Here is a 57,671-nt window from a genome sequence, read left to right as displayed (position 1 = left end):
CCGCCCGCCGCCGCGCGTCCCGCGCCCGCCGCCTGCGCCGCGCCTCCGCGTCCGCCAGGCACCGCTCCTCGGCCAGGGCTAGCGCAGCTTCCTCGACGAGCACACCCTGCCGCTCGTACCGGCCGCGGCGCCGGTTGAACCGCACCACCACCGCCGACAGGCCGCTCGCCTCCCGCGCCCGCCGGGTCAGCGCCGTATCACCCCGCGGCAGGAACACCAGATGCCCGAGATCCGCGCACTCCAGGCACCACGGCTTCCCCTCCTCCAACACCAGCAACGGCAACGGTCCCCTCCGGCACTCGGCACAGTTTCGCCGCTTGACCGGCTGAAAGACCAGAAGTGCGTCGCTTCGCGAGGGAGTTGGGGTCGGTGCCATATCCGTCTCCTTCCCCGCACATCCCGGCGCCGACCGCAACGAGCGCAGCTCGCCCTCTGCCCTTCTCCCGCCTGGTTCCGCGGTTGCCGTCGACGGCCCCCGCCCTGCTTCAGCGCTCCGCTCCCGACCGAGCCCGGTACCGCCCGCCTGGGACAAACAGTGAGGTGGGTTTGCAGGCGCGGCGCGGCATCATGGGCCCTGTGCGACTCGAAGCGATCACCTGGGAACGGCTCGGCGACACCCTCGCCGACCGGCTGCTCGACCTGAAGCCGGGCGACGGCAGCCCCTGGCCGCGCATCGCCTTCGACGGAGCCCCGGCCGCGCGCCCCGGTGACCTCGCCCAGCGCGTGTCCGACGCCCTGCGCATACGTGGCCGCCCCTCGCTCGTCGTCGGTGCGGAGGGCTTCCTGCGGCCCGCGTCGGTCCGCCTGGAGCACGGTCGTCGGGACCTGGACTCCTACTATGAGGGCTGGCTCGACACCGGTGCCCTGTGGCGCGAGGTCTTCGGCCCCCTCGAGCCCGGTGGTGACGGACGTGTCCTGCCCGACCTCTGGGACCCGGTCACCGACCGCGCGACCCGCAGTCCCTACGCCCACCTTCCGCCCGGTGGGCTGCTGTTGCTCCACGGCCCCCTCCTTCTTCGGCACTGGTTCCCCTTCGACCTGACCGTCCACGTGCTCCTCTCACCGGGCGCGCTGCGCCGCCGTACACCCGAGCCGGAACACTGGACCCTGCCCGCGTTCGAGCGCTACGAGGCGGAGACGGACCCCGGCGCCGTCGCCGACGTACTGATCCGCGCGGACGATCCCCGCCACCCGGCCTGGAACGGCTGATCACACACCCACCCGACGGCGTAAGCCGCCTCCGTGCCGCCTCCGAGGCGCTCCTGCCGTCCGGTGGTTCCAGATGCATTTACCCGAAGGCCCGGCGAGAATTGAAGTGCGCCGGGACCTGCGGTGCGTCCGGTGCCGCGCCGGCCGTCAGGCACCGGGAGGTACCCATGACCACCGCCGGAGAAATCATGCACCGTGGTGCCCAGTGGATCCCCGCCCACGAGACGCTGGACCGCGCCGCGCAGCTGATGCGCGAACTCAACGTCGGTGCCCTGCCCATCAGCGACGAGAACGAGCGGCTCTGCGGCATCCTCACCGATCGCGACATCGTCGTCGGCTGCGTGGCCATGGGCCACGACCCGTCACGCGTGACCGCGGGCGACCTGGCCAAGGGCACGCCGCGCTGGATCGACGCGGAGGCCGATGTCGGCGACGTGCTCCATGAGATGGAGGAACACCAGATCCGCCGGCTTCCCGTCATCCACAACAAACGCCTCGTGGGCATGATCAGCGAGTCCGACCTCGCCGAGCACCTGACGGACGATCAGCTCGCTACCTGGGTCGAGAGCGTCTACGCGAGGACGGCCTCGCGTTGACCCGGCAACCCGCCGGGAGTCACGCCGGGGTCACAGCCAGTCGTTGCGCTTGAACCCCCGGTACAGCACCACGCAGGCCACGGCTATCACGACGAGGACCAGCGGGTAGCCGAATTTCCAGTGCAGCTCGGGCATGTACGCGAAGTTCATGCCGTAGACCCCGGTGACCATGGTGGGCACCGCGATCAGTGCGGCCCAGGCCGTGATCTTCCGCATGTCCTCGTTCTGCGCGACGCTCACCTGGGCGAGATGCGCCTGCAGGATCGAGTTGAGCAGTTCGTCGAACGCGGCTATCTGCTCAGTGGCGCGCAGCAGATGGTCGGAGACGTCCCGGAAGTACGCCTGTATCTCCGGGTCGATCACCCGGATCGGCCGGGTGGCCAGCTCCTGGATGGGACGGTCCAACGGTGCCACCGCGCGTTTCAGCTCCAGAAGTTCACGCTTGAGCTGGTAGATGCGTCCCGGATCCAGCCGCGCGCCATTCTCCGCGAACACGCCCGTCTCGACCTGGTCGATGTCCTCCTGGACCGCGTCCGTGACGCTGAGGTAGTCGTCCACCACATGGTCCGCGATCGCGTGAAGCACTGCGGCCGGCCCCTTCGCGAGCTGCTGGGGATTGGCCTCCAGTTCCTCGCGCAACGGGCCGAGCGAACCGTGCCGGCCGTGCCGCACCGAGATGACGAAGGCGGGGCCGATGAACACCATGATCTCGCCGGTGTTCACCACCTCGCTCGTCGCCGTCAACTCCTTGTGCTCCACGTAGCAGACGGTCTTGAACACCGCGAACAGCGTGTCCCCGTACCGCTCGAGCTTCGGACGCTGATGCGCCTCCACGGCATCCTCGACCGCCAGCGGGTGCAGGTCGAAGAGTTCGGCGATGCCCGCGAACTCCTGGTCCGTCGGCTCGTGCAGCCCCAGCCAGACGAAGCCGTCGTCGCTCTTGCGGACCCGCTCCACTGCCTCGACGAGATCGCCGCCCCCGGGAACGCGCACGCCGTCGTGATAGATCACGCAGTTGACCACCGCGGAGCCCAGCGGCGAACGGGCGGGGTGGCTCAGGTCGACGCGCGCACTGCGCCGCCCCAACCGTGCCACCTTGCGGAGGCCGCCGACCCTGCCGAGACTCGTGACCTTCCGCAGATTCCCTGCCATGGACATCTGGATCTCCTTGCGTGGATCTCCTCGCGCCGCACTCTGCGCCGTCGCGAGCCAGTCTGCCAGTCAGCCGCGATCGACGGAGAAGCCTGTGGAAACGGAACATTCCGCTTTGACGCCTGGGCTGTCCGCCGCTCTGGGCGGCCAGGCAGGCCCTACGGAGCGTTGCCCCGCACGGACCGGCACCCCGACTGCGATGATCTCCGCATGACGCACAGCGACGGGTACCTTCTCGACAACCGGCAGACCGAGGCCGGCCGGCGGTTCGAGGCGTTGTCCGCCCTTTTCGACCCCGCGACCTTCCGCCACATCGAGGGGTTCGGCATCGGACTCGGCTGGCGGTGCTGGGAGGTCGGCGCCGGTGGCTCCTCCGTGATCTCGTGGCTCGCCAAGAAAGTCGGGCCGACCGGGCAGGTCGTCGCGACCGACATCGACACCTCTTGGGCGGCCCAGGCCGCGCAGCCTCCCATCGAGGTCCGCACTCACGACGTGGGCACGGAAGAACCCCCCGGCGAGGACTTCGACCTCGTGCACGCCCGGCTCGTCCTCGTACATGTCCCGGACAGGGACAGGGCCTTGGACTCCATGATCAAGGCGCTGCGCCCCGGCGGACGCATCCTGGTCGAGGACGCGGACCCGGCGCTGCAGCCTCTGAGCTGCCCGGACGAGTACGGCCCCGAGCAGCGGCTGGCCAACCGCCTGCGCGAGGGCTTCCGTACGCTGCTCGCCGAACGCGGCGCCGACCTCTCCTACGGCCGCAGACTCCCGCGTCTGCTGCGGGAGGCGGGTCTCAGCCGGGTCGAGGCCGACGCCTACTTCCCGCTCACCTCTCCGGCCTGTGCGGCGCTCGAATCCGCGACGATCCGGCAGATCCGCGACCAGCTCGTCTCCGCGGGCCTCGCCACGGACGAGGACATCGACCGTCACCTGGCCAACGTCGCCTCCGGCACGATGGACCTGGCGACCGCTCCGATGATCTCGGCGTGGGGCCGCAAGGAGTAAGAGCCGGGAGGTCGAGGTGTAAGGGCCGTCGCCGGGTACGGCGGAGCCCGCCGGGGCTACCGCACGATCCTCAGGGGCCTCCCTCCCACTGTCCCGACCGCCATCGCCCCCGCCTCGCACCCTTCCGTCGCAGCCTCCTTCGGCTCGGCCCCCGCGAGCAGCGCCGCCAGGAACGCCCCGGTGAACGCGTCCCCCGCGCCCGTCGTGTCCCGGGGCGTGGCCGGGGCCGCCGGGATCCGCGCGGCGATCGCCCCCGACGCGGCCACCAGTGCTCCCCGCGCACCCTGCTTGGTGACCACCAGCGGCACATGGCGGCTCAGCTTGGCCGCCGCGTCCGCCGGGTCGGGCAGTCCGGTCAGCAGGTACGCCTCGTCCCGGCTGGGCAGCAGTACATCGACGCCTTCGGCGAACGCCAGGAACCGGTCCACGCCCAGCCCGGTGAGGAACCCCGCCGACGCCGGATCGAGGCTCACCGGCACTCCACGTGCGCGTGCCGCTTCGAGGACCACCGTCGCCAGCGCCCGGCTGGGCTCGGAGAACAGCAGGTAGCCCGACAGGTGCAGCCGTAGGACACCGTCGAGCAGCTCGTCCGACCAGTCACCGGGGTCGAGCCGAAGCGACGCCCCGCTGTCCGTGAGGAACGTCCGCTCCGCCGAGGCGCCCGTGTCCACCAGGCAGATCACCGTTCCCGTAGGGGCCTCGGGGTCGACGGCCAGATGTGGCTGTACGCCCGACTCCGTCAGCTCCCGCTCGTGCCAGGCAGCGGAATCGGCCCCGACGCGTCCGAGCAGCCGGACATCCGGACAGCCCCACCGGGCCGCCCAGCAGGCCACGTTCGCGCCTGCGCCACCGGGCAGCGTGCGGATGACGGCGGCCGTGTCCGTACCCGACGCGAGAGGGCCGAGGTGCCGCGCGACGACATCCGTGACGACGTCCCCGACGACCAGCAGCGCCCCGCTCACGCCCCCGCCCAGGCCGCCGCGATGCGTGCCGCGAGCCGTACGTTCCCGCGCACAGCCGCCAGATTGGCGCTGAGCGACGCGCCGTCGGTTTGCCGCACCAGATAGTCCAGCAGGAACGGTGTGACCGCCTGACCGGTGACCCCTTCCTCGTCGCACGCGGTCAGCGCGTCGGCGAGCACGCGCGCGTGAAGCTCCGGATCGAGCTGCTCCGCCTCCGGCACCGGATTGGCGACGATGAGCGCCGACTGGGGGGCGCCGAGCGTGTCCTGCGCCCGCATGACCTCCGCCACCTGCCCGGGCGTCTCCAGCGTCCAGTCGACCGGATGGCCGGAGTCGGACAGGTAGAAGCCCGGGAAGCGGTCCGTGCGGTATCCGGCGACCGCCACACCCAGCGTCTCCAGGCGCTGAAGAGTGGCGGGAACGTCCAGGATCGACTTCACGCCCGCACAGACCACGGTGATCCTGGTCCGCGCCAGCAGGCCCAGGTCGGCGGACTCGTCCTGGGTCACCGTCCACTCCCGGTGGACCCCGCCCAGCCCGCCCGTGGCGAACACCCGTACACCCGCGAGGGAGGCCAGCAGCGCCGTCGCGGACACCGTCGTCGCCCCGCTGACGCCCGCCGCCACCGCGAGGGGCAGATCACGATGGCCCAGTTTGCGGATCCCGTCCTCGTTCGCGACCCGTTCCACCTGGTCCTTGCCGAGGCCGACATGGGCCCGACCGTCCAGCACCGCGATCGTCGCCGGTACGGCACCCTCCTGCCGGACCACGTCCTCCAACTCCAGCGCTACCTGAAGATTGCGCGGGCGCGGCAGCCCGTGCGCGATGATCGTCGACTCCAGAGCCACCACCGGCCGACGGGCGGCGAGCGCCTCCCGCACCTCTTCGGACACCACCAGCACGCGCCTGCCTCCTGTCTCCGGGTCTTCTCTCATCTCTGGCGGGCGGCGCACCCGGCCAAACCCTTACGAGGTCCGGAGACAACATCACCTGGGCGCAGAACGGTGCGGACCGGATCAGAACAGCGGTTCCGGCAGGACCCCTTCCAGCGCCAGCAGCTTCCGCTTGGTCTCCAGCCCTCCTCCGAACCCACCGATGCCGCCGCCGCTCTCGACCACGCGGTGGCACGGCACCACCACCGGCAGCGGATTCGATCCCATCGCCACACCCACGGCCTGGGCGGCGCCCGGCTGACCGACCCGGCCGGCCAGGTCGCCGTATCCCACCACCGTGCCGTACGGCACGCCGGAGGCCAGCTCGCGCAGTACCTGGCGGTTGAATCCGGTGATCAGGGACCAGTCCAGGGGCAGCGCGAAGTCGTGCAGCCTGCCTGCGAAGTACGCCGTCACCTGGCGTATCGCCTCTGCCAGCAGCGGTGAGCGGGGGTTCTCCACGGGCTCGGTCCCGAGCCGGGACGCGAGCCGCTCCAGGGCCTTGTCGCGCACGGCGTCCGAGGCGTGGAACACCACGTTCACCAGGCCCTCGCGTGTGGCGGCCAGCAGCAGAGGGCCGATGTCGGTGGGGACGACGGTCCACACCAGTTGCTGCTCGTCCTGCCCATGACTGTCCATGCGCCTACCGTACGGCGCGGCACTGACAACGGCCCCGGGCGCGGACAGGGCGGCGCGGTGCGCCGCGCGCCGCCGATTCAGTGAGCGCCGATCACGGCCTGCACCACATCGGGCGCGTTCGTGATGATGCCGTCCACGCCGAAGCCGCAGACCCGTCGGGCCGCCTCCGCGGTGTCGACGTTCCAGGCGAACACCTTCATCGGCCGGTCGTGCGGTCCATTGAGGGCGTGGACCGCGGAGACGTAGCCGGCGGACAGCTTGGTCTGCGACGAGTTGATCTGGTCGGCGAACCGCGCGTACAGGGGCAGCTCCGTCGTGGGCGGCGTGCCCAGGTAAGCGGTGGTGATCCCTGGGCGCAGGTCGTGGACCATCCGCACGCTGTCCGCGCTGAAGCTCTGGACGATCAGCCGGTTCCTGAGGTGGTCCGCGTCGAGCCAGCCCTCGTTGCCGAGCAGCTTGAGGATCTGCCGCTCGACCCCCGGATACAGTTCCGGGTTCTTGATCTCCAGGAGCAGGCTCTGGTGATGCTGGGACACACGCTCCATGTACTGCTGCAGCGTCGGCACGCGGGCGCCCGTGTACCGGGGGCCGAACCAGCTTCCCGCGTCCAGGTGTGCGATCTCCTCGGCGGTGAAGTCCTTCACCCGCCAGGGCGACCGGTCGGGGAACAGCTGCTTGACGTCGGTCGTGCGCTCCAGCGTCGCGTCGTGGATGACCACGAGCCGGCCGTCTTTGGTGCGCTGCACGTCGTTCTCGACCCACCTGAAGCCCATGGCGGCCGCCTTGTCGACGGCGGCCAGCGTGTTCTCCGGCGCGTACGCCGAAGCGCCGCGGTGGGCGATGACGACCGGGCTCTGATCGCCCGAGGCGCGGGCGTGCGGGGTGGGCAGTATGGCGACGCCGAGCCCGAAGAGGGCCGTGATCGTGGCGGCGGCAACGCGCGCGTACATGCTCACTCCTGGTGTCCGGTTGGTCACGGAATTGCCAGGATGGCAGCACGGAGCCCGGTGGCTCGGACACAGCAGGGACGCAAGTGGACCGGGATTGCCCGACACTGGTCACAGGCGCCGCACAAGTGCGGAAGCGCCGTGATTCTTTGCCGGAAAATCGTTCGACCGCCCCGGTGAGGGTCATACTCTCTGCCTCAGCCCTGACCGTCGTCACGGCCTGGGGACGGGGGTATTTTCCGGAATCAGAGACCATCAGGGTGGGAAGGGCAGCCGCGCATGCAGGGCACCGTCGACGGCTTCAGCTACGGACTCGTCACACCGGTGGTGGCGTACCTCATGGCCAGCCTCGGCGGCGCGCTCGGTCTGCGCTGCACCACCAGATCGATGCTGGTCGCCCAGTCCTGGCGGGCCGGCTGGCTCGCCCTGGGATCGGCCGCCATCGGGTCCGGCATATGGACCATGCACTTCGTCGCCATGATGGGTTTCACCGTCAAGGAGACCCCCATCCACTACGACAGGGCGATCACCTTCGCGAGCCTCGGCGTCGCCATCGTCATGGTGGGGATCGGCGTCTTCATCGTGGGCTACCGGGGCGCGACCGGAGTGGCGCTCTTCACCGGCGGCACCATCACCGGTCTGGGCATCGCCTCGATGCACTATCTGGGCATGGCCGGGATGCGCCTGCACGGCGTGCTCGAGTACAACACCCTCACAGTCGCCGCCTCCGTCGTCATAGCGGTGGTCGCCGCGACCGCCGCTCTGTGGGCCGCCGGACAGGTCCGTGGATTTCTCTGGAGCATCGGCGCGAGCCTCGTCATGGGACTCGCCGTCAGCGGCATGCACTACACCGGCATGGCCGCCGTCAGCGTCCACCTGCACGGCGCCGCCGGAAGCCCGGGCGGCGACTCGCCCGCGACCCTGCTCGCCCCCATGATGATCGGCCCGATCGTCTTCCTGGTCCTGGCCGGCGTGGTCGTGCTCTTCGACCCGATGATGGTCATGGGCAAGCCCGGACGGATCGTCGAGCGCAAGCCCGGCGTACCGGCTCACCCCGAGCCGGCCCCCACGGGCATGGGACGCCGTCCGCTGTCCCGCTCCGGCCCGCGCGCCGGACACCGGAGCTCCCGCACCCCTCAGAACTTGTGACCGGCCCCCGTTGTCAGTGCGGGGTCGTACGGTTGATTCCATGCGGCCCGTTTCACAGATCGAACGCACGGTGGCGCCCTTCGAGGTCGTCAGCCCCTACCAGCCCAGCGGTGACCAGCCCACGGCCATCGCCGAGCTGGAAAAGCGCATCCGCGCAGGTGAGAAGGATGTCGTCCTGCTGGGCGCGACCGGCACCGGCAAGTCCGCGACCACCGCGTGGATGATCGAGAGGCTTCAGCGTCCCACCTTGGTGATGGCGCCGAACAAGACGCTGGCCGCCCAGCTGGCCAACGAGTTCCGCGAGCTGTTGCCGAACAATGCGGTCGAGTACTTCGTCTCGTACTACGACTACTACCAGCCCGAGGCATACGTCCCCCAGTCGGACACGTACATCGAGAAGGACTCCTCGATCAACGAGGAGGTGGAGCGCCTGCGCCACTCCGCCACCAACTCGCTGCTCACCCGTCGTGACGTGGTCGTGGTCGCCTCCGTTTCCTGCATCTACGGCCTCGGTACTCCTCAGGAGTACGTGGACCGGATGGTCAGCCTCAGAGTCGGCGACGAGATCGACCGCGACGAGCTGCTGCGCCGCTTCGTCGACATCCAGTACACGCGCAACGACATGGCGTTCACGCGCGGCACCTTCCGGGTGCGCGGCGACACCATCGAGATCTTCCCGGTCTACGAGGAGCTGGCCGTCCGGATCGAGATGTTCGGCGACGAGATCGAGGCCCTGTCCACCCTCCACCCGCTGACCGGCGAGGTCATCAGCGACGACGAGCAGCTGTACGTCTTCCCGGCCTCCCACTACATCGCCGGCCCCGAGCGCATGGAGCGGGCCATCAGGGGCATCGAGAAGGAGCTGGAGGAGCGCCTCGCCGAGCTGGAGAAGCAGGGCAAGCTCCTCGAGGCCCAGCGGCTGCGGATGCGCACGACGTACGACATCGAGATGCTCCGCCAGATCGGCACCTGCTCCGGGGTGGAGAACTACTCGATGCACTTCGACGACCGCGAGCCCGGCTCCGCGCCGAACACGCTGCTGGACTACTTCCCGGAGGACTTCCTGCTCGTCATCGACGAGTCGCACGTCACCGTGCCGCAGATCGGTGCCATGTACGAGGGTGACGCCTCCCGCAAGCGCACCCTCGTCGAGCACGGCTTCCGGCTGCCCTCCGCACTGGACAACCGCCCGCTGAAGTGGGAGGAGTTCCAGGAGCGCATCGGCCAGACCGTGTACCTGTCGGCAACCCCGGGAACGTACGAGCTGTCCCGCTCGGACGGCGTCGTCGAGCAGATCATCCGCCCCACCGGCCTCGTAGATCCCGAGGTGGTGGTCAAGCCCACCGAAGGCCAGATCGACGACCTGGTGCACGAGATCCGCAAGCGCACCGAGAAGGACGAGCGCGTCCTGGTCACCACGCTCACCAAGAAGATGGCCGAGGACCTCACCGACTACTTCCTGGAGCTCGGGATCCAGGTGCGCTACCTGCACAGCGACGTCGACACCTTGCGCCGTGTCGAGTTGCTGCGGGAGCTGCGGTCGGGCGAGTTCGACGTCCTGGTCGGCATCAACCTCCTCAGGGAGGGACTCGACCTTCCGGAGGTCTCCCTGGTGGCGATCCTCGACGCTGACAAGGAGGGCTTCCTGCGCTCGGGCACCTCGCTCATCCAGACCATCGGCCGCGCGGCGCGCAACGTCTCCGGCCAGGTCCACATGTACGCCGACAAGATCACCCCGGCGATGGAGAAGGCCATCGACGAGACCAACCGCCGCCGGGAGAAGCAGGTCGCGTACAACACGGCGAACGGCATCGATCCGCAGCCGCTCCGCAAGAAGATCAACGACATCGTGGCGCAGATCGCCCGCGAGGACGTCGACACGGAACAGCTGCTGGGCACGGGCTACCGCAACGCGAAGGACGGCAAGGGCACCAAGAGCCCGGTGCCCGCACTCGCCAACCACGCGGTCAAGGGGGTCAAGCCGGCCAAGGGCAAGGCGAAGGCCAAGGAGACGGTCCCGACCGACCGCCCGGCCGCCGAACTCGCCGAGCAGATCGAGGAGCTGACCGAACGGATGCGGGCCGCCGCCGCGGACCTGCGGTTCGAGATCGCGGCCCGGCTGCGCGACGAAGTCTCCGAGATGAAGAAGGAACTGCGCCAGATGAGGGAGGCGGGGCTGGCCTGACGTCCCCACCACGGTGCCGGACCCCGGTACGCGCCTGGTGTGTTGCAAGACCGACACAAAGCGCGAGCCGGGGTTCGGCACTGTCAGTGCCGCTGCGTAGGGTTTTGACATCCGCGGAGTCCGCGGCCAACAGGGGACGCTCGAGAGGGGAACAGCGCGTGACCGTCAACTTGACCAAGGGTCAGGCCATCAGTCTTCAGAAGAACGACGGAGGCACGCTGACCGCGGTGCGCATGGGGCTCGGCTGGCAGGCCGCTCCCCGACGCGGGCTGTTCGGTTCGCGCACCCGGGAGATCGACCTGGACGCGTCAGCGGTCCTGTTCGCGGACAAGCAGCCCGTGGACGTGGTCTTCTTCCGCCACCTCGTGAGCGACGACGGTTCCGTCCGGCACACCGGTGACAACCTCGTCGGTGGTGTGGGCCAGGGCGGCGACGACGAGGCGATCCTTGTCGACCTCCAGCGCGTCCCGGTCCACATCGACCAGATCGTCTTCACCGTGAACTCGTTCACGGGCCAGACGTTCCAGGAGGTGCAGAACGCGTTCTGCCGCCTCGTCGACGAGACCAACGGCCAGGAACTGGCCCGCTACACACTCGCGGGCGGCGGCGCCTACACCGCGCAGATCATGGCGAAGGTGCACCGTGCGGGCGGGAGCTGGACGATGACGGCTCTCGGCACCCCGGCCAACGGCCGCACCTTCCAGGACCTCATGCCGGCGATCCTGCCGCACCTGTAGGCGGCCGGACGCCCGGCACAAGAAGCGACGCAGGGGGACGAGGCGATGACGGCCGAGCTGGTCCGGGGACAGAACCATCCGCTTCCCCAGGTCCGACTTGAGGTCCGGGTGTCGGCCGGCACGCCGATCGTGGCCGGGGCCACGCTCAGCGACGAGCAGGGCAGAGTGCCCGGCACCGAGTGGGTCGCCCATCCGGGAAAGCCCATCCTGCCGGGTCTGGAGGTCTCCAGGCAGGCGGCAGCCGACCACCGCCTCGCCTTCGACCTGGACGCCCTCCCGGAGCGCGCGCATCGCGTCACGGTGCTGCTGGCCCTGCCGACCGGCATCGGCGGCCCGGTGCGATTCGGCGCCGTCGCCGCCCCCTCGCTGGCGGTCACCGGCCTCGACGGCTCCCAGGTCGCCACCTACCGCATCACCGGTCTGGACTCCGAGTCCGCCGTCATCGCACTGGAGATCTACCGCAGGCAGGGCGACTGGAAGGTGCGTGCGGTCGGCCAGGGATATGCGGGCGGGCTCGCCGCGCTCTTCACGGACCAGAGCCTGCCCGAAGCCCGGCAACTCGCGGACGGCATCAACGAAGCGGTGGTGCAGGGCCTGGCCCGCTCGGTGGCCCCGCCTCCGCCGCGCCTGCCCAAGGGCGACCGCACACGGCAGGCGACCGCCCCCGCGCCTCCCCAGGGGCCACCCGGCACCGTGGCGCCGGCGCAGCACCAGGGGCCTGTCGGCGTACCGCAGCAGGGGTCCCCGTACGACGTCACCGACGCCCCGGTCCCTGTCGCACAGCCCGCTCTGAGCGGGCCGGTCGACTACCGCCACCCCGGCCGCCAGGCCACGCCGCCGCCCCCGCCCTCCGAGCCGGCCGGTCAGGCCGCGCAGCCGGTCGCGGGCGACGCGACGGGCTGGTCCATGGAGGAGCGCCTGTACAACCAGGTGTGGGGCATGTTCGAGGACCTGGCGCGTACGGTGGCCGCGTACCGCAGCGCCGTCGACTTCGCCGACTCGCGTCTTGAGCAGGAGCTGGACAAGGCCCTGGCCGATCCGCGCGCCCGCCTCGGCGGGCAGGGCGATGCCGCACGCGACGCGGCCCAGGCCAAGCACACCCACCTCGTCAACCAGGCGAGAGCCGCGCTCGACCGTGACCTCACCCAGCTCATCGCCGAGTCCGACGTCGTCGAACCGGCGCTGCCTGAGGCGTTCGCACGCTGGGACAGCCCCGTCTGGCAGGGTTACCGGGTACCGAGGGACCTCCCCATGGCCGTGCGCCTCGGCGATCTGCAGTTGCCCGAGAGCGAGAGCCTCCGCATTCCCATGCTGGTCAGGCTGCCACTGCAGCGCGGTCTGTGGATCGACAGCGGCCGTTCCGGATCCCCCGACCCGCTCGTGGACCCGGACGAGCTGCGCCGCCTCGCCATGGATGTGGCGGTCACGCAGGCGGCCCGGCTGCTTGCCGTGTACCCGCCCGGCGCGTTCGCGGTGCACGTCATCGACCCGGCGGGCTCGGGCGTTTCCGCGCTCGCGCCCCTCGTGCACTCCGGGGTGCTCGCCACTGCGCCCGCCGGCGGTGCCTCGGGGGTGGCCGACGTGCTGACCCGGCTCACCCAGCGCGTCGACCTGGTGCAGATGGCGGTGCGGGGCGGCGCGTCCGACTCCCTGCCGCCCGGCCTCGACACGGCCCAGCAACTGCTGATCGTCAACGACTTCCCCCACGGCTTCGACGACCGGGCCGTGAACCAGCTGCGCTACCTTGCGGACGAAGGCCCGGACGTCGGTGTCCATTTGATGATGGTCGCCGACCGGGAGGACGCGGCCGCCTACGGACCGCTGCTCGACCCGCTCTGGCGATCACTGCTGCGGCTCACCCCGGTGCCCGACGACCATCTCGCGGACCCCTGGGTCGGGCACGCCTGGACCTACGAGCCCCCGAGGCTTCCGAAGGGCAGCCAGGTGCTCGACCGAGTGCTCACCCGGGTCGCCGAGGCCCGTCGCTCCTGGAACCGCTGAGGCGTCTCTCTCTGCCCGCTGGTCTACGGACAGGTACTTGACCAGGCGCTTTGACCTTTCTTTTGCCAATTCCTTTACCTTTCCTTGGTAATTCGGGTACTGTTGCTGGCACGGAGGGGAGTACTCCCTATCTGTTGCGGCGCGCCCGTCAGTACGGATCAGGCCAGATCCCGGGGCGTCGGCCCACGGCACCGGGCGCATCACGCGCCTCGCGACGGTGGGTGGAAGAGACCTCCGGTGGCGACGACGCCGACATTTGCCGTGACGTACGTACTGCCGGAGGCGCAGTGGATGTTTCGATGACCCTGTGGGTCCTGACCATCGTGGGCCTTGCCGCCCTGATCGCGGTCGACTTCTTCATCGGCCGCAAGCCGCACGACGTATCGATCAAGGAAGCCGGGATCTGGACGGTCGTCTGGATCGCCCTCGCCGGCCTGTTCGGCATGGGCCTGCTCGTCTTCGGCGGCGGCCAGCCCGCCGGGGAGTTCTTCGCCGGCTTCATCACCGAGAAGTCGCTGAGCGTCGACAACCTCTTCGTCTTCGTCCTGATCATGGCGAAGTTCGCGGTGCCGTCGCAGTACCAGCAGCGCGTGCTACTCGTCGGGGTGCTCATAGCCCTGGTCCTGCGGGCGGTCTTCATCGCCGCGGGCGCCGCGATCATCGCGTCCTTCTCCTGGGTCTTCTACCTGTTCGGCGCGTTCCTGATCTGGACCGCCTGGAAGCTGATACAGGAGGCGAGGGCCGATGAGGAGGACGAGGAGTACGAGGAGAACAAGCTGCTGAAGGCCGCCGAGCGCCGCTTCGGCGTTGCCGACCGTTACCACGGCACCAAGCTGTGGATACGGCAGAACGGCAAGCGGGTCATGACGCCGATGCTGGTCGTGATGCTCGCGATCGGCACCACCGACGTGCTGTTCGCCCTCGACTCCATCCCGGCGATCTTCGGCCTGACGCAGGACCCGTACATCGTCTTCACGGCCAACGCGTTCGCGCTGATGGGTCTGAGGCAGCTGTACTTCCTCATCGGCGGCCTGCTCAGGAAGCTGGTCCACCTGTCCTACGGCCTGTCGATCATCCTGGGCTTCATCGGCGTCAAGCTGGTGCTGCACGCGCTCCACGAGTCCGGGATCCACGTCCCCGAGATCTCCATCCCGGTCTCCCTCGGCGTGATCTGTGCCGTCCTGATCGTCACGACGATCACCAGCCTGATGGCCTCCCGGAAACAGGAGGCGGCGGCTGACGCCACGCACAAGGCCACACAGAGCGCTGCCGAGGACAGCGTCGAAGCCTGACGCGTCCCGGCCGATACGGCTCACAGGGGTGCCCAGCACCTTGCCGGGCACCCCTCCGGAGACAGTGCGAGGTGAGGAGCGTTCACGGCGCGGGGACGCACCCTGGAGGTGCCATGACCGACTCGGTGACGTTCATACAGGCCCCGGCCACCATCGGGACACGGTGGGCAGGAGCCGGAATGCGGGCTCCGGGCGTGTCTGCGACGATCGCCGCATGATCGTGGGGCTTCGGTCGGTCGCGGCGCGGTGGACGGCCGTCGTGCCGGTGGCCGCCGTGGTCCTGCTGGCCCTCACCTGGGGCCGTGCCGTGCCCGGCGCGGTCGTCGCGGTGATCACGTTCGTGCTCGCCGCGTCCGTGCTGGCCGCGGTCCACCATGCCGAAGTGGTCGCGCACCGGGTCGGTGAGCCTTTCGGCTCGCTCGTTCTCGCCGTCGCCGTCACGATCATCGAGGTGGGGCTCATCGTCGCCCTGATGGCGGACGGCGGAGCCAAGAGCGCGAGCCTGGCCCGGGACACCGTCTTCGCGGCCGTAATGATCACTTGCAACGGCGTCGTCGGACTGTGCCTGCTCGTCGCCTCACTGCGCCACGGAATCGCGGTCTTCAACCCCGAGGGCACCGGCGCGGCCCTGGCCACCGTCGCGACGCTCGCCACCCTCAGCCTGGTCCTGCCGACGTTCACCACCAGCAAGCCCGGCCCGGAGTTCTCCTCGCCCCAGCTCACCTTCGCCGCGCTCTCCTCACTGGTGTTGTACGGCCTGTTCGTGGCGACCCAGACCGTGCGCCACCGCGACTACTTCCTCCCCATCACCCGGCAGGGAGAGGTGATCCACGCGGACGACCACGCTGAAGCGCCGTCCGCGCGTACCGCCGCCGTCAGCCTGGGCCTGCTCGGCCTCGCCCTCGTCGGGGTAGTCGGGCTCGCCAAGGGGGTGTCTCCCACGATCGAATCCGGGGTGGCGGCGGCCGGGATGCCGCAGGCCGTCGTCGGGGTCGTCATCGCGCTGCTCGTGCTGCTGCCCGAGACCATCGCCGCGCTGCGGTCGGCGCGCCGCGACCGGGTGCAGACCAGCCTCAACCTCGCTCTCGGGTCCGCGCTGGCCAGCATCGGCCTGACCATCCCCGCGGTCGCCCTGGCGAGCGTATGGCTCCCCGGACCGCTCGTCCTGGGTCTCGGCCCGGTGCACATGGTGCTGCTGGCGTTGACCGTGGTCGTGAGCTCTCTGACGGTGGTTCCCGGGCGAGCCACGCCGCTTCAGGGCGGTGTTCATCTGGTGGTGTTCGCGGCGTACCTGGAACTGGCGGTCAATCCGTAGCCGGGGCACGACAGGCGACGATCGTCGGGCCGCAGCGCCTCATCCGGGAGTCGGCTCCGACACCGGCACCTGCACTTGTACCGGGCGGGTCTCCGGCAGCAGTGCGAAGCACCCGAGGCTGAGCAGGGCCACCGCCGTCAGGTAGGCGCCGACACCCCAGGGCACCCGGCCCCCGCGCTCGGCCAGTGTGGTGGCCACGATCGGGGTGAGGGCGCCGCCGAGCACGCCGCCCAGGTTGTAGCCCACGGCCGCACCCGTGCAGCGCACCCGGGGTTCGAACAGCTCCGGCAGATACGCGGCGATCACGGCGAACATCGTGATGAGGGCGAGCCCCGCGCCCAGAAACCCCACGGACATCAGCAGGGGCTCGCCCGTGGCGAGCAACGCCACCATGGGGAACATCCACAGCGCGGTGCAGGCACAGCCCGTCAGACACAGCGGACGCCGCCCGTAGCGGTCACCCACGAGGGCGAACAGGGGGGTCAGGACCCCCTGCACCGCGACGGTGGCCATGACACAGGCCAGCATGACCGTACGGCTCACGCCGAGCCGCTCTGTGGCGTACGCCAGGGACCACGTCGTCGTGGTGTAGAAGACCGCGTACCCGATCGCGAGTGCGCCGGCCGTCAGCAGGACGAGCCGCCAGTGGCGGCGCACGACCTCGACGAGCGGCACGCGCGCGTGGTCGTCGATGTCCAGGAAGAGAGGGCTCTCGGCGAGCGAACTGCGCAGCCACAGGCCTGTCGTCGCGAGCACCCCAGCCGCCCAGAAGGGAATCCGCCACCCCCAGGAGGCGAACTGCGCGTCCGACAGCGTCGCCGACAGCCCCAGCATCACGCCATTGGCCAGCAAGAAACCCAGCGACGGGCCGATCTGCGGAAAGCTGGACCACAACACGCGACGCCCGGCGGGAGCGTGCTCAACGGTCAGCAGCACGGCACCGCCCCACTCTCCGCCGAGCCCCAGACCTTGCAGAAAGCGCAGGACCAGAAGGAGCACGGGTGCGGCCGTACCGATCGCCTCGTACGTCGGAAGGCAGCCGACCGCCACCGTCGCCGTGCCGGTCAGCACCAGGGAGGCGATGAGAACCGGCCGTCTCCCGCGCCGGTCGCCGATGTGCCCGAACAGCACCGAGCCGAGCGGTCGCGCCACGAAGCCGACCCCGAAGGTGCCGAACGCCGCCAGTGTGCCCGCCACCGGGGAGAACGTCGGGAAGAACAGGGGGCCAAGGACCAGGGCGGCCGCGGTCCCGTAGACGAAGAAGTCGTAGAACTCGACGGCGGTTCCGGCGAGCGAGGCGGCCGCGAGCCGGAGCATGGAAGGAGCCGTTACTGAACGTGCATCGTACATGCCGGATCAACTACCCGACGTAACTCCTTGCTACGGGGGCGCACGGGGGCTCGGTGCCGCGACCGATGGGTCGGGCGTGCGCCCGAGCGAACGGCGCGGTCAGTGGGTGCGGTGATGCTCCACGCGGGATCCCTCCGCGCGCATGGCACCTGGCCCAGCCCGCACCGGCCGGGTCACGCGCTCGGCGCATCGTGATAGACCGGGGGCTGATCAGCGGTCCGCGAAGGACCGGAAGACCTGAAACGGACCGGAGGAAATGTGCCCCGCACTCTCGCCGACGCCCCGATCATGATCCTCAACGGCCCCAATCTGAACCTTCTCGGGCAACGCCAGCCGGAGATCTACGGCTCCGACACGCTCGCGGACGTCGAGGCGCTGTGCGTGAAGGCGGCGGCCGCCTACGGCGGCACGGTGGACTTCCGGCAGTCCAACCACGAGGGCGAGTTGGTGGAGTGGATCCACGAGGCGCGCCTGAACCACGCCGGGATCGTGATCAACCCGGCCGCCTACTCGCACACCTCCGTCGCGATCCTCGATGCCCTCAACACCTGTGACGGACTGCCGGTGGTGGAGGTCCACATCTCCAACATCCACCAGCGTGAGCAGTTCCGGCACCACTCCTACGTCTCCCTGAGGGCCGACGGGGTCATCGCCGGGTGCGGGGTGCAGGGGTACGCGTTCGCGGTGGAGCGGGTCGCGACGCTCGCGGGGGCGGGGCGGACGGAGGTGTGACCTCGGGGGAGTGACCCTGCCTCAGAGCCGCCCCGCCTCCACGATCCGGTGCAGGAAGCGCCGTGTGCGCTCCTGCTGCGGATCGCCGAAGACCTGCTCGGCCGTACCGCGCTCCAGGACCACGCCGCCCTCCAGGAAGCAGACCTGGTCCGCGACCTCGCGGGCGAAGCCCATCTCGTGGGTGGCGAGCACCATGGTCATGCCGTCGTCCTTCAGGTCCCGGACGACACTGAGGACCTCGCCCACGAGCTCCGGGTCGAGGGCCGCGGTGATCTCGTCCAGAAGCAGCAACCGGGGGCGTACGGCCAGCGCCCGCACGATCGCGACGCGCTGCTGCTGGCCGCCGCTCAGCCGGTCCGGGTACTCGGTCGCCTTGGCGGCGAGTCCGAGCCGCTCCAGCAACTCGCGGGCGTGCTCCTCGGCCGCCGCCCGCGCGACGCCGTGCACCCGGCGCGGGGCGAGCGTGATGTTCTCCAGGACGGTCAGGTGCGGAAAGAGGTTGTACGCCTGGAAGACGACGCCGATCCGGCGCCGTACGGCGTCCTGGTCGACACGCGGGTCGGTGATCTCCTCGCCGTCGAGCCAGATGGCGCCGTCGTCGATCTCCTCCAGGAGGTTCGCGCAGCGCAGCAGCGTCGACTTGCCCGAGCCGGAGGCGCCGATGAGGGCCGTCACCGTGTGCGGGGCGACCTCCAGATCGACGTTCCGCAGAACCACCGAAGCGCCGAAGGTCTTGCGGACGGACTCCATGCGCAGCACGGGGCCGCCGCCCGGCGCACCGGCTGCGGCATGGGACTTCTCGAGGATGTCGCTCACAGGTTCCCTCCCTGCGCCCGCTGCCGGTCCACCCGGGCGGTCACCCAGTCCGTGAAGCGGGTCATCGGGATGGTCAGCGCCACGAAGACAAGCCCCGCGACGATGTACGGCGTGTAGTTGAGACTCCGGCCCACGATGATGTCGGAGGCCCGGACGGCGTCCACCGCACCGCCGATCGAGACCAGCCCGGTGTCCTTCTGGAGCGACACCAGATCGTTGAGCAGGGGCGGCACCTGGCGGCGTACTGCCTGAGGGAGCACCACATGGCGCAGCGCCTGGCGGTTCGTCAGGCCGAGGGAGCGGGCCGCGGCGCGCTGCGAGGGGTGGACGGACTCGATGCCGGCCCGGAACACCTCGGCCACGTACGCCGAGTACGTGAGCGTGAGCGCCGTCCCGCCGAGCAGCACCGGGTCGACGGTCACGCCCTGCAACCGCAGCGCGGGTACGCCCAGGACCACGATCATCAGGTTGATGATCAGGGGCAGTCCGCGGAAGAAGTCCGTGTAGGCGGCGGCCAGGACGCGCAGCGGGAAGAACACCGGCCCGCGCAGGGTGCGGGCGACGGCGATCAGCATGCCGAGGACGAGGACCGCGACGCCGCACACCAGCAGCAGACGCACGTTGAGCCACAACCCGTCGAGCACCTTCGGGAGCGCCTCGCGCGCGTAGTGCGCGTTGAAGAACGTCTCCTTGGTGCGCGGCCAGCCGGGCGCGTCGACGACGATCAGGTAGACGACGGCCGCGGTGACGAGCGTCGACAGTGCCGCGATCGCGGTGGCGCGCCGGGCGCGTGCGCGCTTGTGGCGCTCGCGCTCGATGCGCCGCTGTGAGGGGACGTACGCGTCGTCCCCGCCTGGCACAACGCCCGTGCCCGGCATACCGGCTTCGCCGGAGTCCCCTGCCGACTCCTCCCCGATGACGGTCACTTGAGCACCGGAGCGTCGACGGCGTCGGACAGCCACTGCTTCTCCAGCTTGGCCAGGGTGCCGTCCTTGCGCAGGGCGTCCACGGCGGAGGTCACGCACGGGGTGAGCGCGCTGCCCTTGTCGAGGACGAGCCCGAACTGCTCGGGCGTCCCGCCCTGGTTCTCGAACTGGCCGACGATCTTCGCGTCGGTCACCTCGGCCGCGGTGATGTAGAAGGCGGTGGGCAGGTCGGTGACGATGGCGTCCACCTGACCGTTCTTCAGGGCCGACTTCGCCTGGTCGTTCTTGGCGTACGCGGCCGGCTGCTGCTTCGGCTTCACCACGTTGGTGATGTAGTCGAGGCTCGTCGTGCCGACCTGCGCACCCAGCTTGACGTCCTTCAGGTCCGCGATGCTCTTCGCCTTCGCGGCCTTGGAACCCTTCAGGGCGATGACGGCCTGGCGGACGTCGTAGTAGCCGGGGGAGAAGTCCACGGCCTTCCTGCGCTCGGCACTGATCGACACTTGGTTGATGTCGAAGTCGAAGGTCTTCTCCCCAGGCGCGAAGGCCTTGTTGAAGGGGACGGTCTGCCATACGACAGCGCTCTGGCCGTAGCCGAGCTGCTGCGCCACGGCGTAGGCGACGGCCGACTCGAAGCCCTTGCCGTCGGCCGGCTTGTCGTCCTTGAACCAGGGCTCGTAGGCGGGCTCGTCGGTCGCGATCGTCAGCTTTCCGGACGTCTTGGTGGCCAACTTGCCCTTCGCGCACGTCTGGGCGCCCGTCCCGGAAGCCTTGGGGGAGGCGTTCTCCTCCGGCTGCGGGGCGCAGCCCACGGCGAGGGCGAGCAGGGCGACGGTGGCGCCGGACGCGGCGCGGCGCAGGGCGCGTTGGGCGAGGTGCATGGCGGGAGATTGGCAGCGCGACGCCCTGTTTGTCGAGGTCAGGTCAGCAACTGTCCGCATGGTGGGAACGAGTGTTGCATTCCTGTGAACGCTGGGCGAAACGCGGGCCGGGGCCGCCGGTCGAGGGCGGGGATCGGGGGACCGGCGGCCCATCGCCGCGCAGGAGCCGTCATCCTGTGCGGGGCTGCTTCCAGTGGACTGCACCATTGGGCGCGCCGGGAGCGCGCGCACGAGACCAACGTGTGCGAATGGTTCACACGGGGCGCGTGCGCCCGGCTGTCACGCCGGGCACACACCAGCTGGGCGGTTCACCATCCGCGCGCGTGCCATGGCTGTCCACCATCCGTGCGTGCCATGTCCGTGCACCATCCCTGCGTGCCACGGCAGTTCACCATCCGCGGGCGTGCCACTCCGGGAGGTGCGGGCGCTCGTCGCCCAGCGTGGTGTCGTTGCCGTGCCCGGGGTACACCCAGGTCTCGTCCGGCAGCACGTCGAAGATCTTCGTCTCGACATCGTGGATCAGGCTGGCGAAGGCCTTCGGGTCCTTGTGCGTGTTGCCCACACCGCCCGGGAAGAGGCAGTCCCCGGTGAACACGTGCGGGTGGCCGTGCGGGTCGTCGTAGACGAGGGCGATCGAGCCGGGAGTGTGGCCCACCAGGTGGCGCGCGGTGAGTTCCACGCGCCCCACCCGGATCGTGTCGCCGTCGTCGACCAGGACGTCCGTCGGCACGGGAATGCCCCCGGCGTCGTCCCGGCCCGCGTAGGTGCGCGCACCCGTGGCCGCCACGACCTCGGCGAGCGCCTGCCAGTGGTCGGCGTGCCGGTGGGTGGTGACGACGGACGCGATGCCGTCGTCACCGATCATGCCGAGGAGCGTCCTGGCGTCGTTGGCCGCGTCGATCAGCAGCTGCTCGTCGGTGGCGCGGCAGCGCAGCAGATAGGCGTTGTTGTCCATCGGGCCGACCGCGATCTTGGTGATCATCAGGTCCTTCAGCTCGTGCACATCCGCCGGGCCGCCGACCTTCACCTCTCCGCTGTACGTCATGCCCGCAGCCTATAGCGGCGAGGGTGCCGACGGCCGTCCGAGACCTACAGCGGCGGAAGCGTCGGCAGTGGCCCTCCCTCGGCTGCGAGGGAGGCTCCGTCGCGGCGGCCGGAGAGCCAGCCGAGCAGGTCGGGTGCGGAGCCCCGGACGATCACCTCGGGCTCGGCCGCCTCGCGGCCCGTGCTCCACGCGCGCGTGCCGTCGGTGACGCGCGTCGGCGCCACATCAGGGTGTCCGGTGAACCGCTCCGCGAGGAAGTCGATCTCCCGCTCGACGAACTCCGCCGGCAGGTCCTCGAACTCGTACCCGATCCCGAGATCGACGTGGTGCAGTTCGACCTCGGCCCAGCGCCTGAACGGCACCCGGGCCGCCTTGTCGGTGACCCCGTTGCGCAGCTCCACCATGCGCGACCAGTCCGCGGGGGCGGCTCCCGCCTCCTGGAAGCGGGCCTCGCTCTCGCGCAGGTCGGCGAGCTGGACGTCCAGTGGCCGTGGAGCGTCCCGTTCGATGTCGGCGTCCCGGAATTCGGCCGAGGCGTACATGGGACGGCCCTGCAGCACGTTCACGAGGGCGTCTGCGTTGCGGGCGAGGTGGGCGAGGACATGGCCGCGGCTCCAGCCGGGCAGCCGTGACGGTTCGGCCACAGCGGCGTTGTCCAGTTTGGCGGCTGCGGTGAGCAGTCGCTCGGTCGCATCCCGTACAGATGCCAGGTCGCGCGCGTGATCCTTCATGGCGCCGACCCTAGCCCCGCCACTCCTTCGGGTGAAGGAGGCCGCCCCGACCCGCAAATCGAATGCACGTGCTATATGGTCGAGTCCGGCGTCGGGCATGCTGGATGGCCGGGGATTGTTGTGAACCCTGGAATCCGACCGGCGTTGTCAGTGGCTCCCCCTAGTCTGGGAAAGCGGGGGCCTCGCCCCTGTCGCTTCTCTCAAGAAAGGTGCGGACCGGCGTGGCCGACCGTCTCATCGTCCGTGGAGCGCGCGAGCACAACCTGAAGAATGTCTCGCTCGACCTGCCACGCGACGCGCTCATCGTCTTCACGGGCCTGTCGGGGTCGGGCAAGTCCTCGCTGGCCTTCGACACGATCTTCGCCGAGGGGCAGCGCCGTTACGTGGAGTCGCTGTCCTCGTACGCTCGGCAGTTCCTCGGGCAGATGGACAAGCCGGACGTCGACTTCATCGAGGGCCTGTCGCCGGCCGTCTCGATCGACCAGAAGTCGACCTCGCGCAACCCCCGCTCGACGGTCGGCACGATCACCGAGGTCTACGACTACCTGCGTCTGCTCTTCGCGCGCATCGGCAAGCCGCACTGCCCCGAGTGCGGCCGCCCGATCTCGCGCCAGTCCCCGCAGGCCATCGTCGACAAAGTCCTGGAGCTGCCGGAGGGGAGCCGCTTCCAGGTGCTCTCGCCGCTGGTGCGCGAGCGCAAGGGCGAGTTCGTCGACCTCTTCGCCGATCTCCAGACCAAGGGCTACAGCCGTGCCCGGGTGGACGGCGAGACGATCCAGCTGTCCCAGCCGCCCACGCTGAAGAAGCAGGAGAAGCACACCATCGAGGTGGTCGTCGACCGCCTCACGGTCAAGGACTCCGCCAAGCGCCGCCTCACCGACTCCGTGGAGACCGCGCTGGGCCTGTCCGGCGGCATGGTCGTGCTCGACTTCGTCGACCTCCCCGAGGACGACCCCGAGCGCGAGCGCATGTACTCGGAGCACCTCTACTGCCCGTACGACGACCTGTCCTTCGAGGAGCTCGAACCTCGCTCCTTCTCCTTCAACTCGCCCTTCGGCGCCTGCCCCGAGTGCACCGGCATCGGCACGCGCATGGAGGTAGACCCCGAGCTGATCGTCCCCGACGAGGAGAAGACCCTCGACGAGGGCGCCATCCACCCCTGGTCGCACGGGCACACCAAGGACTACTTCGGCCGCCTCATCGGCGCCCTCGCGGACGCGCTGGGCTTCCGGACGGACATCCCCTTCGCGGGCCTGCCGCAGCGCGCCAAGAAGGCCCTGCTCTACGGCCACAAGACGCAGATCGAGGTGCGCTACCGCAACCGGTACGGGCGCGAGCGCGTGTACACCACGCCCTTCGAGGGCGCGGTGCCCTTCGTGCGGCGCCGGCACAGCGAGGCCGAGAGCGACGCGAGCCGCGAGCGCTTCGAGGGCTACATGCGCGAGGTGCCCTGCCCCAGCTGCCAAGGCACCCGTCTGAAGCCGGTCGTCCTCGCGGTCACGATCATGGACAAGTCGATCGCCGAGGTCTCCGCGATGTCCATCAGCGACTGCGCGGACTTCCTGCACGAGCTGAAGCTCGACGCCCGGGACAAGAAGATCGCCGAGCGGGTCCTGAAGGAGGTCAACGAGCGGCTGCGGTTCCTGGTCGACGTCGGCCTCGACTACCTCTCGCTGAACCGCGCGGCGGGCACCCTCTCCGGCGGCGAGGCCCAGCGCATCCGTCTGGCCACCCAGATCGGCTCCGGCCTCGTCGGCGTGCTGTACGTGCTCGACGAGCCGTCCATCGGCCTGCACCAGCGCGACAACCACCGGCTCATCGAGACCCTGGTCCGACTGCGCGACATGGGCAACACGCTCATCGTCGTGGAGCACGACGAGGACACCATCAAGACCGCCGACTGGGTCGTCGACATCGGCCCCGGCGCGGGCGAGCACGGCGGCAAGGTCGTGCACAGCGGCTCCCTGAAGGAGCTGCTCGCCAACGAGGAGTCGCAGACCGGCCAGTACCTGTCGGGCAAGAAGGCGATCCCGCTGCCGGACATCCGGCGTCCTCGCGACCCCTCGCGGCAGCTGACGGTGCACGGCGCCCGGGAGAACAACCTCCAGGACATCGACGTGTCCTTCCCGCTGGGCGTGTTCACGGCGGTCACGGGTGTGTCCGGCTCCGGCAAGTCGACGCTGGTCAACGACATCCTGTACACGCACCTGGCCCGTGAGCTGAACGGCGCGCGCAACGTCCCCGGGCGGCACACGCGCGTGGACGGCGACGACCTCGTCGACAAGGTCGTGCACGTCGACCAGTCGCCCATCGGCCGCACGCCGCGCTCGAACCCGGCGACGTACACCGGTGTCTTCGACCACATCCGCAAGCTGTTCGCCGAGACCACCGAGGCGAAGGTCCGCGGCTACCAGCCCGGTCGCTTCTCCTTCAACGTCAAGGGCGGCCGCTGCGAGAACTGCGCGGGCGACGGCACCATCAAGATCGAGATGAACTTCCTCCCGGACGTCTACGTCCCGTGCGAGGTCTGCCACGGCGCCCGCTACAACCGGGAGACCCTGGAGGTCCACTACAAGGGCAAGTCCATCGCCGACGTCCTGAACATGCCGATCGAGGAGGCCATGAACTTCTTCGAGGCGGTCCCGGCGATCTCCCGTCACCTCAGGACGCTGAACGACGTCGGTCTCGGCTACGTCCGGCTCGGCCAGTCCGCGACGACCCTGTCCGGCGGTGAGGCCCAGCGCGTGAAGCTGGCGAGCGAACTGCAGAAGCGGTCCACCGGACGCACCGTCTACGTTCTGGACGAGCCGACCACCGGCCTGCACTTCGAGGACATCAGCAAGCTGCTCAAGGTGCTCGGCGGCCTGGTCGACAAGGGCAACACGGTCATTGTCATCGAGCACAACCTAGACGTCATCAAGACCGCCGACTGGGTCGTCGACATGGGTCCCGAGGGCGGCGCGGGCGGCGGCCTGGTGGTCGCCGAGGGCACGCCGGAGGAGATCGCCGGCATCCCGGCCAGCCACACCGGCAAGTTCCTGCGCGATATTCTCGGCGCCGAGCGCATCAGCGACGCCGCCTCGGTGAAGGCACCGCGCAGGAGCGCGGCCAAGAACGCGGTCGCCGCGGGCTCGACGGCGAAGAGGACGGCGACGGCCAGGGCCGTGACGACCGCCAACAACACGGCGACCAAGAAGGCCGCCACCACCACGAAGAAGGCTGCACCCGCGAAGAAGACCACGCGGGCACGCAAGGCCTGACGGACACCGAACGTGCGGCGCCCCGCGGGAACTCCCCGCGGGGCGCCGCACGTTGCAGCCGTCCGCCCTGCCCCGGCGGCTCCATGAACCGCGGATATGGCTCACTCGGGGCTAAGGGCCCGCGAGTTCGGAGGCGTAGGGCGGTTCCGCGCCGGCCCGGGAGCAGGTGATCGCCGCGGCGTGGGCCGCGAAGCCCAGCAGTTCCGTCCAGCCGTCGGCGCCCAGGCTCGCCACGGCGGCGGGGGAGAGGGCGTCGCGGGCGGCCAGGCCGTGCAGCAGGGCCGCGTTGACGGTGTCGCCGGCGCCGATCGTGTCCACGACGTCGACCCGCACCCCCGGCACGGAGTACTCCGCCCCGTCCCCGGTGTACGCCGTGATCCCGTCGCCGCCATGGGTGATCACCACGGCGGCGGGGCCGGAGGCGAGCCATTCCCGCGGGCTGCCGCCCAGCCACGCGGCGTCCTCCGCGGAGAGCTTGAGCAGTGAAACCGACGGCAGCCAGCTCTTGAAACGGGCCCGATAGGCGTCGGGGTCCGGGATCAGGCCTGCGCGGATGTTCGGGTCGAGGGCCGTGAACACACCCTGCGCCGCGGCGCTGCGCATCAGCTCCTCGTACGCGCTCGCCCCCGGTTCCAGGACCAGCGAGCAGGTACCGAACGACACGGCCCGCGTGCCCTCGGGAAGGTGCGCAGGCGCCGTGAAGAGCCGGTCGGCGGTGCCCTCGACGTAGAAGGAGTAGCTGGCCGAGCCGTCCTCGTCGATCGTGGCGGCCGCCAATGTGGTCGGCTCGGTGCCGCGTTGTACGGCCGACACGTCCACGCCCGCGTGGCGCAGCCCGTCCAGCAGGGCCTCGCCGAAGGCGTCGTGGGAGGTCCGGGAGCAGAAGGCGGTGGGGGAGCCCAGCCGGCCGAGCGCGACGGCGGTGTTGTACGGGCCGCCGCCCAGCGCCGGCTGCAACGGTGCGAGCGCGCCCCGGCCCTGCGGGACCAGGTCGATCAGAGCCTCACCGGCGACGACGATCACGAGAGGGTTCCCTTCTGGGACGGAGTGTCGGGACAGCCGCACGACGTGCGGTGAACGAACGCACAGGGGAGCCGCACGGTGCGGGAGGGGCGGTCCGGGGCCTCGAGCCGGTCCAGGAGGAGCCGCACGGCCCGGGCGCCGATCTCTCGGCTGGGCTGGGAGACAGCGGTCAGCCGGGGGGAGAACAGATCCGCCCAGGGGAAGTCGTCGAAGCAGGCGAGCGCCAGGTCTTCCGGTACGGACAGGCCCCGCGTGCGCAGGGTGCGCAGCGCCCCGATGGTCATCGCGTTGTTGGCGGCGACCAGGGCGGTGGGCGGCGCCGCGAGCGTCAGCAGGGCGGCGGTGGCGCGCTCCGCGCCCTCGGCCGCGGAGTCGCCGTGGACCACCAGCCGCTCGTCGTACGGCAGCCCGGCGGCCGCCAGGGCGTGCCGGTAACCGCTGATGCGCTCGGAGGTGGTGCTGAGGCCGGGCAGGCCCGCGACGAGGCCGATGCGCCGGTGGCCGAGCTGGACGAGGTGGGTGACGAGGTGGGCCATGGGTTCGGCGTTCTCGGCACAGACCTGGTCGAAGCGGAAGGCCGCGACCGAGGACTCGCCCGGCTCGGCGTCGTCTCCGGCCCCAGTGGCGTGCCCGGCCTTGGTGGCGCGCCCGGCAGCGGGGTCCTCCTGCGCGCCGTCCCGGGTGGTCGCGTTCCGCCGGTGCGTGACCGTGGGGTCGGGGATGCCGTCGACCAGGCGGTCCAGGAACACGGTCGGTACGCCGTGCCGTCCCAGAAGGGAGAGGAGTTCACGCGGGTCCGCCGAGGGCGCGACGATCAGGCCGTCGACGCGGCGCTCGTGCAGCAGCTGGACCACCTTGCGCTCGTGCTCCGGGTCGTCGTGCGGATCGGCGATGAGCAGGCTGTAACCGTGTTCCAGGGCGGCGGCCTCCACGCCTTGGAGGATCTCCGTGAAGTACGGGTTGCTGATCGCCGACACGGCGAGCCCGATCGACCGGGTGCGCGAGGTCACCAGGGAACGGGCGAGGGTGTTCGGTGTGTAGCCCAGTTCGTCGACGGCGTCCAGCACGGCTTGGCGGGTGTGGGGCAGGACCGGGCGGGTGCCGTTCAGCACGTGCGAGACGGTTGCGACGGACACGCCCGCACTCCGTGCGACATCGGCCATGGTTGCCATCGGGTCCCCTCCTCGGCCGTCTTCCCACTCGGGCCGTCCGGCGGCGAACGTATCCCATTCGGCGGCCGACGTAAACGCTTGCGCAAGCGTTTACGTCACTTCGGCGCACTCGAGGCCCGCCGGCTGCGAGCTCGTGGCCTCGCCTGCATCCCCGATCCGGTGCCCGCGGAGGACGGCACCGTGCAGCAGCTTCCGCCCGCCGTACGACTCCGTGGGCATGGCTGCCGCCCCGGGGCTGCCTGTCTCCGTGTGCCGGCCCTGCGCCCCGGCCGAAAGCGGAATGGCTGGTGCCGCTATCGTCGGTGTGCCCGCTCCGCCCCGGCGGGGCCGACCCCGACCAGTGGAGATGCCATGCCCACCCGTCCCTCAGCGACCCGTCGCACCGTCCTGCGCGGGGCGGCGCTCACCCCGGTCGCCGGACTCGGCCTCGCGGCCTGTTCGGCGGCCGGCGAGGGCGGAACGGCACCGGACGCGACCCCGACCGCACCGGTCGCGCTGGGCGCCGAGAGCGAGGTCCCCAAGGGCGGCGCGAAGCTGTACCGGGACGAGAACGTGGTGGTGAGCCGCGCGGCGGACGGCTCCCTGAAGGCGTACAGCACGATCTGCACGCACGCCGGGTGCCCCATCAACAAACTCTCCGGGACGACGCTCGTCTGCCCCTGCCACGGGAGCGAGTTCGACGCCCGCACCGGCAAAGTGGTGCAGGCCCCGGCCACCGAGCCGCTGCACGAGCTGCCCGTCCAGGTGAAGAACGGCAGGATAGTGGCGGGTCCGGCGGCCTGAGACGCTCGCCCGGCGCGGATCAGTCCCAGTCCCAGCAGATTCCCACGATCCCCGGGCGCACCCGCGGCTCCACCAGGTGCACCGAGTGGTGGAGCCCGCTCAGCCGCAGCTCCTGGCGGCCGCTGCGCGGAGCGGCCGCGGACTGCTGGGTGAACCGGTGGCAGCGCACCGGCAGCGCCGTCTCGTCGAAGCGCACCTGGAGCGCGTACTGCCCGCCCGGCGCACGGAACCCGCGGACGTGTTCGCCGGAGGTGCCCGCGGTGCCGTCCTCGAAGGCGTAGCGGAAGAGAAACGTATCGCCGGAGTGGAGCCGCGTGTCGAAGAGCAGCTCGGCGACCAGCAGGCCCGCGTCGTGGTGCCGGCGCACACGTCCCGTGCGGCAGTTCTCGAGGGCGTGCACCGCGATGCGCTCGGGGGCGCACCCCGGATCGCCGTGGTGAACGGCGATGTAGCGGTCCACGCCGTCCCGGTGGGCGCGCACGATGTGGTGCGACTCGCGCGCCAGCAGTTCCCGGCGTGACCCTATGCGCACGCGGTCGTGATGGCCGATGGTGATCAGCCCGTCGTCGAGCGGCGCCTCCAGCTCGGCGAGGAGCTGTTCCAGGACGCCGGAGGCCTCCACCAGGGCTCGGTACGAACGGCTCGCGGGACGGTCGGGACCCGGCTGCTCGTCGGAGGTGGCGAGCAGCCGGATCAGGGACTCGTCCGGCAACTGCAGGATCTCCTCCAGGGCGCGCACCGCGCGCAGGGACTCGGGCCGCTGGGGGCGGCGCGCACCCTGCTGCCAGTAGCTCAGGCTCGTCACTCCGACCCTGACCCCGTGCCGGGACAGGTGGTGCTGCACGCGCTGCAGCGGCAGTCCTCGGGCAGCGATCGCGGCGCGCAGTGCGACGTGGAACGGGCCGCCGCGCAGAGCCGCCTCCAACTCCACCGGGACGACGTCCGCATGCTGTGTGCCGTGCCGCATACAGGGGGGCCTTTCTGTGAATGTGCGCGACGGCTGGTCAGACCGTACGCAGGGTGGTGCCGGGGCGCCCGGGGCGTGCGAGGCTCGTTCACAAGCGAGCCTCTCCGTTCGCGGCCCGAAGGTTCCCCGCATTGAAGCGTGTTGACCAAGCCCCGACAACACCTGATGTCGGCCCCTGGCCGGGCGGTGTCCGGAACGCGCTCGGTGGGACGGGCACGAACCCCACTCGTGAAACCGTGGGTGGCTGCGCGGCAGCGGAGGGTGCGCGACGTGCGACCGGCGTTCCCGGCGACCCGGGCACCGCCCGCCGACGGCCGTGGGCAGCACGGCGGGCCGCGGCGCGGACGGCCGCGGTGGGGTGGCCGTCCGCCGAGACGTCCCGGTCGAGCCGGCCTCCGTCACCCCGGCCGCTGTCCACAGGGGCGCCGCGCTGTCGGCCCCCGCCAGTAGGGTGTGAGACATGGCCGACCCCTCCAGCTACCGCCCCAAGCCAGGAGAGATCCCGGACTCTCCCGGGGTCTACAGGTTCCGTGACGAGCACCGCCGGGTGATCTACGTCGGAAAGGCGAAAAGCCTGCGTCAGCGCCTGGCGAATTACTTCCAGGACCTGGCGAACCTCCACCCGCGCACCCGCACCATGGTCACCACGGCCGCGTCCGTGGAGTGGACCGTGGTGTCCACGGAGGTCGAGGCCCTGCAGCTGGAGTACACCTGGATCAAGGAGTTCGACCCCCGGTTCAACGTCAAGTACCGCGACGACAAGAGCTACCCGTACCTCGCGGTGACGATGAACGAGGAGTTCCCGCGGGTGCAGGTGATGCGCGGCCAGAAGCGCAAGGGCGTGCGGTACTTCGGGCCGTACTCGCACGCCTGGGCGATCCGTGACACCGTGGACCTGCTGCTGCGCGTCTTCCCCGTGCGCACCTGCTCGGCCGGCGTCTTCAAGAACGCGGCCCGCACCGGCCGCCCCTGCCTGCTCGGCTACATCGGCAAGTGCTCCGCGCCCTGTGTGGGCCGGATCTCCCCCGGAGACCACGGCGAACTGGCCGAGGAATTCTGCGACTTCATGGCGGGCCGCACGGGGACGTACCTCCGTCGTCTGGAGAAGCAGATGATGGAGGCGGCCGAGGAGATGGAGTACGAGCGGGCCGCCCGACTGCGCGACGACATAGATGCCCTGAAGAAGGCCATGGAGAAGAACGCGGTCGTGCTCACGGACGCGACCGACGCCGACCTCATCGCGGTCGCCGAGGACGAACTCGAAGCAGCCGTGCAGATCTTCCACGTGCGTGGCGGACGCGTGCGCGGCCAGCGCGGCTGGGTCACCGACAAGGTCGAGGAGATCACCACCGGCGCCCTCGTCGAGCACGCCCTCCAGCAGCTCTACGGCGACGAGACGGGCGACTCGGTACCCAAGGAGGTCCTCGTCCCGGCGCTGCCCGACCCCATAGAGCCCGTCCAGGACTGGCTCACCGGCCGACGCGGGTCGAACGTGTCGCTGCGCATCCCCCAGCGCGGCGACAAGAAGGCGCTGATGGAAACCGTGCAGCGCAACGCCCAGCAGGCGCTCGCACTGCACAAGACCAAGCGCGCCTCCGACCTGACCACCCGCTCGCGCGCCCTGGAGGAGATCGCCGGCGCCCTCGACCTGGACAGCGCCCCCCTCAGGATCGAGTGCTACGACATCTCGCACCTGCAGGGCGAGGACGTCGTGGCGTCCATGGTCGTCTTCGAGGACGGGCTGCAGCGCAAGAGCGAGTACCGCCGCTTCCAGATCAAGGGCTTCGCGGGGCAGGACGACGTCCGGTCCATGCACGAGGTGATCACCCGCCGCTTCCGGCGCTACCTGGCCGAGAAGGAGAAGACGGGGGAGTGGGCGGACGGCGAGGTGCTCACCGAGGACGACGGGCGGCCCAAGCGGTTCGCCTACCCGCCGCAGCTCGTCGTCGTCGACGGCGGGCAGCCGCAGGTCGCCGCGGCCCGGCGGGCCCTGGACGAGCTGGGCATCGACGACATCGCCGTGTGCGGTCTCGCCAAGCGGCTGGAGGAGGTGTGGCTGCCGGACGAGGAGGACCCGGTGGTCCTGCCGCGCACCAGCGAGGGTCTCTACCTGCTCCAGCGGGTCCGGGACGAGGCCCACCGCTTCGCGATCACCTACCAGCGCAGCAAGCGGACCAAGCGCCTCAGGTCGAGCCCCCTGGACGATGTGCCGGGCCTCGGCGAGACCCGCAAGCAGGCGCTGATCAAGCACTTCGGCTCGGTGAAGAGACTGCGTTCCGCGACGGTCGACCAGATTCAGGAGGTTCCCGGCATCGGCCGCAAGACGGCCGAGACCATCGCCGTGGCCCTCGCCCAGGCGGCCCCGGCCGCACCCGCCGTCAACACGGCGACTGGAGAGATCATGGAAGAGGAGGAACCCGTTACGACGGCCGGTTCCTCCGGGGAACCCGTGTCCACGGGCGCCCCGCACGAGCGACGGGGGCAGGAGACATGACCGAGCACGACCAGCACGCAGAAGAACGACCGGCGCTGAACCAGCCGGATCGCCCGGGTCCCAGGGAGTCGGGTGCGGACCAGGGGCGGCAGCAGGCCGCCCAGGACAACGGAGCACAGGTGAGTACGGGCAGTGAAACGGCCGGGATCCCCGAGGCGGCCATCCCCGAGCTGGTGATCATCTCCGGCATGTCCGGCGCCGGCCGTTCGACGGCCGCCAAGTGTCTGGAGGACCTCGGCTGGTTCGTCGTCGACAACCTGCCGCCCGCCCTGATCCCCACCATGGTGGAACTGGGCGCCCGCTCGCAGGGCAACGTCGCCCGGATCGCGGTCGTCGTCGACGTGCGAGGCCGCCGCTTCTTCGACAACCTCCGCGAGTCCCTGGCCGACCTGGAGGCGAAGAACGTCACCCGGAGGATCGTCTTCCTGGAGTCCTCCGACGAGGCCCTGGTGCGCCGTTTCGAGTCCGTGCGCCGTCCGCACCCCCTCCAGGGCGACGGCCGCATCGTCGACGGCATCGCCGCCGAGCGCGAGCTGCTGCGCGAGCTGCGGGGCGACGCCGACCTGGTGATAGACACCTCCAGCCTGAACGTGCACGAGCTGCGCGCCAAGATGGACGCCCAGTTCGCCGGGGAGGAGGAGCCCGAGCTGAGAGCCACCGTCATGTCCTTCGGCTTCAAGTACGGCCTCCCGGTGGACGCCGACCTCGTCGCCGACATGCGCTTCCTGCCCAACCCGCACTGGGTCCCGGAGCTGCGCCCCTACACCGGCCTCAACGAGGAGGTGGCCGCGTACGTCTTCAACCAGCCCGGCGCCAAGGAGTTCCTCGACCGCTACGCCGAGCTGCTGCGGCTGATCGCAGCCGGGTACCGCCGCGAGGGCAAGCGCTACGTGACGATCGCCATCGGCTGCACCGGCGGCAAGCACCGCTCCGTCGCCATGTCGGAGAAGCTGGCCGCCCGCCTGGCCGCCGAGGGAGTGGAGACCGTGGTCGTGCACCGGGACATGGGGCGCGAGTGACCGGACGTACTCCGCGGCTGAGCAGGCTGCGCCGAGTGGTGCCCGAGGGCCGTGGCGGCCGGGCGCGCCGCCGTGGTGCCCAGCCCAAGGTGGTCGCCCTCGGCGGCGGCATGGGCCTGTCCGCCTCGCTCGCCGCGCTGCGGCGGATCACCGGCGACCTCACGGCCGTCGTCACCGTCGCCGACGACGGCGGCTCCAGCGGGCGCCTGCGCGACGAGCTGGGCGTGCTCCCGCCCGGGGACCTGCGCAAGGCGCTGGCCGCGCTGTGCGGCGACGACGACTGGGGTCAGACCTGGGCCCGCGTCATCCAGCACCGCTTCCAGTCCAAGGGCGACCTGCACGACCACGCGGTCGGCAACCTGCTGATCGTGGCCCTGTGGGAGCAGCTCGGCGACCATGTCCAGGCCCTGGACCTGGTCGGCAGGCTGCTGGGTGCCCATGGCCGGGTGCTGCCCATGTCCGCCGTGCCACTGGAGCTCCAGGCGCTGGTCAAGGGCCACGACCCGGAGCGCCCGGACGAGATCGACACCGTACGGGGACAGGCGACCGTCGCGCTCACCCCGGGCGAGGTGCAGTCCGTGCACCTGGTGCCGAACGACCCGCCCGCCGTCCCGGAGGCCGTCGAAGCGGTCCTGGACGCCGACTGGGTGGTACTCGGGCCCGGGTCCTGGTTCTCCTCGGTGATCCCCCATCTGCTCGTGCCCGAGCTCCTGGACGCGCTCGTCGAGACGAAGGCGCGCCGGGTCCTCTCCCTGAACCTCGCCCCGCAACCCGGAGAGACAGAGGGCTTCTCCCCGCAGCGTCATTTGGAGGTTTTGGGACGACACGCCCCTAAACTCGCCCTGGATGTGGTGTTGGCCGACCAGGCCGCCGTGCTCGACCGCGCCTTGCTGACCGAGGCCGCCCAGCGGTTCGGTGCCGCGGTCGAGCTGGCCCCGGTGGCCCGGACCGACGGAACCCCGCGGCACGACCCAGAGCTGTTGGCCGCCGCGTACGACCGTATTTTTCGGATGCATGGAAGGATCGGCCCATGGCGATGACGGCAGCGGTGAAGGACGAGATCTCCCGGCTTCCCGTCACCCGGACCTGCTGCAGAAAAGCGGAGGTCTCGGCGATCCTGCGGTTCGCGGGCGGACTCCACCTGGTCAGCGGCCGCATCGTGATCGAGGCGGAGCTGGACACCGCGATGGCGGCCCGGCGGCTCAAGCGGGACATCCTGGAGATCTTCGGCCACAGCTCCGAGCTGATCGTGATGGCGCCCGGCGGTCTGCGCCGCGGCTCCCGCTACGTGGTGCGGGTGGTCGCGGGCGGTGACCAGCTCGCCCGCCAGACCGGCCTCGTCGACGGCCGGGGCCGCCCGATCCGCGGCCTGCCCCCGCAGGTGGTCTCCGGGGCCACGTGTGACGCGGAGGCGGCCTGGCGCGGCGCGTTCCTGGCGCACGGCTCGCTGACGGAGCCCGGCCGATCCTCGTCCCTGGAGGTCACCTGCCCGGGCCCCGAGGCCGCGCTCGCCCTGGTGGGTGCCGCCCGGCGGCTGTCGATCGCCGCGAAGGCCCGCGAGGTGCGCGGCGTGGACCGGGTGGTCGTACGGGACGGCGACGCGATCGGCGCCCTGCTGACCCGCCTCGGCGCGCACGAGTCCGTGCTGGCCTGGGAGGAGCGGCGGATGCGTCGCGAGGTCCGTGCCACGGCCAACCGCCTCGCCAACTTCGACGACGCCAACCTGCGCCGCTCGGCCCGCGCCGCGGTCGCCGCCGGCGCACGGGTGGCGCGCGCCCTGGAGATCCTGGGCGACGAGGTCCCCGAGCACCTCGCGGCCGCGGGCCGGCTGCGCATGGAGCACAAGCAGGCATCGCTGGAGGAGTTGGGCGCCCTCGCCGACCCGCCGCTGACCAAGGACGCGGTCGCGGGCCGTATCCGCCGACTGCTGGCGATGGCCGACAAGCGCGCCGCCGACCTCGGCATCCCGGGCACGGAGTCCAATCTCACGGAGGAGATGGCGGACAACATGGTGGGGTGACCCCGCAGGCCCAACAGGCCGGTGCCGGCGCCCGCTTGAGGCGTCGCCACCGGCCTTTGCCTGTCCTGGAGGCGCCCTTGACTCGATCATGGATTGTCATGAGCCTGGCAGCTGATTCGCCGCTGTGGCGAACCATCGCTAGGGGGATCCATGAGACACAGAGCGAGATCGATCCTCGCTGTCGGCACACTCCTGCTCGGTGGAGCGGGCCTCGCACCCATAGCCCAGGCGCAGAGCGGGACGACCTCCCGGCCCGACCCGGAGGAGGTCAGGGTCTTCCGCGCCGAGGTCACCGAGAAGCAGATACCCCTGCTGCTGGAGGCCGGCCAGGACGGCCGCGAACTCGGCGAACAGGTGACCGGCAACCGCAGGAGCACCGTCGAGGTCTACCTCACCGAGAAGCAGGCCGGGAAGCTCAGGAACCAGGGCGTCCGCCTCACCGAGCACACGCTGTCGGCCAAGGCCGAGACGCGCGTCGAGAACGCGGCACAGGGCGTGTTCCGCCCGTACAGCGGCAGCGGCGGTCTGAAGGAAGAGATCGTCAGAACGGGCCAGGCCCACCCCGGCCTCACCAAGGTCGTGTCCCTCGGCAGGACGATCAACGGCCAGGACATTCTCGCGCTCAAACTGACCAGGAACGCGAGGAAGTCCAGGGACGGCTCCAAGCCCTCCGTGCTGTACATGTCCAACCAGCACGCACGCGAGTGGATCACTCCGGAGATGACCCGCCGGCTGATGCACTACTACCTGGACCACTACACCACCGACAAGCGCATCAGAAAGATCGTCGATTCCAGCGAACTGTGGTTCGTCCTCTCGGCCAACCCGGACGGCTACGACTACACGTTCAAGGACCCGAGCACCCGTCTGTGGCGCAAGAACCTGCGGGACGTCAACGGCGACGGCGTGATCGGCGTCGGCGACGGGGTCGACCTCAACCGCAACTTCGCCTACAAGTGGGGCTACGACGACGAGGGTTCGTCCCCCCTGCCCACCAGCGAGACCTACCGCGGCGCGAGCCCCCAGTCCGAGCCCGAGACCCGGGCGCTCGACAGCTTCGAGAAGCGCATCGGATTCAGGTACGGCATCAACTACCACTCCGCCGCCGAACTGCTCCTCTACGGCGTCGGCTGGCAGGTGGCGACCCCGACCCCCGACGACGTCCTCTACAAGGCGCTGGCCGGCACCCCGGACAAGCCCGCGATCCCCGGCTACCGCTCGCAGGTCTCCTCGGAGCTGTACACCACCAACGGCGAGGCGGACGGCCACGCGTCGAACGTCAATGGCATGGCGATGTTCACCCCCGAGATGTCCACCTGCCAGACCGCGTCCGGCATCGACCCGAACGACGCCTGGAACGCCGCCGACTGCGAGTCCGTCTTCAACTTCCCCGACGACGAGAAGCTGATCCGGCAGGAGTTCCAGAAGAACATCCCGTTCGCGCTCTCCGTCGCCGAGACCGCCTCCCACCCGGACCGGCCGTCCTCCTCGGTCGGCATCGACGCACCCGACTTCACCCCGTCGACGTTCTCCACCTCCTACGCGCGCGGCGCCGACCAGGAGGTCTCCGTCGTCGTCCGGAAGTCCGTACGCGACAAGCAGCTGAAGTACCGCGTCAACGGAGGCCGCGTCGAGAGCCGGGCGCTCAGGCCCTGGAAGGGCGGCAAGACCTACGGAGGCGACGACAACCTCTACTTCGACGAGTACCGGGCCAAGGTCCGAGGCGGCCACCCGGGCGACAAGGTCGAGGTCTGGTTCACCGGCGAGACCCGCGGAGGGCGGAAGACGGCCGGCAAGCACTTCACCTACACCGTGGCCGAGCGGCCGAAGGCGGACGTCCTCGTCCTCGCCGAGGAGGGCGCCAAGGCCACCCAGGCCCAGACCTACGTCGACGCCCTGAAGACAGCGGGCCGCAAGGCGATCGTCTGGGACGTCGCCACCCAGGGCGCGCCCGACGCGCTCGGGGTGCTCCACCACTTCAAGGCGGTCGTCCACTACACGGGCGCCAGCGTCCCCGGCAATGCCACCCAGCTCCAGTTGCGCGCCTACCTCAACGAGGGCGGCAAGCTGATCGAGGCGGGGGAGCAGGCGGGCGGTACCGTCGACCTCGGCGACGGCAACCTCTCGGACGACTTCAGCCAGTACTACCTCGGCGCCTACTCGCGTACGGCGGCGCCGGGGGTCACCGGCTTCGCCGGCTCCGGCAAGCTCGGCGGCTTCACCGCGGGACTCGGCGGCGCGCCCGGCAACCCGCTGGACAAGGCCGGGGCGTACGGCGTCACCTCCGAGGAACTGCCCGCGGACAAGTACCCGCAGTTCGCCAGTGCGGGGGCGGGCCTGTTCACCGGGGCGGCCAACCCGTACCAGCCCTACGCGGGCTCGTACATGGCCGCGGCCGCCCACACCGACAACGCCTACAAGCGGCTCACGCGCACCGTCGACCTCACCAAGGTGACCGCGGCCGACGCACCCGCCCTGCGCACCCGGCTGCTGTGGGACACCGAACCGGGCTACGACCACGCCGTGGTCGAGGTCCACACCGCCGGAGCCGACGACTGGACCACGCTGCCGGAGGCCGGCGGCGCCACGAGCGACGCCGTGCCGGCGGACTGCGAGGCCGGGTTCCTGGTGGGCGAGCACCCCTGGCTCAAGCACTATCTGACCGTGGCGTCGGGCGGCTGCAGCGCGAAGGGCACCACCGGCGCGTGGCACAGCCTGACCGGCGCGTCCAACGGCTGGCAGCAGGTGAGCTTCGACCTGAGCGCGTACGCGGGGAAGACGGTCGAGGTCTCGCTGAGCTACATCACCGACCCGGGCACCGGCGGCCACGGCGTCCTCGCCGACGAGGCCTCGCTCGTCGTCGGCGGCACGGCCGTCGAGACGGAGGGCTTCGAGACGGCCCTCGGAGCCTGGCACGTGGCGGGACCGCCGGCCGGCAGCCCGGCCGTCCTCAAGGACTGGGCGCGCACCGGAACCCTGTTCAGCACCTACGGAGCCGTCACCACGGACCGCACGGTGCTGCTCGGCTTCGGCCTGGAGCACCTGACCTCCGCGGCCGGCCGGACGGCCCTGATCGGCAAGGCACTCAACGCGCTCGGCCTCTGACGGCCGGTAGTCAACGGCAGTTGGTCCTGTGTCACCGGAACGAGTGGCGGGGCCCTTGTGCCCGGGCGGTCCGTACCCCTACTGGCGGGTACGGACCGCCCTGCCGTGTATGAGGCATCTCGATGTCACCACGGCAGCCTCAGGGAGGTAGGGTCGTAGGCGGTCGGGGACATCCCATACAGCTCGCCGGCGTCGAACCCGGCGTACCAACGAGGAGATCGGTTCGTGACGATCCGCGTAGGCATCAACGGCTTTGGCCGCATCGGTCGTAACTACTTCCGCGCGCTGCTGGAGCAGGGTGCAGACATCGAGATCGTGGCTGTCAACGACCTGGGTGACACCGCGACCACCGCTCACCTGCTGAAGTACGACACCATCCTCGGCCGCCTCAAGGAGGAGGTGTCCCACACCGAGGACACCATCACCGTCGGCGGCAAGACCATCAAGGTCCTGTCCGAGCGCAACCCCGCCGACATCCCGTGGGGTGAGCTGGGCGTCGACATCGTCATCGAGTCGACCGGCATCTTCACCAAGAAGGAAGACGCCGAGAAGCACATCGCCGGTGGCGCCAAGAAGGTCATCATCTCGGCTCCGGCCAAGAACGAGGACGTCACCATCGTGATGGGCGTCAATCAGGACAAGTACGACCCGGCGAACCACCACGTCATCTCCAACGCCTCCTGCACCACCAACTGTGTGGCGCCCATGGCGAAGGTCCTCGACGAGAACTTCGGCATCGTCAAGGGTCTGATGACCACGGTGCACGCGTACACGAACGACCAGCGCATCCTGGACTTCCCGCACAAGGACCTGCGCCGCGCCCGTGCCGCCGCCGAGAACATCATCCCGACCACCACCGGCGCCGCCAAGGCCACCGCTCTGGTCCTGCCGCAGCTCAAGGGCAAGCTGGACGGCATCGCCATGCGCGTCCCGGTCCCGACCGGCTCGGTCACCGACCTGGTCGTCGAGCTCGGCCGTGAGGTCACCAAGGAAGAGATCAACGCCGCCTTCCAGAAGGCCGCCGAGGGCGAGCTGAAGGGCATCCTCGAGTACACCGAGGACGAGATCGTCTCCTCCGACATCGTCAACGCCCCGGCGTCCTGCACCTTCGACTCCTCCCTGACCATGGTCCAGGAGGGCAAGAACGTGAAGGTCATCGGTTGGTACGACAACGAGTGGGGCTACTCCAACCGCCTCGTCGACCTGACGGTCTTCGTCGGCAACCAGCTCTGATCGCTTCAAGCAGGCATCCCATGCGGTAGCAGGGCTCGGGCAGCGCACGGTCGCGCTGCCCGAGCCCTGACGCACGTGCGGCGAGCCCCGGCGCGCCCACGGATCGATCGGCCCCGGACCGGCCGTCCGGACCGATCAGCCCTCGTACGATCAAGAGCTTTCCCCAGGAGTCCGACCCATGAAGACGATCGACGAACTTCTCTCCGAAGGCGTGGACAACAAGCGGGTCTTCGTCCGCGCCGACCTCAACGTGCCGCTCGCCGACGGCCTCATCACCGACGACGGCCGCATCCGTGCCGTCCTGCCCACGGTCAAGGCCCTCGCCGAGGCGGGCGCCAAGGTGGTCGTCGCCTCCCACCTGGGCCGCCCCAAGGGCGCCCCGGACCCGGCCTTCTCCCTGCTGCCCGCCGCCGAGCGCCTCGGTGAACTCCTCGGTGCGCCCGTGGCGTTCGCCCAGGACACCGTCGGCCCCGCCGCCCACGACGCGGTCGACGGCCTGCAGCCGGGTCAGGTCGCGGTCATCGAGAACCTGCGCTTCAACCCCGGCGAGACGTCCAAGGACGACACCGAGCGCGGCGAGTTCGCCGACCAGCTCGCCGCCCTCGCCGATGTGTACGTGAGCGACGGCTTCGGCGCGGTCCACCGCAAGCACGCCTCCGTCTACGACCTCCCGGCCCGGCTGCCGCACTACGCCGGCTACCTCATCGCCACCGAGGTCGGCGTCCTGAAGAAGCTCACCGAGGACGTCCAGCGGCCCTACGTCGTCGCTCTCGGCGGTGCCAAGGTCTCCGACAAGCTGGCCGTCATCGACCAACTGCTCGGCAAGGCCGACCGCCTCCTCGTCGGCGGCGGCATGGCGTACACCTTCCTCAAGGCCAAGGGCTACGAGGTCGGCAAGTCGCTGCTGCAGGAGGACCAGGTCCCGGCCGTCCAGGAATACATCGAGCGCGCCGAGAAGACCGGCGTCGAGCTGGTCCTGCCCGTCGACGCCCTGGTCTCGCCCGACTTCCCGGACCTGAAGACGAAGGCCCCGGCCAACCCCACCGCCGTCGCCGCGGACGCGATCCCGGCCGACCAGGAGGGCCTGGACATCGGTCCGGAGACCCGCAAGCTGTACGCCTCGAAGCTCGCCGACGCGGCCACCGTCTTCTGGAACGGTCCGATGGGCGTCTTCGAGCACCCCGACTTCGCCGAGGGCACCAAGGCGGTCGCCCAGGCCCTCGTCGACTCCCAGGGCTTCACCGTGGTCGGCGGCGGCGACTCCGCCGCTGCCGTCCGCATCCTGGGATTCGACGAATCGGCATTCGGTCACATCTCGACCGGTGGCGGCGCCTCCCTCGAGTACCTCGAGGGCAAGACGCTCCCCGGCCTCGCCGCACTGGAGGACTGAACCTTGAGCACGCGCACGCCGCTGATGGCGGGCAACTGGAAGATGAACCTCAACCACCTCGAGGCCATCGCCCACGTCCAGAAGCTCGCCTTCGCCCTCGCGGACAAGGACTACGAGGCCGTCGAGGTCGCCGTCCTGCCGCCCTTCACGGACCTCCGCTCCGTGCAGACCCTGGTCGACGGGGACAAGCTCAAGATCAAGTACGGTGCCCAGGACCTCTCGGCGCACGACTCCGGTGCCTACACCGGTGAGATCTCGGGCTCCATGCTGGCCAAGCTGAAGTGCACCTACGTGGTGATCGGGCACTCCGAGCGCCGCCAGTACCACGGCGAGAGCGACGATCTTGTGAACGCCAAGGTCAAGGCCGCCTACAAGCACGGCCTGACCCCGATCCTGTGCGTCGGCGAGGAGTTGGAGGTCCGCGAGGCGGGGGATCACGTCACCCACACGCTCGCCCAGGTCGAGGGCGGTCTGAAGGACCTCCCGGCCGAGCAGGCCGAGAGCATCGTGATCGCCTACGAGCCCGTCTGGGCCATCGGGACCGGCAAGGTCTGCGGCTCCGACGAGGCGCAGGAGGTCTGCGCGGCGATCCGCGGCAAGATCGCCGAGCTGTACTCCCAGGATGTGGCCGACAAGGTGCGCATCCAGTACGGCGGCTCGGTGAAGTCCGGCAACGTCGCCGAGATCATGGCGAAGCCGGACATCGACGGCGCGCTGGTCGGCGGCGCCTCGCTCGACGCCGACGAGTTCGTCAAGATCGTCCGCTTCCGCGACCAGTGAGTGTGTCTTAGGGGCGATCCGTCGTACCCTTGCGGGGGCGAGGTGGCCTGCCACCCCGCCCCCGTCGTCCATCCGAGTCCGAGGAAGTTGGTCCAGCCGTGGTTCTGGGGTTTTCGATCGCCCTGATCGTCTTCAGCCTGTTGCTGATGCTGCTGGTGCTGATGCACAAGGGGAAGGGCGGCGGCCTCTCCGACATGTTCGGTGGCGGCATGCAGTCCTCCGTCGGCGGCTCGTCGGTCGCCGAGCGCAACCTCGACCGGATCACCGTCGTGATCGGTCTGCTCTGGCTCGCCTGCATCGTGGTGCTCGGCATCCTGATGAAGACCAACCACTAGCGTCGGCCGGCTTCGGCAGACCGTGTAAAACGCACATAAAGCACGTAACGCCCCATGTTCGGTACGGGTCTTCGGACCCGGCCTATCATGGGGCTTGCGTCTGGGGGCGGGGGTAACTCCCATCACTGGACGCGCGTTGGGCCTTACGTAGACTGAGGCGCTCGCAGCGAAGCGAAACGCCGACTCGCTTCGCGGCACCATCACGCAGGGAGTTACGACCGTGGCAAGTGGCAACGCGATCCGAGGAAGCCGGGTCGGGGCGGGGCCGATGGGCGAGGCCGAGCGCGGCGAGTCCGCGCCGCGTCTGCGCATCTCCTTCTGGTGCTCCAACGGGCACGAGACGCAGCCGAGCTTCGCCAGCGACGCGCAGGTTCCCGACACCTGGGACTGCCCCCGCTGCGGCTTCCCGGCCGGACAGGACCGGGACAACCCGCCGGACCCGCCGCGCACCGAGCCGTACAAGACGCACCTCGCGTATGTACGGGAGCGGCGCAGCGACGCGGACGGCGAGGCGATCCTCGCCGAGGCGCTCGCCAAACTGCGGGGCGAAATCTAGGAGTTGAACCGGCCGGGTGCCTGCGCGCACCTGGCCGGTGCGCGTTCGGTACCGCGGTTGCGCGTGCCGCCGGAACGGCCCCCGAACGGGCCGCGGCCCGGCGCTGGCGCGGCCGGGGCAGCCTCGCGCCCAGGTGCGCTCCAAAGAGTCCCCAGCGGCCTGTTTCCGCAGCTCAGCCCGATTGTCAGTGGTGCCCTCTACGGTTTGTGCATCGGCGAATCGTGAGGGGGGACGATGGCAACGGTCGAGGTGGCGGGCACCCTACGGCGGCCCGCGTGGCGTGGAGGATTCGGGCGGCTGTGGACCGCTGCCGTGGTCTCCCGGTTCGGGGACGCGCTACGGACGGCCGCGCTGCCCCTGCTCGCCGTGCGGCTCACGGACGAACCGCTCGTCGTCGCCTCGGTCACCGCCTGCGGCTATGTCCCCTGGCTGCTGTTCGGCCTGCTCGGCGGGGCCGTGGCCGACCGGTTGGACCAGCGGCGGGCGATGTGGGCCGTGGACACCGTGCGCGGACTGCTCGTCGCGGCCTTCGCGCTCGCCGTGGGGCTCGGGTACGCCTCGATCCCGCTGCTCCTGCTCCTCGCCTTCACGCTCACCACCCTCCAGACCCTCTTCGACAACGCCTCCACGGCCCTGCTGCCCTCCCTGGTCGACCGCGAGGCCCTGGGCAGCGCCAATGCCCGGCTCATGACCGGACAGCAGCTCGCGGGCGGTCTGCTGGCGGGCCCGTTCGTGCCGCTGCTCCTGGCGGCCGGAGCGTTCATGCCCTTCGCGGCCGACGCGGGCACCTTCCTGCTGGCCGCCGGCCTCGTCGCCTCCCTGCCGACGAAGCCGGCCGATCGGGAGCCGCGCCCGTCCAGCAGCACCCTGCGTGTCGAGATCGGCGACGGGCTGCGCGCCCTGTGGCAGGACCGGGTGCTGCGCGCGGCCTGCCTGGCCACGCTGCTGTGCAACATCGGCATGGGCGCCTTGATCGCCACGCTGGTGCTGCACGTGACGCGCTGGCTGCACGCGGGCGACGCCGGATACGCGGCCGCGATGACGGCGTACTCGGCAGGCAGCCTCATCGGTGGATTCGCCGCCCAGCGGATCGCGCACCGCACCGGACGCCTGCGCGCCCTGCTCGTCGCCGGCTGCGTCCAGACGGCGTCCCTGCTGCTCATCGGGACCGTCCGCCACACAGGAGCGCTGCTCGCGGGCATGCTGCTGTTCGGCGCCATGGGCATGGTGTGGAACGTCAACCAGGTCACCCTGATGCAGCACCGTAGCCCCGAGGCCATGGTGGGCCGTATCGCCGCCGCCTTCCGCACCGCCTCCACGTCGGGCGCCCCGCTCGGCGCCCTGCTCGGCGGAGCCGTGGCACGGACATACGGCCTGAACGGGCCGGCGCTGCTCACCGCCGCGCTCTTCGCGCTCGCTGTCACCTCGTTGACACACGCGCGCAAGGCGGACGTACCTGTTGTTGCCCCGCAGGACGGCGTGACAAGAGGTCAGGCCGCACCGGGATCAATTAGGTTGGGACCGGCAGCGGAGCGAGCTACGCAGCAGCACAGGCAAGGAAGAAGGCTGAACTCTCAGATGAACGCAGACAGCCGTACCAGGCTCAACCAGACGCCCGAGTGGACCGCTCTGGCCAAGCACCGCGAGGAGCTCGGCGAGGTGCGGCTGCGCGAGTTGTTCGCGGCGGACCCGGGCCGCGGCAGCGGGTACGCGCTCCAGGTCGGCGATCTGCACGTCGACTACTCCAAGCACCTGGTCACCGACGAGACGCTGCGGCTGCTGCGCGAACTGGCCGCCGCGCGGGACGTCTTCGGTCTCAGGGACGCCATGTTCCGCGGCGAGAAGATCAACACCACTGAGAAGCGCGCGGTCCTGCACACCGCCCTGCGCGCGCCCCGGGACGCGGTGATCGAGGTCGACGGCGAGAACGTGGTGCCCAAGGTGCACGCGGTGCTCGACAAGATGACCGACTTCGCGAACCGGGTTCGCTCCGGCGAGTGGACCGGTCACACCGGCAAGCGCATCAAGAACGTCGTCAACATCGGCATCGGCGGTTCCGACCTGGGCCCCGCGATGGCGTACGAGGCGCTGCACGCCTACACCGACCGCGGCCTGACGGTCCGCTTCGTGTCCAACGTGGACGGCGCCGACCTGCACGAGGCCACCCGCGACCTGGACGCGGCGGAGACGCTGTTCATCATCGCCTCCAAGACCTTCACCACGATCGAGACGATCACCAACGCGACCTCGGCCCGCAAGTGGCTGCTGGGCGAGCTGAAGGCCGGCCAGGAGGCGGTCGCCAAGCACTTCGTGGCGCTGTCGACGAACGCCGAGAAGGTCGAGGACTTCGGCATCGACCCGGCCAACATGTTCGAGTTCTGGGACTGGGTCGGCGGCCGCTACTCCTACGACTCGGCGATCGGCCTGTCCCTGATGGTCGCCATCGGCCCGGACCGCTTCCGCGAGATGCTCGACGGCTTCCGCACCGTCGACGAGCACTTCAGGACCGCGCCCGCCGAGTCCAACGTGCCGCTGCTGCTCGGGCTGCTCGGCATCTGGTACGGCAACTTCCACGACGCCCAGTCGCACGCCGTGCTGCCCTACTCCCACTACCTGTCCAAGTTCACCGCGTACCTCCAGCAGCTGGACATGGAGTCCAACGGCAAGTACGTCGCCCGGGACGGGCGCGAGGTCGAATGGCAGACCGGCCCCGTCGTCTGGGGCACCCCGGGCACCAACGGGCAGCACGCCTACTACCAGCTCATCCACCAGGGCACCAAGCTGATCCCGGCCGACTTCATCGGCTTCGCCGAGCCGGTCGCCGAGCTCGCCGACGAGTTGAAGGCCCAGCACGACCTGTTGATGGCGAACTTCTTCGCCCAGACCCAGGCACTGGCCTTCGGCAAGACCCCGGACGAGGTGCGCGCGGAGGGTGTGCCGGAGGAGCTGGTGCCCCACAAGACGTTCAAGGGCAACCACCCGACCACCACCATCCTCGCCAAGGAGCTGACCCCGTCGGTCCTCGGCCAGCTCATCGCCCTCTACGAGCACAAGGTGTTCGTCCAGGGCGCGATCTGGAACATCGACTCCTTCGACCAGTGGGGTGTCGAACTCGGCAAGGTGCTCGCCAAGCGCGTCGAGCCCGCGCTGACCGAGGGCGCCGAAGTACCGGGCCTGGACGAGTCCAGCAAGGCCCTGGTCGCCAAGTACCGGGAATGGCGCGGTCGTTAGAGCGACGGCAAGGGGGCGGGCGGCACGTCCGTCCGCTCCCGCTGCCCCCTGGCTACCGGCCCCCGACTCCCCGCTCAGGCCGTCGTGCTCAGGCCACCGCGCTCAAGGTGTCCGCGAGCCGGCGGCGGGCCGCGCGGGCCGCGGGCAGGGCGGCGAGCGCGGCGGCTCCCGCCATGGCCGCGGCCCCGAACAGCAGCAGGAGGACGGGGGAGGGGCCCCGGGCCAGCCCGGCGCCGATGCCGCTGGAGCGGCCCTGGGCGTCGATCAGCCAGTGGGCGAGGGGCAGACCCAGCGCCGTACCGACGACCACCGCGGCCAGAGCTGTGCAGGCGGTGGCCGTGACCGTGATCGCGGTGATCTGCCGTGGGGACAGGCCGATCGCCTTGAGCGCCAGGAGGTCCCGTTCGCCCTCGCGGACGGTGCCGCCGATCGCGGTCAGCAGTTCGACGATCCCGATGAGCGCGAGCACGGCGATCAGTCCGGCGACGACTCCGCGCAGCGGGGAGAGACCGTCCGCGGGGTTCACCACCGGGTGCACGTCCAGGTGCCCGTGGGCGGCCCTGGCCAGGTCGCCGGCGACCTGGTGCGGATCGGCGCCCGGGCGCAGCCGGAGCTCGTAGAGGGTCGGACGCAGGCCCGGGTCGTTCTCGCGGAGGGTGTCGAGCGAGGTGGAGATGACCCGGCCGGCGTTCTCCGGTTCGATGCTGCGGCCCACTATGTGCAGGATCTGCGGCTGGTCGCCCACCGTCATCCGGACCCAGTCGCCGACCCGCACGTCCAGCAGGTCGAGCAGCCCCTGCCCGGCCACGGCCTCGTCGGGGCCCCGCGCGGGACGGCCCTCGGCGAGGGCGTAGGGGTAGGGGTTCTGGCGGGTGCCCAGGCCCCGCAGGGCGATGGTGGCCGTCTGGCCCGGCACCAGGGCGGCCACCTCGACGCCCGGGTAGGCGTCGGCGATGTGCCGCTCGTGTTCCAGCAGGGCGCGCGTGGCCGCCTCGCCGAGACCGCTGTCGGGGCGCACGGTGAGGGCGGCGGCGAGGCCGACCTCGTCGGGCCTCGAATGGAAGCGGTCGATGGTGGTCCACGCGCTCATCGCCACCACGATCAGCAGCAGCGGCAGGGCGAGCCGGGCGACCGTGGCCAACGACCGGGGACGGCGTGCGAACGCCCGGTGCCAGCCCAGGACCAGCGCGGGCGGCAGCCGCAGACCGAGGGCGCCGCGCGCCAGGGCCGTCAGACGTCCGCCGGCCGGGGCCGCGGGCCGTGGCACCGGCACCGGAGGCACCCGTCCCGCCCGCCAGGCCGCGAGCCCGGTGGTGGCGGCGATGAACAGCACCGCTCCGGCCGGGACGGCGAACAGCACCACAGTGTGTCCCGGCAGCCCCTGCCACACGCCGACCGCGTCCCCGAAGCGCCCCGGGATCCGGCGGCCCAGCCCCTGGGTGAGCGCGGCCGCGGCCACCGCGCCGAGCAGGGCGTAGGCCACGTGCTGGAGCAGGAAGACGCGGACGACCTGGCCGGGTGTGAAACCGATCGCCTTCAGCACCGAGATGTCCCGCAGATGCCCCCGCACCCGGGTGCCGATCGCCCCGTGCACGGCGAACCCGGCGGCCACCAGTGCACCCAGACCGAACAGGCCGAGGACCTGCCCCAGCAGCCGGTTGTCGCCCTGCGCCTCGGCGCGCGCCTGCTGCCAGGTCGAGACCTCGGTGACCGCGCCGGCTCCCAGCACCGTGACGGCGCGCTGGACGGCGTAGTCCGTGTCGTCGGGGTCGGACAGGCGCAGCCCGGTCACCTCTCCGCCGGCATCGCGCACGGCGGACGGCAGGGCCCAGACGAGTCCGGGCTGTTCACCGGGGCGGTAGCGGGGTTCGGCGCTGTCCGCGATGCCCACCACGGTCAGTGTCCGGGCCGTACCGGCCACCGTCAGGGTGTCCCCCGGCTCGGCCAGCAACGCCCGGGCGAGCCGGCTCTCCAGCACCACGCCGCCCGGGTCAGCGGGATCCAGCCAGTGACCCGAGGTGAGCAGCGGCCGGCCGACGGAGGGCCGCCCGGGGGTGGCACGCAGTTCGACGGAGGCGCGGGTGCCACGGGAGAGGAGGGTCGCGGACTCGGTCGGGTAGGGCCCGGCGACGGATTCGACGCCGTCCAGATGGGCGAGGGTGGCCGCGTCGGCGGAGCGGGCGGTGTGGATCCACACGTGCGCGCCGCGCGCCTGCGTGAAGACGCGCTGCCAGGGGTTGGTGGCGTACCCGAACAGGGCCGTGGCCAGCAGCAGGGAGGCGACGATGCCGGCGGTGGCGAGCACCATGAACAGTGCCTCACCGCGGTGTGTGCGCAGATCGGAGTGCGCCCAGCGCAGGGTGGCTCGCACGGGCCTCAGCCCCTGTGCCCTGGGACGGCGCCCGAGCAGGTCAGGTGGTCGTACACCGCACTCAGTCCTTCAACTCCAGCACGCCGGACACACCGGAGGTCCCGGCCCGGCGCGGCGGTGCGGCGTCCAGCTCCGCGTCGTCGACGATCCGCCCGTCGAAGAAGCTGATGACGCGGTCGGCGGCGCTCGCCAGCCGGGCGTCATGGGTGACGAGTACGATGCTCTGCCCGCGCTGGTGGAAGCGGGACAGCAGCCGCATCACCTCGCGGGTGCCCTTGCTGTCGAGACTGCCCGCGGGCTCGTCGGCGAGCAGCAGGGGCGGATGGTTGACCAGGGCGCGGGCGAGCGCGACCCGCTGCTGCTCGCCGCCGGACAGCTCGCCCGGCATGCTGCGCTCCTTGCCGGTCAGGCCCAGCTCGGCCAGCAGCGCCTCCCGCTCGGCTCGCGCCTGCTTCGGCGGCCGACCGGCGAGCAGGGCGGGCAGCTCCACGTTGTCCGCGACCGACAGGTCGGAGACCAGGTTGAAGAACTGGAAGACGATCCCGATGCGCTTCCTGCGTTCCACGGCCCAACGGGCCTCGCTGTAGGAGTCGGTGCGCTCGCCGTCCAGCCAGATGCTGCCGGCGTCGGGTCGCTGCAACCCGCCGAGCAGGTGCAGCAGCGTCGACTTCCCGGCGCCGGACGGGCCGGTGACCGCCACGAACTCGCCGTGCGACAGGCTGAGGTCGACCCCGCGCACGGCGTGCGCCGGGGCTCCCTCGCCGTGGTGGGTCTTGACCAGGCCCTCGGCGCGCAGCAGAGGACTGGGGCGCTCGCTCATTCCAGCTCCTCCAGTTCCTCCTGGCACCGCTCCAGCCAGTCGAGGTCGGCCTGCAGGTGCAGCATCGCGCCCTCGATCAGCAGATGGGCGATACGGTTGTCGCGGTCTTCGGCGGCGGCCAGTCTCGACAGGTCGCGCATGGTGTTGAGGTACTGGCGCCGCTGCTTGTTGATCAGGGCGATCTGGTCGGCGAGACCGGTCCGCGGGGCGAGGGCCAGCTTCATGAAGAACTCGTCCCGTACCCGCGGCTCGTCCTCGGTCTCCTCGAACCAGGCGTGCAGCGCCTCTCGCCCGGCGTCTGTGAGGTGGTAGACCTTTTTGTTGGGCCGGCTGGACTGCTCGACGTCCTCGCCCTCGATCAGTCCCGACTTCTCGAGGCGGCCGAGGGTCACGTAGATCTGGCCGACGTTCGGCTGAGGGTACGCGGAGCCCAGCACTTGCTCAAGGTCCTGCTTGAGCTCGTAGCCGTGGGCGGGGCCGCGTGCGAGGAGTGCCAGGAGGGGCAGGCGCACTCGTGCTGTCCTCCTGTCTGCTCACAATGTGCTCCAGACCCTAGTATCGCCCATACCTAACAGGTATACATGGCCTCTGACTCCTGGGCGAGGGTGCCCGGAGCCGTGTGCATGTGTACAGGGAGGAACCTATGCGGTGGATACGCGCCGCCGGTAGGTGCCTCCTCGTCCTCGCCGTGGTCATGACCGGTTACGTGGCCTCGGGCGCCCGCGCCGACGAGGGGAGTGCCGGGGGCCGTGGCCCGCTCACCCTGGCCACCGCGGGAGATCTCACCGGCTACCTCGGCCCGCTCCTTCAGGGCTGGAACCGCACCCATCCCGGCGAGAAGGTCACCCTCGTCGAGTTGCCGGACTCCGCCGACGAGACGCATGCGCAGATGACCACCGACCTGCGCGGCGGCGACCGCAGCCGGTTCGACGTCCTGAACATCGACGTCGCCTGGACTTCCGAGTTCGCTGCGGCCGGCTGGATCCGTCCGCTGTCGCGCGACCGGTTCCCGCTGAGGACCTTCCTGCCACCGGTCGTCGACACGGCCACCTACGACGGACAGCTGTACGCCGTCCCGTATGTCACGAATGCCGGGCTTCTTCTGTATCGCAAGGACATCCTCGCCAAGGAGGGCGTGCCGCCGCCGCGCACCTGGGCCGAACTGGAGCACGACGCGAAGACCATCGCGCCCAAGTACGGGCTCGGCGGCTATGCGGGCCAGTTCCTGCCCTACGAGGGCCTCACCGTCAACGCGGCCGAGGCCGTGTACTCGGCGGGCGGCACCATCCTCGGCGACGAGGGGGCCCGCGTCACCGTCAATTCCGACGCGGCCCGCCAGGGCATCGGGTTCCTGGCTCGTGGCGTCCGCGAGGGCTGGATCCCCAAGCAGGCGCTGACGTACAAGGAGGAGGAGTCCAAGCAGGCCTTCCAGGACGGCCGGCTGCTCTTCCTGCGCAACTGGCCGTACGCGTACGTCGCGGCCTCCGCCCCGGGCTCGAAGGTGGCCGGGAGGATCGGCGCCGTCCCGCTGCCTGGGCCCGACGGGCCGGGGACGAGTGTTCTCGGCGGCTCCAACCTGGCCGTCAACACCCATGCGCGCCACCCCGAGTCGGCCGCGCGTCTGATCGCGTACCTCACCAGTGAGGGCGTCCAACGCCAGGTCCTCACCCGTGGCGCGCTGCCACCCGTGCGCGCCGCGCTCTACGACGACCCCGAACTCGTACGGCAGTTCCCTTATCTGCCGACCCTGCGCGCCGCCGTGCTCGCGGCCGCACCGCGCCCCAAGAGCCCGCGCTACGACCAGGTCAGCCTGGCGGTGCAGGCGGTGGTGCACGACGCGCTGACGGGGCAGGAGACGCCCGAGTCGGCAGTGCGACGCCTGGCGCACGAGCTGGCCGCCATCTCACATCGCTAGTTACTTGTTAGGTAACGCGGACATCTCATCTGACCGCTAGGCGCACCGATAAGTCCGGATTTGACACCCCAACTCCTCGGTAGCTTCTGCATTGTTCGTTGACACCCTCCTGAAACGGCTACTTAACATGCATGCATAACCGTTAGCACGCACAGACAGGTCAACGGGGTGAGTCCCAAGCACATCGACACCCGTCGCTGGTGGCGCGACGCAGTGATCTACCAGGTGTACGTCCGCAGCTTCCTGGACAGCACCGGCGACGGCATCGGCGATCTGGCCGGCGTCAGGGCCGGCCTGCCGTACCTGAAGAAGCTCGGCGTCGACGGGATCTGGCTGAGCCCCTTCTACCCCTCCCCGCAGCACGACCACGGCTACGACGTCTCCGACTACTGCGACGTCGACCCGCTCTTCGGCGACCTCGCCGAGTTCGACCTGCTCACGGCGGCCGCCCGGCGGCTCGGCATCAAGGTGCTCCTGGACGTCGTCCCCAACCACTGCTCCAGCGAGCACCCGTGGTTCCGCCAGGCCCTCGCCTCGCCACCCGGCAGCCCGGCCCGCGCCCGCTTCCACTTCGCCGACGGCCGCGGGCCCGACGGCTCCGAGCCGCCCAACAACTGGCACGCCATGTTCGGCGGCCCGGCCTGGACCCGCGTCACGGAGGCGGACGGCCGCCCCGGCCAGTGGTACCTGCACATGTTCACGCCCGAGCAGCCCGACTGGAACTGGCGCAACCCCGAGGTCCCCGCCGAGTTCGACCGGGTGCTGCGCTTCTGGCTGGACCGGGGCGTCGACGGCTTCCGCATCGACGTCGCCGCCGGCCTGTTCAAGCACCCGGAGCTGCCCGACTCCCCGGACCCGGAGGCCGACGCCCGCACCCGCGACTCGGTCAACCCGCTGGCCTGGAACCAGCCCGAGGTGCACGACGTGTGGCGCCACTGGCGATCGGTGTGCGAGGAGTACACGGCACTCGACGGCCGCGAGCGCCTCCTGGTCGGCGAGGTCTCGGTACCGACGGCCCGCGAGCACGCGAAGTACGTCCGCCAGGACGAGCTGCACCAGGCCTTCTTCTTCGACCTGCTCAGCGCCCCCTGGGACCCCGACGCCTTCCGCAAGGTGATCTCCGAGGCCATGCAGGACATCGCCGGCACGGGCTCCACGGTCACCTGGGTCCTCAACAACCACGACCAGGTCCGCACCGTCACCCGCTACGGAGAACCCACCCCTCAGGGCAGCGGCCTCGGCGCCGCCCGCGCCCGCGCCGCCGCGCTGCTGATGCTGGCGCTGCCCGGAGCCGCGTACATCTACCAGGGCGAGGAGCTCGGCCTGCCCGAGGTCGTCGACCTGCCCGACGACGTGCTCACCGACCCGATCTTCCGCCGCACCGGGAGCCGCGCCCGGATCCGCGACGGCTGCCGGGTGCCGCTGCCCTGGTCCGGGCAGGCATCCCCGTTCGGCTTCACCTCCGGCGCCGAGGGGGCCAGGCCCTGGCTGCCGCAACCGGAGTGGTTCGCCGAGCACGCCACCGACCGCGCCCTCGCCGACACCCGCTCCTTCTGGCACCTCTACCGCGACGGCCTCCAACTACGCTCCTCACTCCCGCAGTTGGGCGAGGGCACGATGCGCTGGCTGGACACCCCGCCCGGCGTCCTCGCCTTCGTACGCGGCGACGACCTGGTCTGCGCCGTCAACTTCGGTACCGCCCCCACGCCCGCGCCGGTCTCCGGCACCCCCCTGCTGGCCAGCGGCCCCTGCCCGCCCGGGGTGCTCCCCGGCTCGACGGCCGCCTGGTGGATCAGCGACGGCACCGACCTCTGATCCCGTCCATTCCCCCATCCCCGAAGGGACATCAACGATGATGCGACGACGTACCACCCTGCTCACCGGCTGCACCGCCCTCGCCCTCGCACTCGGCGCGACCGCCTGCGGCGGCGGCCCCGTCACCGCGGGCGGCGGTGACAAGGCCCTCAGCGGCCAGACGGTCACCGTGGCCGGCGTCTGGACCGGCAGCGAGCAGAAGAACTTCCAGAAGGTCCTGGACGCGTTCAGCGAGAAGACCGGCGCCAAGACCCAGTTCATCTCCACCGGCGACAACGTCTCCACCGTCGTCGGCAGCAAGATCGAGGGCGGCAACGCGCCCGACGTCGTGATGGTCCCGCAGGTCGGCGTGCTCCAGCAGTTCGCCAAGAAGGGCTGGCTCCAGCAGCTGTCCGCGACCACCGAGAAGTCGGTCGACAGCAACTACGCACCGGTGTGGAAGAAGTACGGCAGCGTCGACGGCACCCTGTACGGCCTGTACTTCAAGGCAGCCCACAAGTCGACCGTCTGGTACAGCCCCGACGCGCTCAACCAGGCCGGGGTCAAGCCGCCGAAGACGTACGACGAGATGCTCAAGGCCGGGCACACCATCTCCGACTCGGGCCTCGCCGCCTTCGCGGTCGCGGGGGAGGACGGCTGGACCCTCACCGACTGGTTCGAGAACATCTACCTCTCCCAGGCCGGTCCCGAGAAGTACGACGCGCTCGCCGCGCACAAGATCAAGTGGACCGACCCGAGCGTGGTCGAGGCGCTCACCACGCTGGGCAAGCTGTTCAAGGACAAGCAGCTGATCGCCGGCGGGCAGCAGGAAGCCCTGAACACCGACTTCCCGGGCTCCGTGGAGAAGGTGTTCGGGCCCAAGCCCCAGGCGGGCATGGTCTACGAGGGCGACTTCGTGGCCGGGGTCGCGCACGACCAGTTCGGAAAGGCCATCGGCAAGGACGCGGACTTCTTCCCCTTCCCGCCGGTCGACGGCGGTACGGCACCGGTCGTCAGCGGCGGTGACGCGGCGGTCGTCCTCAAGGACGGCAAGAACGCCAAGGCCGGCATGAAGCTGCTGGAGTACCTGGCGACCCCCGAGGCCGCGGCCGTGTGGGCGAAGGCGGGCGGCTTCCTGTCCCCGAACAAGAAGCTCGACCTCTCCACCTACGGCGACGACGTGACGCGGGCGACGGCCAAGTCCCTGATCGCGGCGGGCGATTCGGTCCGCTTCGACATGTCCGACCAGGCGCCGGCGGCCTTCGGCGGCACGAAGGGCGCCGGCGAGTGGAAGCTGCTGCAGGACTTCCTGCGCGACCCGTCGAACCCCAAGGCGACCGCGGCCCAGCTGGAGGACGCGGCGGCCAAGGCGTACCAGGGCTGACCGGCCATGACCGCCACGCTCGTGAATGAGGCGAGCCCGCCGACCGCCGCCGGTGCCGCCGTGAGGCGCCGCACCCGGCGGCGGGGGCGGATCATCGCCCTGCTGTTCGTGTTCCCCGCGCTGCTGCTGCTCGGTGCGCTCGTCGTCTACCCCGTGCTGTTCTCGATCGGCCGCAGCTTTTTCGACGCCTCCGGCACCCGGTTCGTGGGCGGGGACAACTACGCCGAGATGTTTCGCGACCCGGCGACGCTGAAGGCCATCCGGAACACGACGATCTGGGTGGTCGTGGCTCCGGCGCTGCTGACGGGGCTCGGCCTGATCCTGGCCGTGCTGGTGGAGAAGGTCCGCTGGGCGACGGCGTTCAAGCTGCTGCTGTTCATGCCGATGGCGGTGTCCTTCCTCGCCGCCGGCATCATCTTCCGGCTCGCCTACGACGAGGACCCCAACAAGGGGGTGCTGAACGCGGCCGCGGTCTCGATCCACGACGCGTTCAAGGGCGCGTCGTCGTATCCGACGGCGCGGGCGCGCGAGGGGCAGGGCCTGACGCAGGGCCGTGACGGGTCGTACGCGACGAGTGCGGGCGCCTCACCGGGCGACTCGGTGACGCTTCCGATGGTCGGCGTGCTGCCCAAGGACCTGCCGAAGGATGCCTCGCCCGCGTACGCGGCGGCCGGGAAGAAGGCCGCATCGGACGAACTGCGCGGGGTCGTCTACCTGGACTTCACGCCCGGTGGCGGCGGGAAGCAGGGGAAGGTGGACCCGCGGGAGAGCGGGCTGCCGGGGATGAAGGTCGAGGCCGTGCGCGACGGGCGGACGGTGGCCGGTACGACGACGGCGGCCGACGGCTCCTTCCGCTTCCAGGGGCTGAAGTCCGGCTCGTACACGGTGAAGCTGCCGGCCTCGAACTTCGCGGCGCCGTACCAGGGGGTGTCCTGGCTCGGGCCGACGCTGGTCACGCCGGCGATCATCGGGGCGTACCTGTGGATCTGGACCGGCTTCGCGATGGTGCTGATCGGCGCCGGGCTGTCGACGCTCCCGCGGGACGCGCTGGAGGCGGCGCGGATGGACGGGGCGAACGAGTGGCAGATCTTCCGGCGGATCACGGTGCCGCTGCTGGCACCGGTGCTGACCGTGGTCTTCGTGACCCTCGTCATCAACGTGATGAAGGTGTTCGACCTCGTCTACATCATCGCGCCCGGGCCGGTGCAGGAGGACGCGACCGTACTCGCCACCCAGATGTGGCTGGTGTCGTTCGGCGGCGGCAACAACCAGGGCCTCGGCAGTGCGCTGGGTGTGCTGCTCCTGCTGCTGGTGATCCCCGCGATGGTCTTCAACGTCCGGCGTTTCCGAAGGAGTCAGCGATGAACGCGGTGAGGCGGGGGCTGGGCAACGGGCTGGTGCAGGCCTTCCTGGTGGTGGTCGGCCTGATCTGGCTGACCCCGCTGGCGGGGCTGTTCGTGTCGTCGCTGCGCTCGTCGCAGGACACCGCGAAGGGCGGCTGGTGGACAGCGCTGGTCAGCCCCGGACAGCTGTCCTTCGACAACTACTCGGCGCTGCTGAAGAACGCCGGGATCACGCAGGCCTTCTGGAACACCGTGCTGATCTCGGTGCCGGCGACGGTGCTGGTGGTCGTGCTGGCGGCGCTCGCCGGGTACGCCTTCGCGTGGCTGGACTTCCCCGGGCGGGAGCCGCTGTTCCTGCTGGTGGTGGCGCTGCTGGTGGTGCCGGTGCAGATCGGTCTGCTGCCGGTGGCGAAGCTCTTCGGCGCGCTGGGCCTGTTCGGGACGATCCCCGGCGTCGTCCTCTTCCACGTGGCGTACGGGCTGCCGTTCGCGGTGTTCCTGCTGCGGAACTACTTCGCGGAGATGCCGAAGGAGATGCTGGAGGCGGCGCGGATGGACGGGGGGAGTGAGTGGCGGATCTTCACCCGGCTGGTCCTGCCGGTGGGGCGGCCCGCGATCGCGAGCCTCGCCATCTTCCAGTTCCTGTGGGTGTGGAACGACATGCTGGTGGCGCTGCTGTTCGCGGACAGCTCCTCACAACCGCTGACGGTCGCACTCCAGTCCCAGATACGGCAGTTCGGCAGCAACATCGATGTACTGGCGCCGGGGGCGTTCCTGTCACTGATCGTGCCGGTGGTCGTGTTCTTCGCGTTCCAGCGGCACTTCGTGCAGGGGGTGATGGCGGGCTCGGTGAAGTAGGGGGCGCGGCGAGAGGGTTTTCGCCCCCGCCGCCCCTACCCGTCCCGTCTCCCAGGGGGCTCCGCCCCTTCAACCCTGCTGGGGCTCCGCCCCAGACCCCCTTCGGGTGCCGGCCCCCGCACCCTCGATCCTGAAACGCCGGGGGCTGAATAATCAGCCCCCGGTGTTTCAGGACGAGGCCGAAGGCCTACAGGCGATCTGGGGGCGCACCCCCAGGGACGGGACGGGTAGGGGCGGCAGGGGCGAGAACCACCCGGCCGCACCCCCCTCACGGCGACGCCGGTGGGTACAAAGAGCGCGGTAGCTTCGACGCCGCCGCCGCGTCCAGCAGCCACAGCGTGCGCGAGCGGCCGTGCGCGCCGGCCGCCGGCGCCTGGATCTCACCCGCGCCCGACAGGGCGATCGCCGCCGCCTGCGCCTTGTCCTCGCCCGCCGCCAGCAGCCACACCTCGCGCGCCGCCCGGATCGCCGGCAGGGTGAGGGAGATACGCGTGGGCGGCGGCTTCGGCGCGCCGTGGACGGCGACGACCGTACGTTCCGTCTCCCGCACCGCCGGCAGCTCCGGGAACAGCGACGCCACATGCGTGTCCGGGCCGACGCCCAGCATCAGCACATCGAAGGTCGGCACCGAGCCGTGGTTCTCGGGACCCGCGGCCCGGGCCAGCTCCGCCGCGTACGCCTCGGCCGCGGACTCCACGTCCGCACCGTACGGGCTGTCGGACGCGGGCATGGCGTGCACGCGCTTCGGGTCCAGCGGCACGGAGTCGAGCAGAGCCTCCCTGGCCTGGGTCACGTTGCGCTCAGGGTCGCCCTCCGGCAGGTACCGCTCGTCGCCCCACCACAGGTCCAGGCGGCCCCAGTCGATGGCGTCCCGGGCCGGTGCGGCGGCGAGCGCGGCGAGCAGTCCGTTGCCGTTGCGGCCACCGGTGAGCACGACCGACGCGGAGCCGCGCGAGGCCTGCGCGTCCACGATCTTCGTGATCAGCCGGGCCGCCGCGGCCTGGGCCATCAACTCCTTGTCGCGGTGCACGACGAGCTGCGGAGCAGTCACTTGGCGGCCGCCTTCTTCGCCGGGGCCCTCTTGGTGGCCTTCTTCGCGGGTGCCTTCGCGGCCGTCTCCACGGGGGCCTCGACCGCCTCCGGCTCGCGAGCCGGAGCCTCGGCGGCCTCCGTGTTCAGCCGGTCCACCCCGTACCGCAGCGCCGACGCGTACGTG

At 70.6% G+C, this 57,671-nt stretch carries 48 protein-coding genes and 1 pseudogene (2 of these 49 cut by a window edge); 29 read left to right on the top strand and 20 right to left on the bottom strand.

The window, feature by feature from the left end:
- A protein-coding gene (locus N8I84_RS10985) for a DUF2293 domain-containing protein (protein ID WP_263229345.1) crosses the window boundary here: on the bottom strand, positions 1–376 show its 5' portion. It extends 314 nt beyond the left edge of the window; only the first 376 of its 690 coding nucleotides appear in the window; its start codon is at positions 374–376; its stop codon lies beyond the left edge, outside the window.
- A gap of 191 nt (positions 377–567) precedes the next feature.
- Here N8I84_RS10985 and N8I84_RS10980 point away from each other — a divergent pair, with 191 nt between their 5' ends.
- Positions 568–1,209 (top strand): nucleoside/nucleotide kinase family protein, encoded by a 642-nt coding sequence (locus N8I84_RS10980; protein ID WP_263229344.1) that lies wholly within the window; start codon positions 568–570, stop codon positions 1,207–1,209.
- Between the two features lie 167 nt (positions 1,210–1,376).
- Positions 1,377–1,805 (top strand): CBS domain-containing protein, encoded by a 429-nt coding sequence (locus N8I84_RS10975; protein ID WP_263229343.1) that lies wholly within the window; start codon positions 1,377–1,379, stop codon positions 1,803–1,805.
- A 30-nt stretch (positions 1,806–1,835) separates the two neighbouring features.
- Here the strand turns inward: N8I84_RS10975 and N8I84_RS10970 are convergent, their stop codons facing one another.
- A complete protein-coding gene (locus tag N8I84_RS10970; protein WP_263229342.1) occupies positions 1,836–2,963 on the bottom strand; it encodes a magnesium and cobalt transport protein CorA in 1,128 nt (375 codons plus the stop codon).
- Positions 2,964–3,167: 204 nt separating this feature from the next.
- Here N8I84_RS10970 and N8I84_RS10965 point away from each other — a divergent pair, with 204 nt between their 5' ends.
- Positions 3,168–3,962 (top strand): methyltransferase, encoded by a 795-nt coding sequence (locus tag N8I84_RS10965; RefSeq protein WP_263229341.1) that lies wholly within the window; start codon positions 3,168–3,170, stop codon positions 3,960–3,962.
- Positions 3,963–4,018: 56 nt separating this feature from the next.
- On the opposite strand, the gene N8I84_RS10960 is transcribed toward N8I84_RS10965, so the two are convergent.
- The 4 genes from N8I84_RS10960 to N8I84_RS10945 form a co-directional block, all read right to left on the bottom strand.
- A complete protein-coding gene (locus tag N8I84_RS10960) occupies positions 4,019–4,924 on the bottom strand; it encodes a carbohydrate kinase family protein (protein ID WP_263229340.1) in 906 nt (301 codons plus the stop codon).
- Positions 4,921–5,826, bottom strand: a complete 906-nt coding sequence (locus N8I84_RS10955) for a pseudouridine-5'-phosphate glycosidase (RefSeq protein WP_263229339.1) — start codon at positions 5,824–5,826, stop codon at positions 4,921–4,923. The genes N8I84_RS10960 and N8I84_RS10955 overlap by 4 nt, the downstream gene beginning before the upstream one ends.
- A 114-nt stretch (positions 5,827–5,940) precedes the next feature.
- Positions 5,941–6,495, bottom strand: a complete 555-nt coding sequence (locus N8I84_RS10950; protein WP_200423317.1) for a methylated-DNA--[protein]-cysteine S-methyltransferase — start codon at positions 6,493–6,495, stop codon at positions 5,941–5,943.
- A gap of 77 nt (positions 6,496–6,572) precedes the next feature.
- Positions 6,573–7,445 carry a glycerophosphodiester phosphodiesterase gene (locus N8I84_RS10945; protein ID WP_263229338.1) on the bottom strand — a complete coding sequence of 291 codons (873 nt, stop codon included), beginning with the start codon at positions 7,443–7,445 and terminating at the stop codon, positions 6,573–6,575.
- A gap of 276 nt (positions 7,446–7,721) precedes the next feature.
- Here N8I84_RS10945 and N8I84_RS10940 point away from each other — a divergent pair, with 276 nt between their 5' ends.
- The 6 genes from N8I84_RS10940 to N8I84_RS10915 all read left to right on the top strand — a co-directional run bounded on the left by N8I84_RS10940 (position 7,722) and on the right by N8I84_RS10915 (position 16,121).
- Positions 7,722–8,591 carry an MHYT domain-containing protein gene (locus tag N8I84_RS10940; protein WP_263229337.1) on the top strand — a complete coding sequence of 290 codons (870 nt, stop codon included), beginning with the start codon at positions 7,722–7,724 and terminating at the stop codon, positions 8,589–8,591.
- 40 nt (positions 8,592–8,631) lie between these two features.
- Positions 8,632–10,776 (top strand): excinuclease ABC subunit UvrB, encoded by a 2,145-nt coding sequence (gene uvrB, locus N8I84_RS10935; protein ID WP_263229336.1) that lies wholly within the window; start codon positions 8,632–8,634, stop codon positions 10,774–10,776.
- Positions 10,777–10,934: 158 nt separating this feature from the next.
- A complete protein-coding gene (locus tag N8I84_RS10930) occupies positions 10,935–11,513 on the top strand; it encodes a TerD family protein (protein ID WP_200423313.1) in 579 nt (192 codons plus the stop codon).
- A gap of 45 nt (positions 11,514–11,558) precedes the next feature.
- Positions 11,559–13,514 (top strand): TerD family protein, encoded by a 1,956-nt coding sequence (locus N8I84_RS10925; RefSeq protein WP_263229335.1) that lies wholly within the window; start codon positions 11,559–11,561, stop codon positions 13,512–13,514.
- Between the two features lie 287 nt (positions 13,515–13,801).
- On the top strand, positions 13,802–14,806 hold the full coding sequence (locus N8I84_RS10920) for a TerC family protein (RefSeq protein ID WP_449334039.1): 1,005 nt from the start codon (positions 13,802–13,804) through the stop codon (positions 14,804–14,806).
- Positions 14,807–15,020: 214 nt separating this feature from the next.
- Positions 15,021–16,121, top strand: a complete 1,101-nt coding sequence (locus tag N8I84_RS10915; RefSeq protein ID WP_263229333.1) for a calcium:proton antiporter — start codon at positions 15,021–15,023, stop codon at positions 16,119–16,121.
- A gap of 39 nt (positions 16,122–16,160) precedes the next feature.
- On the opposite strand, the gene N8I84_RS10910 is transcribed toward N8I84_RS10915, so the two are convergent.
- Positions 16,161–17,438, bottom strand: a complete 1,278-nt coding sequence (locus tag N8I84_RS10910) for an MFS transporter (RefSeq protein ID WP_263229332.1) — start codon at positions 17,436–17,438, stop codon at positions 16,161–16,163.
- A gap of 291 nt (positions 17,439–17,729) precedes the next feature.
- Between N8I84_RS10910 and aroQ the strand changes: the two genes are divergently transcribed.
- Positions 17,730–18,203, top strand: a complete 474-nt coding sequence (gene aroQ / locus N8I84_RS10905) for a type II 3-dehydroquinate dehydratase (protein ID WP_263229331.1) — start codon at positions 17,730–17,732, stop codon at positions 18,201–18,203.
- 21 nt (positions 18,204–18,224) lie between these two features.
- On the opposite strand, the gene N8I84_RS10900 is transcribed toward aroQ, so the two are convergent.
- The 5 genes from N8I84_RS10900 to N8I84_RS10880 form a co-directional block, all read right to left on the bottom strand.
- Positions 18,225–18,953, bottom strand: coding sequence for an amino acid ABC transporter ATP-binding protein (locus N8I84_RS10900; RefSeq protein ID WP_263234733.1), 729 nt, complete (start codon positions 18,951–18,953; stop codon positions 18,225–18,227).
- A gap of 62 nt (positions 18,954–19,015) precedes the next feature.
- On the bottom strand, positions 19,016–19,945 hold the full coding sequence (locus N8I84_RS10895) for an amino acid ABC transporter permease (RefSeq protein ID WP_390898876.1): 930 nt from the start codon (positions 19,943–19,945) through the stop codon (positions 19,016–19,018).
- A complete protein-coding gene (locus N8I84_RS10890; protein ID WP_263229330.1) occupies positions 19,942–20,826 on the bottom strand; it encodes an ABC transporter substrate-binding protein in 885 nt (294 codons plus the stop codon). Before N8I84_RS10890 ends, N8I84_RS10895 begins: the two co-directional genes overlap by 4 nt.
- A gap of 388 nt (positions 20,827–21,214) precedes the next feature.
- Positions 21,215–21,871 carry an MBL fold metallo-hydrolase gene (locus tag N8I84_RS10885; RefSeq protein WP_263229329.1) on the bottom strand — a complete coding sequence of 219 codons (657 nt, stop codon included), beginning with the start codon at positions 21,869–21,871 and terminating at the stop codon, positions 21,215–21,217.
- A 44-nt stretch (positions 21,872–21,915) separates the two neighbouring features.
- Positions 21,916–22,602 carry a maleylpyruvate isomerase family mycothiol-dependent enzyme gene (locus tag N8I84_RS10880; RefSeq protein WP_263229328.1) on the bottom strand — a complete coding sequence of 229 codons (687 nt, stop codon included), beginning with the start codon at positions 22,600–22,602 and terminating at the stop codon, positions 21,916–21,918.
- A gap of 221 nt (positions 22,603–22,823) precedes the next feature.
- On the opposite strand from N8I84_RS10880, the gene uvrA reads away from it, so the two are divergent.
- Positions 22,824–25,862 carry an excinuclease ABC subunit UvrA gene (gene uvrA, locus N8I84_RS10875; RefSeq protein WP_263229327.1) on the top strand — a complete coding sequence of 1,013 codons (3,039 nt, stop codon included), beginning with the start codon at positions 22,824–22,826 and terminating at the stop codon, positions 25,860–25,862.
- A gap of 111 nt (positions 25,863–25,973) precedes the next feature.
- Here the strand turns inward: uvrA and N8I84_RS10870 are convergent, their stop codons facing one another.
- Both N8I84_RS10870 and N8I84_RS10865 read right to left on the bottom strand, forming a co-directional pair.
- The gene (locus tag N8I84_RS10870) at positions 25,974–26,885 is read right to left on the bottom strand and encodes a carbohydrate kinase family protein (protein ID WP_263229326.1); all 912 of its coding nucleotides are present in this window, start codon (positions 26,883–26,885) and stop codon (positions 25,974–25,976) included.
- Complete coding sequence (locus tag N8I84_RS10865) at positions 26,882–28,057, bottom strand: LacI family DNA-binding transcriptional regulator (protein WP_263229325.1); 1,176 nt, start codon at positions 28,055–28,057, stop codon at positions 26,882–26,884. The genes N8I84_RS10870 and N8I84_RS10865 overlap by 4 nt, the downstream gene beginning before the upstream one ends.
- A 351-nt stretch (positions 28,058–28,408) precedes the next feature.
- On the opposite strand from N8I84_RS10865, the gene N8I84_RS10860 reads away from it, so the two are divergent.
- Positions 28,409–28,840, top strand: a complete 432-nt coding sequence (locus tag N8I84_RS10860; RefSeq protein ID WP_263229324.1) for a Rieske (2Fe-2S) protein — start codon at positions 28,409–28,411, stop codon at positions 28,838–28,840.
- 19 nt (positions 28,841–28,859) lie between these two features.
- Here N8I84_RS10860 and N8I84_RS10855 read toward each other — a convergent pair whose 3' ends face one another.
- Positions 28,860–29,807 (bottom strand): hypothetical protein, encoded by a 948-nt coding sequence (locus N8I84_RS10855; RefSeq protein WP_263229323.1) that lies wholly within the window; start codon positions 29,805–29,807, stop codon positions 28,860–28,862.
- 460 nt (positions 29,808–30,267) lie between these two features.
- Between N8I84_RS10855 and uvrC the strand changes: the two genes are divergently transcribed.
- From uvrC to pgi, 12 genes and pseudogenes are all read left to right on the top strand, one after another.
- Complete coding sequence (gene uvrC, locus N8I84_RS10850) at positions 30,268–32,301, top strand: excinuclease ABC subunit UvrC (protein WP_263229322.1); 2,034 nt, start codon at positions 30,268–30,270, stop codon at positions 32,299–32,301.
- Positions 32,298–33,320 (top strand): RNase adapter RapZ, encoded by a 1,023-nt coding sequence (rapZ, locus tag N8I84_RS10845; RefSeq protein ID WP_263229321.1) that lies wholly within the window; start codon positions 32,298–32,300, stop codon positions 33,318–33,320. The genes uvrC and rapZ overlap by 4 nt, the downstream gene beginning before the upstream one ends.
- Entirely contained in the window at positions 33,317–34,360 is a 1,044-nt protein-coding gene (locus tag N8I84_RS10840) for a gluconeogenesis factor YvcK family protein (protein ID WP_200423297.1), read from the top strand. The genes rapZ and N8I84_RS10840 overlap by 4 nt, the downstream gene beginning before the upstream one ends.
- Positions 34,351–35,340, top strand: coding sequence for a DNA-binding protein WhiA (whiA, locus tag N8I84_RS10835; RefSeq protein WP_103844738.1), 990 nt, complete (start codon positions 34,351–34,353; stop codon positions 35,338–35,340). Before N8I84_RS10840 ends, whiA begins: the two co-directional genes overlap by 10 nt.
- A 150-nt stretch (positions 35,341–35,490) precedes the next feature.
- The gene (locus N8I84_RS10830; protein ID WP_263229320.1) at positions 35,491–38,445 is read left to right on the top strand and encodes a M14 family metallopeptidase; all 2,955 of its coding nucleotides are present in this window, start codon (positions 35,491–35,493) and stop codon (positions 38,443–38,445) included.
- Between the two features lie 225 nt (positions 38,446–38,670).
- A complete protein-coding gene (gap, locus tag N8I84_RS10825; RefSeq protein WP_200423295.1) occupies positions 38,671–39,678 on the top strand; it encodes a type I glyceraldehyde-3-phosphate dehydrogenase in 1,008 nt (335 codons plus the stop codon).
- 178 nt (positions 39,679–39,856) lie between these two features.
- Complete coding sequence (locus N8I84_RS10820; RefSeq protein ID WP_263229319.1) at positions 39,857–41,068, top strand: phosphoglycerate kinase; 1,212 nt, start codon at positions 39,857–39,859, stop codon at positions 41,066–41,068.
- A 3-nt stretch (positions 41,069–41,071) separates the two neighbouring features.
- Entirely contained in the window at positions 41,072–41,848 is a 777-nt protein-coding gene (gene tpiA / locus N8I84_RS10815; RefSeq protein WP_263229318.1) for a triose-phosphate isomerase, read from the top strand.
- A 98-nt stretch (positions 41,849–41,946) separates the two neighbouring features.
- A complete protein-coding gene (gene secG / locus N8I84_RS10810; RefSeq protein ID WP_200423294.1) occupies positions 41,947–42,183 on the top strand; it encodes a preprotein translocase subunit SecG in 237 nt (78 codons plus the stop codon).
- A gap of 220 nt (positions 42,184–42,403) precedes the next feature.
- Positions 42,404–42,739: an RNA polymerase-binding protein RbpA gene (locus N8I84_RS10805; RefSeq protein ID WP_003957010.1), complete on the top strand. Its 336-nt coding sequence runs from the start codon at positions 42,404–42,406 to the stop codon at positions 42,737–42,739.
- Positions 42,740–42,973: 234 nt separating this feature from the next.
- Positions 42,974–44,179: pseudogene (locus N8I84_RS10800) on the top strand (MFS transporter); the annotation flags it as partial.
- A 138-nt stretch (positions 44,180–44,317) separates the two neighbouring features.
- A complete protein-coding gene (gene pgi / locus N8I84_RS10795) occupies positions 44,318–45,970 on the top strand; it encodes a glucose-6-phosphate isomerase (protein WP_263234731.1) in 1,653 nt (550 codons plus the stop codon).
- An 88-nt stretch (positions 45,971–46,058) separates the two neighbouring features.
- Here the strand turns inward: pgi and N8I84_RS10790 are convergent, their stop codons facing one another.
- From N8I84_RS10790 to N8I84_RS10780, 3 genes are all read right to left on the bottom strand, one after another.
- Positions 46,059–48,341: an ABC transporter permease gene (locus N8I84_RS10790; protein ID WP_263229317.1), complete on the bottom strand. Its 2,283-nt coding sequence runs from the start codon at positions 48,339–48,341 to the stop codon at positions 46,059–46,061.
- Positions 48,342–48,402: 61 nt separating this feature from the next.
- Positions 48,403–49,161, bottom strand: coding sequence for an ABC transporter ATP-binding protein (locus tag N8I84_RS10785; RefSeq protein WP_263229316.1), 759 nt, complete (start codon positions 49,159–49,161; stop codon positions 48,403–48,405).
- Positions 49,158–49,673, bottom strand: a complete 516-nt coding sequence (locus tag N8I84_RS10780) for a PadR family transcriptional regulator (RefSeq protein ID WP_263229315.1) — start codon at positions 49,671–49,673, stop codon at positions 49,158–49,160. Before N8I84_RS10780 ends, N8I84_RS10785 begins: the two co-directional genes overlap by 4 nt.
- 131 nt (positions 49,674–49,804) lie before the next feature.
- Here N8I84_RS10780 and N8I84_RS10775 point away from each other — a divergent pair, with 131 nt between their 5' ends.
- The 5 genes from N8I84_RS10775 (at position 49,805) to N8I84_RS10755 (ending at position 56,455) form a co-directional block, all read left to right on the top strand.
- The gene (locus N8I84_RS10775) at positions 49,805–51,076 is read left to right on the top strand and encodes an ABC transporter substrate-binding protein (protein WP_263229314.1); all 1,272 of its coding nucleotides are present in this window, start codon (positions 49,805–49,807) and stop codon (positions 51,074–51,076) included.
- Positions 51,077–51,244: 168 nt separating this feature from the next.
- Positions 51,245–52,891, top strand: a complete 1,647-nt coding sequence (locus N8I84_RS10770) for a glycoside hydrolase family 13 protein (protein ID WP_263229313.1) — start codon at positions 51,245–51,247, stop codon at positions 52,889–52,891.
- Between the two features lie 37 nt (positions 52,892–52,928).
- Positions 52,929–54,254 (top strand): ABC transporter substrate-binding protein, encoded by a 1,326-nt coding sequence (locus tag N8I84_RS10765; protein ID WP_263229312.1) that lies wholly within the window; start codon positions 52,929–52,931, stop codon positions 54,252–54,254.
- A 6-nt stretch (positions 54,255–54,260) separates the two neighbouring features.
- Positions 54,261–55,619, top strand: a complete 1,359-nt coding sequence (locus N8I84_RS10760; RefSeq protein WP_263229311.1) for an ABC transporter permease — start codon at positions 54,261–54,263, stop codon at positions 55,617–55,619.
- Entirely contained in the window at positions 55,616–56,455 is an 840-nt protein-coding gene (locus N8I84_RS10755) for a carbohydrate ABC transporter permease (RefSeq protein ID WP_263229310.1), read from the top strand. The genes N8I84_RS10760 and N8I84_RS10755 overlap by 4 nt, the downstream gene beginning before the upstream one ends.
- A 268-nt stretch (positions 56,456–56,723) precedes the next feature.
- On the opposite strand, the gene pgl is transcribed toward N8I84_RS10755, so the two are convergent.
- Both pgl and opcA read right to left on the bottom strand, forming a co-directional pair.
- A complete protein-coding gene (gene pgl / locus N8I84_RS10750; protein ID WP_263229309.1) occupies positions 56,724–57,506 on the bottom strand; it encodes a 6-phosphogluconolactonase in 783 nt (260 codons plus the stop codon).
- On the bottom strand, positions 57,503–57,671 hold the end of the coding sequence (opcA, locus tag N8I84_RS10745; protein ID WP_263229308.1) for a glucose-6-phosphate dehydrogenase assembly protein OpcA. It continues 878 nt past the right edge of the window; only the last 169 of its 1,047 coding nucleotides appear in the window; the start codon falls outside the window, past its right edge; the stop codon is at positions 57,503–57,505. The genes pgl and opcA overlap by 4 nt, the downstream gene beginning before the upstream one ends.

It is taken from the genome of Streptomyces cynarae, from assembly GCF_025642135.1.
Classification (GTDB): Bacteria; Actinomycetota; Actinomycetes; order Streptomycetales; family Streptomycetaceae; genus Streptomyces; species Streptomyces cynarae.
This window is presented reverse-complemented; position numbering and strand designations above follow the sequence as displayed.

Coding starts and splice junctions, on each gene's coding strand:
- N8I84_RS10970 (WP_263229342.1), bottom strand. CDS start 2,963: ATGTCCATGGCAGGGAATCTGCGGAAGGTCACGAGTCTCGGCAGGGTC.
- N8I84_RS10915 (WP_263229333.1), top strand. CDS start 15,021: ATGATCGTGGGGCTTCGGTCGGTCGCGGCGCGGTGGACGGCCGTCGTG.
- N8I84_RS10855 (WP_263229323.1), bottom strand. CDS start 29,807: ATGCGGCACGGCACACAGCATGCGGACGTCGTCCCGGTGGAGTTGGAG.
- uvrC (WP_263229322.1), top strand. CDS start 30,268: ATGGCCGACCCCTCCAGCTACCGCCCCAAGCCAGGAGAGATCCCGGAC.
- N8I84_RS10760 (WP_263229311.1), top strand. CDS start 54,261: ATGACCGCCACGCTCGTGAATGAGGCGAGCCCGCCGACCGCCGCCGGT.
- N8I84_RS10765 (WP_263229312.1), top strand. CDS start 52,929: ATGATGCGACGACGTACCACCCTGCTCACCGGCTGCACCGCCCTCGCC.
- N8I84_RS10910 (WP_263229332.1), bottom strand. CDS start 17,438: ATGCTCCGGCTCGCGGCCGCCTCGCTCGCCGGAACCGCCGTCGAGTTC.
- N8I84_RS10890 (WP_263229330.1), bottom strand. CDS start 20,826: ATGCACCTCGCCCAACGCGCCCTGCGCCGCGCCGCGTCCGGCGCCACC.
- N8I84_RS10775 (WP_263229314.1), top strand. CDS start 49,805: ATGCGGTGGATACGCGCCGCCGGTAGGTGCCTCCTCGTCCTCGCCGTG.
- N8I84_RS10900 (WP_263234733.1), bottom strand. CDS start 18,953: ATGGAGTCCGTCCGCAAGACCTTCGGCGCTTCGGTGGTTCTGCGGAAC.
- N8I84_RS10785 (WP_263229316.1), bottom strand. CDS start 49,161: ATGAGCGAGCGCCCCAGTCCTCTGCTGCGCGCCGAGGGCCTGGTCAAG.
- N8I84_RS10945 (WP_263229338.1), bottom strand. CDS start 7,445: ATGTACGCGCGCGTTGCCGCCGCCACGATCACGGCCCTCTTCGGGCTC.
- N8I84_RS10950 (WP_200423317.1), bottom strand. CDS start 6,495: ATGGACAGTCATGGGCAGGACGAGCAGCAACTGGTGTGGACCGTCGTC.
- pgi (WP_263234731.1), top strand. CDS start 44,318: ATGAACGCAGACAGCCGTACCAGGCTCAACCAGACGCCCGAGTGGACC.
- N8I84_RS10925 (WP_263229335.1), top strand. CDS start 11,559: ATGACGGCCGAGCTGGTCCGGGGACAGAACCATCCGCTTCCCCAGGTC.
- rapZ (WP_263229321.1), top strand. CDS start 32,298: ATGACCGAGCACGACCAGCACGCAGAAGAACGACCGGCGCTGAACCAG.
- N8I84_RS10975 (WP_263229343.1), top strand. CDS start 1,377: ATGACCACCGCCGGAGAAATCATGCACCGTGGTGCCCAGTGGATCCCC.
- N8I84_RS10865 (WP_263229325.1), bottom strand. CDS start 28,057: ATGGCAACCATGGCCGATGTCGCACGGAGTGCGGGCGTGTCCGTCGCA.
- N8I84_RS10820 (WP_263229319.1), top strand. CDS start 39,857: ATGAAGACGATCGACGAACTTCTCTCCGAAGGCGTGGACAACAAGCGG.
- whiA (WP_103844738.1), top strand. CDS start 34,351: ATGGCGATGACGGCAGCGGTGAAGGACGAGATCTCCCGGCTTCCCGTC.
- N8I84_RS10885 (WP_263229329.1), bottom strand. CDS start 21,871: ATGACGTACAGCGGAGAGGTGAAGGTCGGCGGCCCGGCGGATGTGCAC.
- N8I84_RS10755 (WP_263229310.1), top strand. CDS start 55,616: ATGAACGCGGTGAGGCGGGGGCTGGGCAACGGGCTGGTGCAGGCCTTC.
- N8I84_RS10940 (WP_263229337.1), top strand. CDS start 7,722: ATGCAGGGCACCGTCGACGGCTTCAGCTACGGACTCGTCACACCGGTG.
- uvrB (WP_263229336.1), top strand. CDS start 8,632: ATGCGGCCCGTTTCACAGATCGAACGCACGGTGGCGCCCTTCGAGGTC.
- N8I84_RS10965 (WP_263229341.1), top strand. CDS start 3,168: ATGACGCACAGCGACGGGTACCTTCTCGACAACCGGCAGACCGAGGCC.
- N8I84_RS10830 (WP_263229320.1), top strand. CDS start 35,491: ATGAGACACAGAGCGAGATCGATCCTCGCTGTCGGCACACTCCTGCTC.
- N8I84_RS10860 (WP_263229324.1), top strand. CDS start 28,409: ATGCCCACCCGTCCCTCAGCGACCCGTCGCACCGTCCTGCGCGGGGCG.
- N8I84_RS10980 (WP_263229344.1), top strand. CDS start 568: ATGGGCCCTGTGCGACTCGAAGCGATCACCTGGGAACGGCTCGGCGAC.
- N8I84_RS10880 (WP_263229328.1), bottom strand. CDS start 22,602: ATGAAGGATCACGCGCGCGACCTGGCATCTGTACGGGATGCGACCGAG.